This window comes from Lonsdalea britannica (assembly GCF_002111595.1).
Lineage (GTDB): Bacteria > Pseudomonadota > Gammaproteobacteria > Enterobacterales > Enterobacteriaceae > Lonsdalea > Lonsdalea britannica.
This window is the reverse complement of the sequence record NZ_LUTN01000001.1, coordinates 115,344-173,014: the sequence shown is the minus strand read 5'-3', so window position 1 is coordinate 173,014 and position 57,671 is coordinate 115,344. Positions and strand designations below refer to the sequence as shown.

The window sequence follows — 57,671 nt, the reverse complement described above, 5'->3', positions numbered from 1 at the left end:
CGTTGATCCGGTCGCCGTTCGCGAACGCTATGTACCGCGTCTGGTCGAACTGCGTAAAAACAAAGGCATGACCGAAGTCGTCGCCCGCGAACAGCTGGAAGACAACGTCGTACTGGGTACGCTGATGCTGGAGCAGAACGAAGTTGACGGTCTGGTTTCCGGTGCGGTTCACACCACAGCCAACACCATCCGTCCGCCGCTGCAGCTGATCAAAACGGCGCCGGGCAGCTCTCTGGTGTCTTCCGTGTTCTTCATGCTGCTGCCGGAACAGGTTCTGGTTTATGGCGACTGCGCCATCAACCCGGATCCGACCGCTGAACAGCTGGCAGAAATCGCCATCCAGTCCGCCGATTCCGCCGCTGCGTTTGGCGTCGATCCGCGTGTTGCGATGATCTCCTACTCCACCGGTAATTCCGGCGCAGGCAGCGACGTTGAAAAAGTCCGTGACGCGACCCGTATCGCTCAGGAAAAACGTCCTGATCTGATCATCGACGGCCCGTTGCAGTATGACGCCGCCATCATGGCTGACGTTGCGAAGTCCAAAGCGCCGAACTCACCGGTTGCCGGTCAGGCTACCGTGTTCATCTTCCCGGATCTGAACACCGGTAACACCACTTACAAAGCCGTACAGCGCTCCGCTGACCTGATTTCCATTGGGCCGATGCTGCAGGGTATGCGTAAGCCGGTGAACGACCTGTCTCGCGGCGCACTGGTTGACGATATCGTCTACACCGTCGCGCTGACCGCCATTCAGGCAACGCAGATCGCACAGTAAGCTAACGCGTTAACCACGCACAAAAACGCCAGTTCATTCCTGAACTGGCGTTTTTTTATTGCCCCGATCCTGATGTTGGCGCTCCGGCCTGCGAAGGTGTTTCAGTCGTGGCAATATGAAAGGGGCGAACTGCCCCCGTCATTCTTCCTGGAAGAAATATCCGCTGAGCGTGCTTATGCCTCGTCGGTCACTTCCGGCGCACCGTCGTCCGCCTTCGGCGTTTTATCGATCTGCGGTTTCGCCACGCGTGGTGCAGATGCCATACGTTCACCGGCCGTATTACGGCTGAGCCACAGCGACAGCGCCTTCAGCGAATCCGGCGTGAACTCGTCGCAACGCGCCGTAATCTCTTCCGGCGTCAACCAGCTGACTTCCGCCACTTCTTCTTCCTGAAGTGCAAACGGACCGTGGCTCACGCAGCTAAACAACGCGCCCCACACGCGGCAGTCGTCGCTTTCGTAGTAAAACAGACCATGCTCAGCCAGCGGGACGCCAGCAATGCCCAGTTCTTCTTCGGCTTCACGACGGGCAGACTCCAGCATATTTTCGCCGCTCTGCACCACGCCGCCAGCCGTGGCATCCAGCCACCCCGGATAAAAATCCTTGGTGTCCGTACGACGCTGAGCCAGCACTTGCCCCATCCCGTTATGAACCACGATGTAGGTCGCGCGATGGCGCAAACGTTGAGCGCGCATCTGCTGACGGCTAGCCTGCCCGATGACTTCGTTATCTTCGCTAACGATATCCACCCACTCTGTACCCGTGGTCTGAATTTGTTCCGCCATCCTCTGAAACCCTTGCCTTGACGCGATTTCACGCGCACTTGTTAATAAATAATCGGACCCGGCTGCGTTTCACGCGATCTAGTGATACGCGCATTATTTTTCTTACCGCCAGGCATGAAACCACGGTCTGGTCTCTACAGCACGCGAGCATAAGGTACTGACGACACCGCGACCTTCAAGAAGCGTAAAGCTAAATTAGTGTGTAATCGCCACCTGCGCAATAGGGGCACCCCCATCCAATGGCACAACCCGCAACAATCCCTCATCCAACAGACCGTAGCTGGCCGGGTAGCCGCCTTTGGGCAGGCTGACGGAACCGGGGTTGAAGCAGTAAATCTCGTCGCGTCGCTCCGCCACAGGAATATGCGTATGACCGTAAGCCAGCACATCGCCGGGATTTAACGGCGGTCGCTGGTCTGGATGATACAGATGACCGTGAGTCAGAAAGAGTCGATGTGTCGGCAACAGAACGTGTTGCCAGGGCGCAGTGATCGGGAAATTCAGCAGCATCTGGTCGACTTCGCTGTCGCAGTTGCCCCGTACGGCGATGATGCGGGACGCATACTCGTTAAGCCGTGCGGCCACCTGCGCCGGTTGATAGTTTTCCGGTAGCGGATTCCGCGGGCCGTGATTCAGAAAATCGCCCAGCAGAATCAACCAATGAGCATCAGATTGTTCGAAGGTGTCCAGCACTTTTTCCGTGGCGGCCAGCGAACCATGCAGGTCGGAGGCGAACATCAGTTTCATAGCGTACTCCCAAAGGATCGTAATCTGTCCTACGGTTGAGTTTACCAAAAACCCCCGCGATGCTGAGCGGCTAATAACGGCAAAGTTTGTCGGTTTACTCACTATTCAAGCGAAGAGGATTAAAAGCGTGCGATAAGCCTCGCTAAATCGCTGACAACGGCAGCAAAAAGAGCATGCTCCCTTATACTTACTCTCAGATTCTCTTTTGTAGGTTACGGCGATGACCTCATTTCGACAGACAGCGAGGCTTCAGAATGCGACTTTTAATCACCGGTGGAACCGGGCTCATTGGCCGGTACCTGATTCAGCGGCTACTCACGCTCTCACATACGATTACGGTGCTGACTCGCAGCCCGGAAAAAGCGCGCCGCGCGTTAGGCGATCAGGTGAATTACTGGCCTAGTCTGGAAGGGAAAACGTCCTTGGATGAATTCGATGCCGTCATCAATCTGGCCGGTGCGCCGATTGCCGACAAGCGTTGGACGTCCGAACAGAAAGAGCTGCTCTGCCAAAGCCGCTGGAAGCTGACCGAACAGTTGGCGACGCTGATCAAGAACAGTTCGACACCGCCTTCAGTGCTGATTTCCGGTTCAGCCGTCGGGTATTACGGCAATCAGGGACAGGCGCTGGTGACCGAAGATGAAACGCCACACGATGAATTTACCCACCGCCTGTGCGCCCGCTGGGAAGCATTGGCTCAGGCAGCGGAAAGCGACAAAACGCGCGTTTGTCTGGTCCGTACGGGTATCGTGCTGTCCACCGAGGGCGGCGCGCTGGCAAAAATGCTGCCGATTTTTCGATTGGGATTGGGCGGACCAATGGGGTCAGGCAAGCAGTACATGGCCTGGATTCATATTGACGATATGGTGAACGGGATTCTTTACTTGCTGGACTCGCCCGGACTACGCGGTCCCTTCAACTTCTGTTCGCCCTACCCGGCACGCAACGAGAAGTTCAGCGCGATATTGGCCAACGTGCTGCATCGGCCCGGCATCCTGCGCGCCCCCGCCTTCGCGTTGAAGCTGATGATGGGAGAAGCGGCGACGCTGATCCTCGACGGACAACGCGCAGTTCCCCAACGGCTGGAAGACGCCGGCTTCGGTTTTCGCTTCTTCGAACTGGATGAGGCGCTCGATAATCTGATTAACCATACCGGCTGAAGCGGCGATCTCCGAACGCGGCTACTTCAACGCGCCTGACAGAAACTGCTTCAGGCGCGGACTCTGCGGGTTACCGAACAGCTGCTCCGGCGTCCCCTCTTCTTCCACCACGCCCTGATGCAGAAAAATGACGTGGTTTGAAACATGGCGAGCGAACTCCATTTCATGCGTCACCACCACCATCGTTTTTCCTTCTTCCGCCAGCTGCTGCATGATGCGCAGCACCTCGCCCACCAGTTCCGGGTCCAGCGCCGAGGTGGGTTCATCAAACAGCAGCACGTCCGGCTCCATCGCCAACGCACGGGCAATCGACACGCGCTGTTGCTGTCCGCCGGAGAGGTCAGCGGGATAGCGATCCTGCGACGCGCCGGTGATCCCGACTTTATTCAGGTAAAACTCGGCCCGTTGTCGCGCCTCGGTCTTGCTCAACCCCAACACCTGTACCGGCGCTTCCATGACATTTTCCCGCGCAGTCATGAAGCTCCACAGGTTGAAATGCTGGAACACCATGGTTAAGCGCGTCCGCAACAGCTGGAGCTGTTTCTTATCAAATATTTTTAGCTGCCCGTCTTTATCGCGCACCATCCGGATTTCCTGTCCATTGACATGAATGGCCCCCTCATAGGGTCGCTCCAGAAAATTGATGCAACGTAATAACGTACTTTTACCCGACCCTGATGAACCAATAATTGAAATAACGTCACCCGCCCTGGCCTGTAATGAGACTCCCTTCAGTACTTCGTGCTCTCCATAACGCTTATGGAGCTCTGTCACCACCAGCTTGGTGTCCTGCATGTTCTTTTCCTGCATTTTAGTGTGTAGCACGGGTATTAAGATGACGTAACCAACGACGCTCGGCTTTACGGAACAGGCCGATGAGCACGAACGAAATCGCGAGATACATCACGGCCGCGATGCCAAAGGCATAAAACGGCTGATAGGTGGCGGCGTTGATGTCGCGAGCGATTTTCAAAATATCCGGCACCGTCACAGTGAACGCCAGCGCCGTCGAGTGCAGCATCAAAATCACTTCGTTGCTGTACGCCGGCAGCGCGATACGCAGCGCGCCGGGCAAAATGATGCAGCGATACTGCTTGAAACGGGAAAAGCCGTAGGCCCGCGCCGCTTCGAGTTCCCCGCTGGGGATCGCGCGGATGGCACCGGCAAAAATCTCAGTGGTATAGGCGCAGGTATTTAGCGCCAGCGCCAGCACGGCGCAGTTCATTCCACTGCGGAAAAAAGCGTTCAACATGTCCGTGCCGCGAACGATTTCCAGACTGTAAACCCCGGTGTAGAACACCAGCAGCTGCACATACAGCGGCGTACCGCGAAAAAGGTAGGTAAACGTCCAGACCGGCAGACGAAAACGCCGCCGAGGCGAGACGCGCGCCACCGCCAGCGGAATGGCCAGGACGCCGCCGATCACGACCGAGATAATCAGTAGCCACAGCGTCATCGCCAGCCCGGTCATACGATAGCCGTCGCTCCACAGCAGGGACTGCCAATATTGTTGCAGGATCTCACTCATAGCTGACTTTTTTCACTCCCTGCGAATAGCGTCGCTCTAACCACCACAACACGCCATTGGAGACAGTGGTAAAAATCAGGTACATCGCTCCGGCGACCATCGCGAAATAGAACGGCTCATGCGTGCCCTTCCCCGCCAGTTGCGTCGCTTTGATGACATCGTTCAGTCCCAACAGGGAAACGAGCGCCGTCGCTTTCAAAATCACCTGCCAGTTGTTGCCAATTCCCGGTAGCGCAAAACGCATCATCGAGGGGAACATAATGCGTCGGAAGACCTGTAGCGGCGTGAAGCCGAAAGCGATGGCCGCCTCAATCTGCCCGCGTGAAACGGCGAGATAAGCGCCGCGAAACGTCTCGGTAAAATATGCGCCATAGATAAAGCCCAGCGTAATGATGCCCGCCGCCATCGGATCGATATCGATTTGCGACATGCCCAATATTTCCGTCACATCGTTCAGCACAATCTGTAAGCCATAGAAAATCAGCAGCATCAGCACTAAATCGGGGATGCCGCGAATCAAGGTGGTATAGCCGGTGAAAACGCCGGACAGCAACCGGCTGGAAGACAGTTTGGCGCTGGCGCCGATCAGACCGATCGCCAGTGACAATAGCAACGAGCAGACGGCCAGTTGCAGCGTCAGGCGTGAACCCTCAATAATGAGTTCAGAGTAGCCATGCAGCATCAGTGATATCCGTTCTAGAGAGAGCAGAACGACTGCCCGCATCGCGGGCAGTCGCCATATCCATAGCGATTAGTCGCCGTAGACATTGAAATCGAAATATTTTTTCGCCAGTTTGTCGTAGGTACCGTCTTTGCGCATGGAATCGAAAGCCTTGTCCAACGCGGCTTTCAGCTCAGTTTCATCTTTACGCAACCCCATGCCGGTGCCCACGCCGAACAACGCATTATCTTTCACTGCCGGTCCGGCAAACGCGTAGTCTTTGCCCGCGTCCTGTTTCAGGAAACCTTCGCTCGCCGCGACTTCATCCTGGAAAGCGGCATCGATACGCCCCGCCACCAGATCGGCATAGATCAGATCCTGGTTTTGATAGGCGACGATATCCACGCCCTTCGGCTGCCAATGGATGTTGGCGTAAGACTCCTGGGTGGACGCTTGCAAAACGCCGACGCGTTTACCGCGCAGAGCATCCAGCGTAGGCTGAATTGCAGACCCTTTAGGCGCGATCAGACGCGCATTGGCGGCATACAGTTTTTGGGTGAATGCGATTTCCTGCAGACGTTTTTGCGTGATAGAGAGTGAAGAGATGATGGCGTCAATTTTCTTCGCCTTCAGCGAAGGGATCAGCGAATCGAAGTCGCTCTCAACGAACGTACACTGGGTTTCCATACGCTTACACATCTCTTTAGCCAGATCGATGTCGAAACCAATCAGTTCGCCGCTGGCGTTTTTGGATTCAAACGGCGCGTAGGTCGGGTCCGTACCAATTTTGATCTCTTTCGGGACGGCCGCGAAGGCGGTGCCTGCCGCTAAAATTAACGCCAAAGGTAGAAATTTCAATCCGCTTTTCATCGAGTTACCCTTATCACGAGTGATGGAACAGCGACACGAGCGATTAGATTTAAATGCTTTTTTAATCGCTAACGCTATCGTGCCTGTCATGTGTGTAGTTACGGACTTTACCGCTGCAGTTTTCATGCCACTTTATTGAGAAGGGTCAAGCGCAAGTAACAGAGCAACACACGCGGTTTTCTACCCATAGAATCAATTGATTACCACGGGCATATCGGCAGAGCGAACAGAGAAAAGGTAGGGAGGGTAATAATTCGCACCATGACAAAGCAGATGACCGCACCGAAAAAGAGCAATGCCACATAATAAGGCACGAATACAATGAAGGTCTGTTCGAGAAAAACCCGCGCCTTGTGTTTTTTATAGTTTAAAATCAATCTATTGTGTACTACCCCAGCGGGTAAACAGATCTTCGGGCAGAGAGATATCGAATTGGTCGAGCACGCGATTGACGGTCTGATCGATGATTTCTTGCACAGTTTGCGGGCGGTGATAAAACGCAGGCACCGGCGGCATCATAATCGCGCCCATTTCGGCTGCCGTCGTCATCAAGCGCAGGTGGCCCACATGCATCGGCGTTTCCCGTACGCACAGCACCAAAGGACGCCGCTCTTTCAACATGACGTCTGCCGCGCGGGTCAGCAGGCTGTCGGTATAGCTGTGCGCAATGCCGGACAGCGTTTTAATCGAGCATGGCAAAATCACCATACCGGTGGTTTTAAAAGAACCGGAGGAGATACTGGCGGCGATGTCACGGCAATCATGCACGACATCCGCCAGAGATTGAACGTCGCGCACGCTGAGATCGGTTTCCAGGGCCAGCGTCTGTCGCGCGGCCGGGCTCATCACCAAATGGGTTTCAATCTCGGGTAACGGCTGCAGCACCTGTAACAGGCGTACGCCGTAAACCACCCCGCTGGCGCCGGAAATACCAATAATCAGTCGCTTCATACCTTTCCTCAGACAGGACAACCCTGCAAAAACATCGTCAGCGCAGACTGTGCCGTATCCATCCATGATTGGCAAGATGCAAAAATAAAGGGAGCACCGATAGGCACTCCCTTACTGGAGAACACGTAGACCCTTCCATCAGCCTTCGTTGTGCATCTCCAGATCTTCGACTTCACTCTTGCTGCGCAGCACCTGAGCGTCGTCATTGCGCAGACCTTCAAGATAGTCCAGATAGCCCTGATCCACATCATGCGTGACATAAATGCCGTTGAAAACAGAGCATTCGAACTGGGTAATATCCGGATTGTCGTCCCGCACGGCCTCGACCAGATCGGACAGATCCTGGAAAATCAGAGCGTCCGCACCGATAAGCTGGCAAATTTCATCCACTTCGCGACCGTGGGCAATCAGTTCGTTCACGCTCGGCATATCGATACCATAGACGTTCGGGAAGCGAATTTCCGGGGCGGCGGAGGCGAGGTATACGCGCTTCGCGCCAGCATCCCTTGCCATCTCGACAATCTGTTGAGACGTGGTTCCGCGTACGATGGAATCATCCACCAACAGCACATTTTTATCACGGAATTCCGCGCGGTTGGCGTTCAGCTTACGGCGCACAGATTTAATCCGCGTCTGCTGACCCGGCATGATGAAGGTCCGGCCAACGTAGCGGTTTTTCACAAACCCCTGACGGTAAGGCTTATCGATAATGCGGGCAATTTCCAGCGCGATATCGCAGGAAGTTTCCGGGATAGGAATCACCACGTCGATATCTAAATCTTCCCAGCACCGTGCAATTTTCTCGCCCAGTTTCTGCCCCATCCGCACACGAGCGCTGTAGACCGAAATTTTGTCGATGAACGAGTCGGGGCGCGCGAAATAGACGTACTCGAACAGGCACGGATGATGCTTGGGATTTTCCGCGCACTGACGAGTGAACAGCTGGCCTTTGTCCGTGATGTAAATCGCCTCGCCCGGCGCGACATCTCGCAGGAACTCAAAGCCTAGCGTGTCCAGCGCCACGCTTTCGGACGCCACCATATATTCGTTGCGTCCGTCTTCCAGCGTGCGCTTGCCGATGACCAGCGGACGAATACCGTTAGGATCGCGGAAGGCCACCAATCCGTGCCCGATAATCATGCTGACGCAGGCATAGGCGCCGCGGATTTGCTGATGCATCGCGGCAACGGCGGCGAAAATGTTGTCAGGCTCCAGCGGATAGTGCTGAAAGCGGTCCAGTTCTTTAGCGAAAATATTGAGCAGAATTTCTGAATCAGACGTCGTGTTGACGTGCCGACGGCCTGTTCGAACAGCTTCTGACGCAGCTCGTGCGCGTTGGTCAGGTTGCCGTTATGGGCCAGGGTAATTCCGAAAGGAGAGTTGACGTAAAAAGGCTGCGCTTCAGACGCGCTGGAACTGCCCGCCGTGGGATAACGCACATGGCCAAGCCCCATATTCCCCTGCAGGCGTTGCATGTGCCGTGCTTCAAAAACGTCTTTGACCAGACCGTTCGCCTTACGCAGGCGGAAACAGTGATGAGCATCTATCGTAACGATGCCTGCGGCATCCTGCCCACGGTGTTGTAACACCGTTAACGCGTCATAAATCGACTGGTTGACCGGCGTGAAGCCGGCGATACCGACAATACCGCACATGTTGTCTTTTCCTCATCAGCGCTACCGCGACTAGAGGTGCCGCGGCAAGAAACTCGACGTGCTTTGCAGGTAGTCAAAGAACCACCTGATGATATAGCTGAACTGCGGGATCAACTGGGATTGCTTCCAGTCGGCGCTCTGGGAAAACCCGGTGAAGGTGTCCAGAAAGAACAAGATCGCAGAGACAATCAAAACCCCGCGCAAGGCGCCAAAGCAAACGCCCAACACACGATCGGTGCCCGACAGCCCGGTTCGCTCAACCAGAGAGCCCATCGCATAATTGACGATGGCTCCCACAATCAACGTCGCAATAAACAGAATGGCGATAGCGATGCCGTTGCGAACCAGTTCATCTTCAAAGCGGGTGAAGTATCCCGCCAGATAGCCATAGTAGTGACTGGCAATGAAAAACGCACATCCCCAGGTAACCAGCGACAGCGCTTCACGGACAAATCCTCGAATCAAACTGACCAGAGCCGAGAACCCGATAATGCCGATAATGACGTAATCCACCCAAACCATGAACTATCCTACTCAATGAACAATAACCATCGACATGCGCGGCTCATCCTGTTCGCGGCGCATTCTAACAGAAAAAGAAAACGTTTGCGTACCGGAATTCCGCCCTATCTTCGCCAATCAATCAGCCAACGAAAAAACCACTGACGGGCCATGAAGATACCGCAGCAGGCAAGGCGACGGCGACCGGTTTTATCCGCAACGCTGTCTGCCAGCCCGGCATCCTCATGACGTCGTCCCGCGCTAATGCGCCGCTTTGACCTGCCCGCTCAGCCCGCTGATCTGCTGCAGTTCGCCAAGCGAAGACTGTAGCTTCTGCTTCGAGGCGTCCGGTCCTACATAAATCCTCGTGATCTGCCCGGACACGGGTGAAGACGGCACCGTGTAAGCCCGGAATCCGGAGAGTCTCAGCTTGGCGACGATTTCATTGACCTTGTCCGCATTTTTCAATGCGCCTAACTGCACGACGAAAGCCTGTCCCGCCGGAGCCTGCGGCGCGGCAGCCGGTTTATTCTCTACCGGTTTCGGCACAGGTTTAACCTCGGGCTTCGGCTTGGCTTCTGGTTTCACTTCCGGCTTGGGTTTCGGCTCGGATTTTACCGGAGGCGGAATGACCGGTGTGGCAGAGGGCGCGGAAGGCCGCGTCGCGGCAGGCGGAGCCGCGTTTTGAGGCGCTACGGTATCAGGCGCGCTATTCGCCGCACGATCGGCGCTCTCCATCTCCTCGCCGCTATCATCCGCATCAGGCATCGTCGTGCTGTCCGGCGACTGGGCCGTCAGGGACTGCGTGATAGGCGGTAGCGACTCCGCTTCCAGCGTATCTTCCGGCTTCGGCACCAGAGGAATAGCGGCAAACTCGTCCTGATAATGTTTTTTCTTACCGTCCAGCAGGCCCGGCAGCACGATCACGCCCAGCGCGACCAAAATGACGGTGCCGACCAGACGATTTTGAAATTTACTCGCCATCCGCCGCTCCTTCTTCAAGCGCGGACATCACATGCGCTACGGTGTGAAAGGAGCCGCAAACCACGACCACGTCGTGCTCATCGGCGTCCTGCATCGCCTCTCGCCAGGCGGAGACGACATCAGGATACGAACGGCTGCCCTCAAGATGCTGAGCGAGCAGATCCACGCTAGCGCCGCGCGGGCCTTCCAGCGGCGCGCAATACCACACATCCACCAGCGGTTTAAGCTGCTCCAGCGTGCTGGCGATATCTTTGTCGGACAGCATTCCGACCACGGCTCTTACGGCACCGTGCGGAGGCAACGCCGCCAAACGTTCGGACAAATAGGCCGCCGCATGAGGGTTGTGCGCCACATCCAAAATCAGCAACGGCTTATCGCCGGCAATCTGGAAGCGCCCCGGTAAGGTGGCGTCTCGCAGGCCGGTACGCAGTGCGTTCTCATCAACATTTAACGGCGATGCGTTCAATGCGGCAAGCGCCGTCGCGGCGTTTGGCTGCGGTACATTCGGTAAAGGCAGGCGGCTCAGACGTCCCTGCGCGTTTTCCCAGAACCAACCGCCTTCTTCCATCCCGTACCGCCAGTCGACATCGCGACGCAGCAGCTGCGCGCCTTTCTCATTCGCGACGTTCGCAATCGAGACGGGCATGTCCGGTTCGCCGACGACGGCTGGTTTGCCGTGACGAAAGATCCCGGCTTTTTCACGGCCGATGCTTTCGCGATCATGGCCGAGCCAGTCAGTATGATCGATAGCGATGCTGGTCACGACAGCGACGTCCGAGTCCACAATATTGGTCGCATCCAGACGACCGCCTAAGCCGACCTCCAGGATCACGACATCCAGCTGCGCCTGCTTGAAAAGCTGCAACGCCGCCAGCGTGCCGTACTCGAAATAGGTCAAAGAGACGTTATCGCGCCCAGCTTCAACGACGGCAAACGCCTCGCTGTGCATGGCTTCCGGCAATTCTTCGCCCTGAATGCGAACGCGCTCGGTGTAGCGCAGTAGATGAGGCGAGCTGTAGACGCCCACCCGCAGCCCAGCGGCTAACAGAATGGACTCCAGCGTACGGCAAGTTGTGCCTTTGCCGTTAGTGCCTGCGACGGTGAAGACAGTATTGGCGGGCTGGCGAAGTTGAAGAGAGTCGGCCACCTGTTTGATGCGGTCCAGGCCAAGGTCGATGGCCTGCGCGTGCAGGTGTTCCAGATAATAAAGCCACGTGGCCAAAGGCGACGTGGCTTTAGGTGTTTGAAGATTATCCATGAGACCCGCTCGCTTACTTACGGTTCATTGATACAGGGAGCGACGGAGCACGTCGCAACCGTGCTCCCCGTACATCATCGGTTAGGCTTCATCCTGTGATTCAGACGAAGCGGTCGGCCGCGGCTCTTCCACTTCAGGCTGCGGTTCCGGGTGGTTCGTCAGCTTGGCGAGGATCGTCGCCAGCTTGTAACGCATATCAGGGCGACGAATAATCATATCGATCGCGCCTTTTTCCACCAGAAACTCGCTGCGCTGGAAGCCTGGCGGCAGTTTCTCACGCACCGTCTGTTCGATAACACGCGGACCAGCGAAGCCGATCAGCGCTTTAGGCTCGGCGATATTCAGATCGCCCAGCATCGCCAGACTGGCGGAGACGCCCCCCATGGTCGGGTCCGTCATCACGGAGATGTAAGGCAGGCCGCGCTCGCGCATTTTGGCCAGTGCCGCACTGGTTTTCGCCATCTGCATCAGCGACATCAGCGCTTCCTGCATACGGGCGCCGCCGCTGGCGGAGAAGCAGACCAGCGGGCAGTTGTCTTCCAGCGCTTGCTCTACCGCACGCACAAAGCGCGCGCCGACCACAGACGCCATCGAGCCTCCCATAAAGGAGAATTCGAAAGCCGCGCCCACGACAGGCATGCCGTGGAGCGTGCCTTTCATGACGACCATGGCATCTTTCTCGCCGGACTGCTTCTGTGCCGCAGCCAAACGATCTTTATACTTTTTGGAGTCCCGGAACTTCAGGACGTCCTTGGGTTCCAGTTCACTACCGAGTTCAACCGTATTTTCTGTATCCAGAAAAGCGTGAAGACGCGCACGCGCGGATAGACGCATATGATGGTCGCACTTCGGACAGACTTCCAGATTACGTTCCAACTCGGCGCGGTAAAGTACCTGACCGCAACTATCACATTTAGTCCAGACGCCTTCAGGAATGTTGGCCCGACGGGTCGGTGTGATATGACTTTTATTTAGAATTCGTTCAATCCAGCTCATTGATAACCTTTCTGCTTGAACCTGGCCACAGGCCAGTACGCTGCTCAGCGTTTATTATGTTCTGCTGACGCAGCCGACAAAGCGATGCCTTATCCGCCAAGGGCGGGATACGACATGGGCATTTATAGCGGTTCACGTGAACATAGCCGTAAGTGCCGCCCATTAAACCATAATGACCCGATACTGTGGATAAAAAACTGGTCACACCGAATGTTAAAATAATTTTTACTTATTTCACATTCTGACGCGAAGCCGACCGTTTGTGACGCCAAAACTCAATCACGCCCGGCAGGATGGAAATAAAGATAATACCCACAATCAGGAGTTTAAGATTGTCCTGCACAATCGGCAAATCCCCAAACAGGTAGCCGGCGTAGGTGAACAGCAGCACCCACAGCAGTGCGCCTGCGACGTTGAAGAGGGCAAAATGTCGATAGCTCATGTGCCCCATCCCCGCCACAAACGGCGCGAATGTTCTCACAATCGGCACGAACCGCGCCAGAATAATTGTTTTCCCGCCGTGACGGCCGTAAAACTCGTGGGTCTTGTCCAAATAGCTGCGACGGAAGATCCGAGAGTGGGGATTACGGAACAATCGTTCACCGAACAGCCGTCCGATGGTGTAATTGACTGCATCGCCCAGAATGGCCGCGATAACCATCAGCACCACCATCAGATGCACATCCAGCACGCTGCCCGGCAACGCTGCCAGCGCCCCCGCGACGAACAGCAGCGAGTCGCCGGGAAGAAACGGTGTCACCACCAGACCCGTTTCACAGAACAAAATCAAAAACAGGATCGCATAAATCCAAACGCCGTATTGCGCGACCAGCTCGGCCAGGTGCACATCGATATGCAGAATAAAATCAATAATAAAGTGTATAAATTCCATTATGTTACCCATCATCAGACCGTGCAGTTCGGCGAACGGCAGCGAATCAATCATCAAGTAAAAACAGCGGTCCCATCGGGACGGACGGCAGCCCGAACGACTCGGGATAATCCACGTCCACCAGATACAATCCCTCAGCCTTAGCCGTCGCAGCGGCCAGCTTACGATCTTTGGCCGCCAGCAGCTCCGCCATCCAGCTTTCAGGCCGATTTCCACACCCGATTTCCATCAGGCTGCCCACAATATTGCGCACCATATGGTGCACGAAGGCATTGGCCTTGATATCTACCACAATGTAAGCGCCGTGCCGCACAACCTTTAAATGTTTTACATTTCGCCACGGCGTACGCGACTGGCACTGCACCGCCCGGAAAGAGGTAAAGTCATTCTCCCCCAGCAAACACTGCCCCGCTCGCTCCATGCGCTCAGCGTCGAGCGGATGATAAAAGTGCGTCATACCGTGCGACAAAATGGCCGGGCGATAGCGGTGATTGTAAATCAGATAGCGATAGCGTCGGGCGGTGGCGCTGAAACGGGCATGGAATTCCTCATCCACCGTCTTCACCCAACGCACCGCGATATCCGGCGGCAGATGGGTATTGACGCCCATGGTCCAGGCCGCGTCTTTCCGTACGGCGTGCGTGGTGAAATGCACCACCTGACCGGTGGCATGCACCCCGGCATCGGTCCGTCCCGCGCAGAACACGGTGATCGGCTCATCAGCGACCTGAGACAGCGCGGCTTCCAGACATTGCTGGACGCTGTCGACCTCTGCCTGACGCTGGTAGCCGTAATAACGGCTGCCGTCATATTCAATTCCGAGGGCAATTTTCAGCGGCGCCACGTCTTCCGCAACCTGCAACACTGTCATGATTACCCCAGATGCTCCTGAATCAGGAGTTCGGCGGTTTCAACGGCCATCAACGCGCCGCCAAAGCGCACGTTATCCGCCACTGACCAGAACTGCAGCAGCTCCGGCATGCCATAATCGTTGCGCAGGCAGCCCACGCTGAGCTGTACGTTGCCGGAAGCGTCATCGACCTGCGTCGGGTAGTCTTCGTCATCGCTGATTGAAACATCTTCCGACTGTTGCAGCTCCTCGCGGGCTTCTTCCGCGGAGAGCGGACGCATGCCTTCCATATGCACCACCTGCGCATGACCGTAGAAGACCGGCGACTGGACACAGTTGACCGCAATCGGCAGCCCGTCGTCCTGCAGGACTTTACGCACCTGATCGACCAGACGACGCTCTTGCATCACACTGCCTTCGCTATCCGGCAGCAGCGGCAACAGGTTGAACGCCAGCTGTTTCGGGAACATCCCGGCTTCCGGCGGCATGCCGTTTAGCAGACGGGCGCTCTGTCCGGCCAGATCGTCGACCGCCGCTTTACCGCGCGCGGAAACCGACAGCAGGTTGGTGACGTGCAGACGAGAAAGTCCGGCCTGTTCCGTCAATGGCTTTACCGCTCTCAGCAGTTGGCTGGTCAGACTATCGGCCACGGCCACGAGGTTGCGATTGCGATAATCCGCCAACACGTGGGAGTTCACACCCGGAACAACCAGAGGGACATCCGGTTCTTGCGCGAACAAGCCGCTGCTGTCGATCACCAGACAGCCAGAGTTACCCGCTTCGTCCGCATAGCGGGCGCTCGCCTCGGTGCCTGCGACGAAAAACGCCAGCTGCGCCTGCGACCAGTCGAATTCCTCCGCGTTCGTCACCAGACAAGAGCGGCCGTTGAAACGAAGGGTTTCCCCCGCGCTATGCTCACTCGCCAGCGGATAGATTTCTCCCACTGGAAATTCACGTTCCTGCAATAGCTCCAGCAACGCGGTGCCGACGGCGCCAGTTGCGCCTAGCAGCGCTATATTCCAGCCATTGGTCATTTGGTTCTTCTCCCCAAATTTTTCATAACACAGGCCAGGCGACAGCAACATCGCCCGGACAAAAAGGTTTATTCACGAATAGAGCGATCAGTTATCGCCCTGAAAAACGGCGCTGAAGCCCAGTTGGTTGAGCAGCTCGACGCTGTCGCGATCGGCGCAGATCACCTGAAGCGACGACCATTCGCGGCGCTCCTGATAGGTTTTACGCAGACGATCGAACCCGCCGCTGATGTGGGCGACGCCGCGCAGCATCGCATCATCGCGACGCACGTCGTAAACCAGATGAACCAGACGTTTGAGCAGCGATTGATCCAGCGGTTGAGTCAGCGTAACGGAAGTCACTTCGGGCGTGGGCAGCAGCGAAGACAGCGCCACCTGCTGCGGCTGGCCGATAAAGCGGCTCCAGGCTTCAAAAACCTGCGTCGTGCCGCGCGCTTTGCCTTCCAGCGTGTACCCGGCAATATGTGACGTGCCGATGTCCACCCGGTCCAGCAGCGCTGTCGATAGCTCGGGTTCCGGCTCCCAGACATCCAGGACCACGCTGAGCGATTTTCCACGCGCCAACGCCTCAAGCAGTGCCGCATTGTCGACGACCGGTCCACGACAGGCGTTGATCAGAATGGTGCCTTCCGCCAGCGTATCCAGCAGATCCGCATCCACGCTGTGATAGGTTTGGTAAGGACCGTCTTTATACAGCGGCGTGTGAAACGTCAGCACGTCGGCCTGAGCCGCGACCTCTTCGAGTGAGAGGAAGTTCTCCTGATCACCACGATCGGCGCGCGGCGGATCGCACAGCAACGTACGGACGCCCCATGCTTTAAGGCGCGCGTTGAGACGTGCCCCCACATTGCCCACGCCGATAATGCCGACGGTGCGGTCGCGTAACGAGAAACCATCCCGCTCAGCCAGTCCCAGCAGAGCGGAAAAGACATACTCGACGACGGCAATCGCGTTGCAACCCGGCGCGGCGGAGAACGCAATGCCCGCCTGCTGTAAGAAAGTTTCGTCGACATGGTCGGTGCCCGCCGTCGCCGAACCGACGAACTTCACCGATTTTCCCGTCAGTAAGTCGGCATTGACCTTGGTGACCGAACGCACCATCAGCGCATCGGCATCATCCAATGCGGCGAGCGGCAGAGGTCGTCCCGGCACGGCAGTGACGTCGCCCAAGCGGCTGAATAGCTCGCGGGCATAGGGCATATTTTCATCAACAAGGATTTTCACGTTACGTTTCCTGAAAGGCGTGTGGCGTCGGACGCACAGCGGCGGCGAAAACAGGGGCGTTATTCTGCCACAAACCGACGAGGGGGAACACCGGCGAATCGCCCGGCTTGTTGCGCCGCGTTACAGAAATTTTACGTCAAACGCCCTGCCCGACTACCCGTTACGGATCGGGGTTGTTATCATAACGTTCAACTATTCTTTCTGTTATCCCACTTCGAACAGAAACCGCACGGTAAGGATCGTGTTATGCAGCCCGTGAACAGCCCCGGCACGTCTTTGCCAGGCGACCGCAACATTGATACCACGCCGCTGAAAACCGGCGGTACGGCGCGCGAAGACGCACCGTTGACGCCTGCGCAGCGCACATCGCTGGAGCGGCTTATCACGAAGATCATGTCGTTAAGTTCGCTGAAATCGGCCGAAATCTGGGCCGGTATGCGTCACGACATCGGTCTGAAAAGCGGTGCCGAGATTCTGTCCGGTCATTTTCCCACAGCTGAGCAGGCGCTGCAAAGCCGGCTAACCTCTGTGCAGAATACGTTAGGCACGCGCCAACTGTTGCAGCAACTCACCGAATTGCTGCCGCAGGGCAACAACCGTCAGGCGGTGAGCGACTTTATCCGCCAGCAGTTCGGCCACACCGTGCTGAGTTCACTGAGCGGCAGTCAGCTACAGCAGGTTGTCACGCTGTTGCAGAACGGTCAGTTGCCGCAGCCGAGCGCCTCGTTGCCGCCCGGCACATTTCCCCCGTCGGCCCAGCCTTCTCCCACCGAGCCGCAACCCGGCGCGCTGCCGCAAACCAGCGCGCCGCTGGATCGTCGCCTGCTGCCCGCCGAGCAAAACAGCCTGAATCAGCTGATTACCCGACTGACGACGCTGACCGGCGAATCCCCCGCGAAGGTGTTGCTGGCGCTGATGGATGTCCAGGGGCTGAAGCCTAATGACGCGATCCCCGCTAAAAACTTCCCGTTGCTGAGCCAACTGCTGCAAACGCAGGTCGCCATGATGCAGAACCACACGTCGCCGACGCTGGCGGCGCTGCAACCGGCGCTCAAACAGCCGATGGATGCACAGGAACAGCAGATGGTGCAGGATTATGCGCAGTCTCGTTTCAATGCCGGGATGCAGACGCCGTTGACGCCGATGCAGATTGCCGATGTCGTCACGTTTCTCTACAGCAAACGGCTTCAGCAGCTACAGGAAAAAGAGACGGCGACGGCTGGTTCCGCGTCAGCGCCGATGCTATCTACGGCCCCTTTATCTCAGCCCTGCCCCCCGAACTGCGGCCACTCTTCAGCCGTCCGCGCGGCGTACTGATTCTGTGCGCAGTGTGTGTGATCGTTTTGCTGTGGATACTGATGTAGGCCCGCGGTTAGCGGTTAGCGGTTAGCGGTTAGCGGTTAGCGGTTAGCGGTTAGCGGTTAGCGGTAGAAAAGCGGATGGCCGTGCGTCAATCAATCAGGCGAGATAAAAATAACCGGGGCTGGGAGCCCCGGTTTGCGTAGTGCGCTTACTGCTTGAGTTTGCTCATGACCAGAACGGCGTTGGTGCCGCCGAAACCGAAACCGTTGGACATCACGGTGTTCAGCTCACGTTCGGTCGGTTCAGTGATGATGTTCATCCCTTCACCCTGCTCGTCCAGCGTTTCGATGTTGATGCTCGGCGCGATGAAGTTATGCTCCAGCATCAGCAGCGTATAGATAGCTTCCTGTACGCCCGCAGCCCCCAAAGAGTGACCCGTCATCGCTTTGGTTGCGGAGATAGCCGGCGTGTCGTTGCCGAACACTTCGCGGATCGCGCCCAGTTCCTTCACATCGCCGACCGGCGTTGAAGTTCCGTGGGTGTTGATGTAATCGATCGGCCCTTCGATATCCTGCATAGCGATTTTCATGCAGCGTACTGCGCCTTCGCCAGACGGAGCAACCATGTCGGCGCCATCGGACGTTGCACCGTAGCCCACGACTTCAGCATAGATGTGAGCGCCACGCGCCAGCGCGTGTTCCAGCTCTTCCACAACAACCATACCGCCGCCGCCAGCAATGACGAAACCATCACGGTTCGCATCATAGGTACGAGAGGCTTTTTCCGGCGTGTCGTTGTATTTGGTGGACAGTGCGCCCATCGCATCAAACTCGCAGGACAGCTCCCAGCTCAGCTCTTCGCCGCCACCGGCAAACACGATGTCCTGTTTACCCATCTGAATCTGCTCAACGGCATTACCGATACAGTGTGCGGAAGTCGCACACGCTGAGCTAATGGAGTAGTTGATACCGTGGATCTTGAACGGTGTGGCCAGACAGGCGGAAACGCCAGAGCCCATCGCTTTGGTGACCACGTACGGACCCACAGCTTTCACGCCGCGCGGGCTACGCATTGCATCGGCACCCAGTACCTGATAGTGCGGGGAACCACCGCCGGAACCGGCGATCAGACCCACACGCGGGTTGTTCTGATAAACTTCTTCGGACAAACCCGCATCCTTCACCGCCTGCTCCATGGAGAGGTAGGCATAAATGGCAGCATCATTCATGAAACGCACGATCTTACGGTCGATCAGGCCAGTCGTGTCCAGTTTAACGTTGCCCCAGACGTGACTACGCATGCCGGCATCTTTCATCTCTTGAGAAAAAGTGATTCCTGAACGGCCCTCACGCAGAGATGCAAGAACTTCCTCTTGGTTATTACCTATGCTAGATACGATCCCAAGACCTGTAATCACTGCACGTTTCATTCAATACCTCATTCGTTTGTATAAGCATTTAGGATACTGCGAAGCACTTTAGCTTACACTTGTAAGCTGAACAAGTCCGATCTGCCTAACTTTGCACAAATTTGCACACTGAGGGGCTGACCGTTAAACTTCCGCCACCACCTGAATTATGAGTGAGTTGCTGTGATTACGCCCGCCATCCGAACCGCTTCGCTAAGCTGGAACTCTCAGGGTACACCTGTTTCGCTACAGTTTGACGACGTCTATTTTTCCAACCAGGATGGGCTCGCGGAAACCCGCTATGTCTTTCTACAGGGCAATCACTTACCCGCACGTTTTGCACAAACTTCACGCGCGACTTTCACCGTAGCGGAAAGCGGATTCGGTACCGGACTGAATTTCTTGACCTTATGGCAAGCGTTCGCCGATTTCCGCCGTGAGCAGCCCGACGCCACCTTGCAACGTCTGCACTACATCAGTTTTGAAAAGTACCCCCTGCAGGTAGGCGATCTGGCGGCCGCGCATGCCCAGTGGCCCGAACTGGCCGCGTTCGCCGACGAACTGCGACAACACTGGCCGACGATGTCCCCCGGCTGCCATCGGCTGATACTGGCTGACGGTCACATCACGCTCGATCTGTGGTTCGGCGATATCAATGACCTGTTGCCCCAGCTCGATGAGAGCATCAATCATCAGGTCGACGCCTGGTTTCTGGACGGTTTCGCCCCCTCGAAAAACCCGGACATGTGGACCGCCAACCTGTTCAACGCGATGGCGCGGTTGTCCCGTCCCGGCGGCACCTTCGCCACCTTCACCGCAGCGGGCTTTGTCCGTCGAGGATTGCAGGAAGCTGGGTTCAATGTCTGTAAAGTCAAAGGATTCGGCCACAAGCGCGAAATGCTGAGCGGAGATCTACCAGAAGCCATCCCCGTTACCGAATCCGCGCCCTGGTATCATCGTCCTGCCGCCACACAGCCACAGGAAGTCGCCATCATCGGCGGCGGTATCGCCAGCCTGTTGACGGCGTTGGCGCTGCAACGGCGTGGCTCCAAAGTCACCTTGTATTGCGCCGATGAACAGGTGGGACAAGGCGCTTCCGGCAACCGACAAGGCGCGCTCTATCCGCTGCTCAATGATAAGCACGATGCGCTGTCGCGTTTTTTCGCCAGCGCGTTCGGCTATGCCCGACGCACCTACGATGCACTGGCGGCTCAGGGCGTAGACTTCGAACACCAGTGGTGCGGCGTCAGCCAGTTAGCGTTTGACGATAAAAGCGCGCGCAAAATCGACCGAATTCTCGCCGGGCAATGGCCTGATGAACTGGTGCATACAGCCAGCGCGCAGACGCTGACTCAGCCTGCGGCGTCCCGCTTGTTCATCGCGGCATTACGTATCCGTCAGGGGGATGGTTGTGCCCGGCCGAGCTGACCGCCGCCGCGTTGGTGCTGGCGATCCGCCAGGGTATGCAGGTCCGTTTAAACACGACCGTCACCGAGCTCACGTCGTCCCCTGACGGCTGGCGTTTGACGCTGGATAGCGGAGACAACGCCCAGCATGCCACGGTCATTCTGGCGAACGGACATCAGCTCAGCGACTGGTCACAGACGCGTCACCTCCCCACCTACGCCGTGCGGGGACAGGTGAGTCACGTGCCCGGCAACGCCCAACTGCGTCCTCTTAAACAGGTGCTATGCTACGATGGCTATCTGACGCCGATCAGCCCGCGACACCAGCAGCACTGCATCGGCGCCAGCTATCACCGAGGAGACTCCGGGACCGAGTATCGCGATGCGGATCAGCAGCAGAACCGCCAGCGGTTAATCGACTGTCTGCCGTCGCTGTCATGGCCGACGTCGATAGATGTCTCCGACGGCAACGCGCGATGCGGCGTACGCAGCGCGTTGCGCGATCACCTGCCGCTGGTCGGCGCCGTCCCTGACTATGAGCAGACGCTGGCCCAGTATCAGACGCTCCCTCAGCAGCTGGCGGCGGCGCACGTTCCGGCGCAGGCCCCGGTTCACCCTAACCTGTTTATTCTCGGCGGTCTTGGGTCCCGCGGTCTCTGTTCCGCCCCGTTGGCGGCGGAGGTGCTGGCTGCCCAAATGTACGGAGAACCGTTGCCGCTGGACAGCGCTACGCTGGCCGCCCTGAACCCAAACCGATTCTGGGTCAGAAAGCTGTTGAAGCGTCGCCCGGTGTGATCAGCGGATAACCAGTCCCTATTAAGGCGGGCATAACAGCAATTTCGTTCTACTTTTTACCGTATTGGGAGCGCAGAGATGGGACAGCAGGCACCGCAGGAACACACTAACTTTAGCCATCACCCCACCTTGGGCGGGCTGGACATGCTGCAAGCTCGCTATCACCACCAGCGTTTTTCCCGCCATTCGCACGAGAATTTCTGCATCGGCGTAATTGAGGAAGGCGCGCAGCGTTTCTACCGCACCGGTGGTGAACACGTCGCGCCCAAGGGCGATATCATTCTGGTCAACGCGGATGAAATCCATACGGGCTGCGCAGGCACCGCCGATGGCTGGTCCTATCGCGCCATCTACCCGTCGGTGGATATGCTGCGCGGCCTGTCGAGCACTATGCACGACCATCAAGGCGGCGCGCCCTGGTTTCCCCACGCGGTCGCCCACGATCCGGGCCTGTCTGAACAGCTGCGCATGGTCTTCTCGCTCCTGGCCGTCGAAGGCAATACCCTGTTAAAGGAAACCCTGCTCTGCTCGTCGCTGGTCTGGTTGATGATGCGTCATGGAAAAACGCAAACGGAAGTCCGTCCACTGACGAAAGCCGACCACGCCATCCGCGAAGTCAAAATGCTGCTGGATGACTGTCCGGAAGAAAACCTGTCGTTACTGGAGCTGGCGAACCGGGCCGGGCTTAGCCCGTGGCACTTCCTGCGACAGTTCAAAAACCTGGTCGGAATGCCGCCTCATGCCTATCTCGTGCAGTCCCGGCTGCGTAAGGCGACCACGCTGCTGCGTCAGGGAGCGACGCTCTCCGATGTTTCCGTCCGCTGCGGCTTTTCGGACCAAAGTCACTTTAATCGCCACTTTAAAAAAGCGCTGGGCGTAACGCCGGGGCAATTTGTACGCGCGATAACACGCTGAAAATAGCGTGACGATCCGCGGTCATTGAGATCCCTTCCCTCCCGCGAAAGATGACCCGTTCGGGGCATCGCATGCCGCTCGCCTGAACCGTTTTACGAGCGCAATTTTCTTCAATATTTGTTCGGGTGCCTGGGTTACCTTTTGGCGACCTATTACACCCACAAGGACATTTTGTATGAACGTGTCGGAAACCCTCCGCTCTCCCTGGCAGGGCACCGTTACGGGCTGCGTGGCCGTCTTACCGCTGTGTCTTGCGGTGGTCCCCTGGGGCATCCTCGCGGGGTCGATGGCGGTTCAGGCTGGGCTCACCTTCTGGCAAAGCGTCGGCATGTCGGCGGTAATCTTCGCCGGCGCGGCGCAATTGGTCACGCTGGGGCTACTGATGTCTGGGGCCAACGTGCTGACCATCGTCATGACCGTGTTTGTGATTACTCTGCAACACCTGATCTACGGGTTGACCCTCAGAGACGCCGTTTCTCGCCTCAGCAGCCGTTTCCGCATTCCCATTGGTTTTTTGCTGACGGATGAACTGTTTGCGCTTGCTGCCGGGAAAGATAATCGCAGCCGACTGTCGCCGGGGTATCTCATTGGCGCGGGGCTGACCTTTTATCTGTGCTGGGTGATGTGCAGTCTGTCTGGCATTTTACTGGCTTCCTCGATCCCCGATCTGGAGCGCTACCATCTCGATTTCTCGATTGTAGCGACCTTTATCACGATCATTGTTCCCATGGTAAAAAATATCGGAACGCTGTGCGGCGTCGCGTTTTCCCTGATCGCCGCGATGCTGTTGTCTTATTGGCAGGTTGAAGGCGCCGTCATTATCGGGGGTCTCGGCGGCATGCTGTGTTCTGTGGTGATCGAACGTCTGGGAGGCGCATCGTCATGAGTTGGTTCTTATTGTTTGTGCTGGCGGGCGTGGTGTTTTTCAATCGCTATCTGTTTCTCGACCCGCGCGTGCCGGTGAGGCTACCGCTGTGGATCCGCCAGGCGCTGCACTATTCCGCACCCTGTATGTTGACCGCGATATGCGGACCGGTACTCCTCATGCATCACGACGCGCTGCGACCGTTCCCGGATAATCCCTATCTGTGGGGCGCGCTGGGCTGCGTGATGATCGCGCTGTTGATTCGCAATGTGCTTTTGGCGGTTGCCTGCGGACTGACGTGGTTCTATGCGCTGTGTTTCTGGCTGGGCGTTTGAAGGTGCCGGTGCCGGAGCGATCCGGCACCGGTTAAAGGAAGGATCATTGCGTTACTGTTGGGAGGACGCCTGCTGGTAGAGACGATCCCACATCTGATTGACCAGAACCTGATCCGGCGGAGACAGTTCGCCGTTTTTGATGGCCTTGCGTACGCTGTCCTCAACACGGCTGCACAAGGCTTCTGCCGTATGCTCGCCGTTTTCCTCAGCTTCCGCGACCGCCAAGGTCAAATGACCGCGCAGATATCCCCCGGCAAAAAGCTCATCGTCGCTGGCGTGCTCCACCATGTCATCAATCAGCGCCAGGATGCGCGATTCAAATTCTGCGATCATTCATTGTCCTCGGTTGTTCAGTGTTGCCCATCGTCCGCTCAGCAGAGATCGGCGGGATACGGGAAATCCGCCGGGGTCAGCGGCGCCGTATGATAAAACGCGTGCAGCGCCTGAATTAAGCGGCCCGGACGTTCGGGAACGCCCTCCTCCAGATAGCGCATCACCTGCGCGTGCACACGGCGTTGAAAGGCAATGCGATCGGGCGTCACATCGCCGTTCAGGTTATCGCAGCTCACGTTAAAGGGAAACGCCGCCGCGACGCAAAACATCCACTCCAGCGCCTGCGGTTTAATCTCCACCGACTCGAACTGTTGCTGCGTGGCCGCGTCGCGTCCGTCGGGACAGTACCAGTACCCGAAATCCACGAGTTTGCGCCGTTCCGCGCCTGCAATGCACCAATGGGAAATCTCGTGCATCGCACTGGCGTAAAAACCGTGGGCGAACAGAATACGGTGGTAATCCGTTTGCTCATCGGCCGGGAGGTAAATCGGTTCGTCTTCGCCTTTGACCAGGCGCGTATTAAAATCTTCGCTAAAACAGTCGTTAAACACCTGAATCAGGTGCTCGTAATCGTGTGTCATGATGTTGTTAACCGGTTCGGTCATGAGAATAGCTGCCCCACCCAATGCGCGATGTCCTGCCCATGGCTGTCATAAATCAGTTTGATGCTCATCAGCGCGGACACCATCACCAGCATAGGGCGAATCAACTTCTGCCCTTTGGTGAGCACCATTTTCGCCCCCAACCGCGCGCCGATGATTTGCCCCAAGAGCATCACGCCGCCGATGATCCACATGACTTTGCCGCTCAGTATGAAGAACAGCAGACCGCCGAAATTGGAGGTGAAGTTGAGCACCTTGGCGTGTGCGGTGGACTTCGCCAGATTGAAGCCGCGTAGCGTCAGGTAGGACAGCGCGTAAAACGATCCTGCGCCCGGTCCGAAAAAGCCGTCGTAGAATCCCACGCAGGCGCCGCCGACCAGAGCGAACGGAACGGGAGAGAGCCGACGCTGTCGATCTTCGTCGCTGATTTTAGGCATCAACAGAAAATACAGGCCGATGCCGATCACCAGCACCGGCAGCAACTGGCGCAGGAAATCCGCGTGAATCTGCTGAATCAGCCAGGCGCCGCTGATCGCGCCAAGAAAGGTACAGACCACCGCCAGTTTCTGCTCACGCAGATCGACCGCCCCACGGCGGATAAAGTACAGGCTGGCGGAAAACGATCCGCCGACGCCCTGCAGTTTATTCGTCGCCAGCGCCTGCGCGGGCGATAGCCCTGCCGCCAACAGCGCGGGGACCGTCAATAAACCGCCGCCCCCGGCAATGGAATCGATAAATCCCGCTGCGACGGCAATAGCAAACAGCAGGCCGAGCAGTTCCGGCCCTAAGATCAAACCATCCATGATGTTTTATTCCGCGGCAAAGTGTCGGTTCAGCAACGCCTGACAGGAAGCGGGCAGCGGCGGAGGCGTAGTTTTCTGCGGCGCGACGGCGCCCGGTTTACGCGGCTGGAACCAGCTTTGCAACTCAGCGCCACAGCCATCGCCCGCCGGCGGCGGATCCTGATCCTGACACTCAAGACTGTTCGCCGGGCAACGCAGACGAACGTGCATATGAGCACGGTGTGCGAACCACGGACGAACCTTGTGCAACCAGCTGCGATCGCTCCCGGCTTCCTGGCATAGACGCTGCTTGATCGCCGGGTTGACGAAGATGCGCGTCACCGCGCTGTCCTGCGCCGCCGTCTTGATCAGCGTCAGGGCATCATGGTTCCACAGGCGTGGATTCACCGCTTTGTCCCCCGGTAAAACCAGATCGATAGGTTGTGGATTCAAGAGATCCTGCGAGCTCCAGCGCTGACGAGGCACCTGTAGCCAGACGTCCACGTCCAGACCGGACTGATGGCTGGCGTGTCCGCTGCTGAAACGGCCGCCCGCCGGCATCCCCATGTCTCCGACCAGCACGATACCGCCGTTCTGGCGATGTACGCTGGCGCTGAGGCGATGAATAAACGCCAGCAGATCCGGATGGCCGAAGTAGCGACGCTGATCGACCCGCATCACCTGATAGTCAGTCGCCTGCAACGGCAGTGATTGCGCGCCGATGATGCAGCCGTTAGCGAATGAGCCTATCGCCTGCGGGCGTCCGGGCACCGGATGGGTGATCTCCTGCCAGGGCGTCGCTGCCCCAGCCGCGGCGCAGCAGAGCAGCGCCATCAAACCTATCAAAGCTGTTTTCATATACGGGTTACCAACGGGGAACTGAAGTGTTCACGTCCGCGCACTGCGCGCGCTGGCGTAATAAATGGTCCATCAACACGATAGCCATCATCGCCTCGGCGATGGGCACGGCGCGAATACCCACGCAGGGATCGTGACGCCCACGGGTGACCATTTCCGTCGCTTCGCCCGTGCGGGTGATCGTGCGTCCCGGCACCATGATGCTGGACGTCGGCTTGAGCGCCAGATGCGCCACGACCGCCTGACCGCTGCTGATACCGCCCAGAATGCCGCCCGCATGATTACTCTGGAAACCGTCCGGCGTAATCTCGTCGCGGTTTTCGCTGCCGCGTTTCCCCACGACCGCAAAACCGTCGCCGATTTCGACGCCCTTCACGGCGTTGATGCTCATCAGCGCATGCGCCAAATCCGCATCCAGCCGGTCGAATACCGGCTCGCCCAGCCCCGCGGGCACGGACTCGGCCACCACCGTCACGCGTGCGCCGATAGAGTCGCCCTCTTTCTTCAACGCGCGCATCAGTTCATCCAGCGCTTCCAGCTTGGACGGATCGGGGCAGAAGAACGGGTTCTGTTCAACCTGATCCCACGCTTTCAGTTCACAGTGGATATCGCCCATCTGCGTCAAACAGCCGCGGATATTCACGCCGTGCTGGAGTTGCAGGTATTTCTTGGCGATCGCGCCCGCCGCGACGCGCATTGCCGTTTCACGCGCGGAAGAACGACCGCCGCCGCGATAGTCGCGCTGACCGTATTTCTGCTCGTAGGTGTAGTCGGCATGTCCGGGACGGAACAGATCTTTAATCGCGCTGTAGTCCTGCGAGCGCTGATCGGTATTTTCGATCAGTAGGCCAATGCTGGTCCCGGTCGTTACGCCGTCGAACACCCCAGACAAAATGCGCACCTGATCTGGCTCACGGCGCTGGGTGGTATAGCGAGAGGTGCCCGGACGACGACGGTCCAGATCGTGCTGCAAATCAGCTTCAGTTAATGGAATGCCCGGCGGAACGCCGTCCACCACACAACCCAAGGCAATACCGTGGGACTCACCAAAGGTGGTGACGCGGAAAAATTGCCCAATACTGTTTCCTGCCATCACGGCTCCTTTACTTCATTAAATAAGAGATCGTCAGGCGGGCTATCCGCGCCCGCATCCTGTCAATATGTTAGTCGCGATACAGGCTGAAGTGCGACTGGCATTCCAGCAGTTGTGCGCGAGTCAACATGAATACGCCATCGCCGCCGTGTTCGAATTCCAGCCAGGTAAACGGAATATCGGGATATTGGTCGATCAGATGCACCATGCTGTTGCCCACTTCGCAGATCAGCACGCCCTCTTCGCTGAGGTATTCGGTGGCGCGGGCCAGAATGCGACGTACCAGCTTCAGGCCATCGCTCCCGGCGGCCAGTCCCAGCTCAGGTTCATGGCGGAACTCGTCCGGCAGGTCCGCCATGTCTTCTTCATCGACATAAGGCGGATTGGTGACGATCAGATCGTAAGGCGTGGTCGGCAGGTCGCGGAACAGATCAGAACGGATCGGCGTGACGTGATGCTCCATGCCATGCTGTTCAATATTCTGCTCGGTTACCGACAGTACATCGCTGGAGATATCGACCGCGTCGACTTCCGCTTCCGGGAAAGCCTGCGCGCAGGCGATGGCGATGCAGCCGCTGCCGGTGCAGAGATCCAGAATATGATGCGGTTCGTGGTTCAACAGCGGTTCAAAGCCGTTATTAATCAGCTCACCAATCGGCGAGCGCGGCACCAACACGCGCTCATCGACGTAAAATTCCAGTCCGCAGAACCAGGCTTTGTTGGTGAGATAAGCGACGGGGATACGTTCGTTGATACGGCGGATCACGCGTTCCACAATGCGATGACGCTCGCCGGACGTCAGGCGGGCGCGGTACATGTCTTCGGGGATATCGAGGGGAAGATACAGACTCGGCAGCACCAGCTGCAGCGCCTCATCCCAAGAATTGTCGGTGCCATGACCGTAATAGACCTGTGCGGCGTTAAACCGGCTGACCGTCCAACGCAACATATCCTGAAGGGTATGCAGATCGTTGACCGCTTCATCGACGAAAATTTTGTCCAAGGTTGTCCTCCGCAGACATCTCTGAAAATCAAATTGCCGCCTAGTTTGCCATGAAGCCTGCGACAAATCAGCAGATATCACCGTCCTGCGGCCCCTCAAGCCTTAGCGGAGCGCGCAAGAAAAGGTACACTTAGGAAAAACTAAGGCAGAGTACAGCGCTGATGAAAAACAAATACAGGCTGGATGAGGAGGAGCAGGCGCTTTTTCGCGCTTCGGTCGCAGGCGCCAGACGTCTGACTCAGGACACCTATCGCTATCAACCGCCGCGCCGCAAACTCTCAGAAGTGCCGCCGCGTAAAGCCATGCAGGAGCAGCGCGACGCCTGCTTTTATTTTTCGGATGAGTTTCAACCGCTATTGGAAAATGACGGCCCGGTTCGCTACATTCGCTCCGGCGCCAGCCACTATGAATTGAAAAAGCTGCGCCGAGGGGATTATCCGCCGGAGCTGTTTTTGGATCTGCATGGCCTGACTCAACAGGAAGCCAAGCAGGAGCTGGGCGCGCTGCTGGCCGCCTGCCGCCGGGAGCATGTCTACTGCGCCTGCGTCATGCACGGCCATGGCAAACATATACTTAAACAGCAAACGCCGCTGTGGCTGGCTCAGCACCCCGACGTTGTGGCTTTCCATCAGGCCCCGCGCGAATTCGGCGGCGACGCTGCATTACTCGTACTGGTGACGCTCGATAGCAACGCCAGATAACGCTCCCAACATGTCGGCGGCAAATTGCCGCCCACCTGTTCTTCCATTTTCCCGTGGCGCATCTCGCCGCCCCTCAATGAATCTGACTCATGCGGCCTTTAGATCGCGGCAAAACCTTGTATGGCCAACATATGGCGTACGGGGGAAAACTCATCAGGGTGAATATGGGAGAGACGTCGTGCGGTGCCGGTATGCCCTGCTACAGGCATACCGACCGATGAGGCTTGAGCGGGCTTATTTATTTGGCTTTGGCGGCGTTAGCGACCAGCTGGGCCGGGCTGACCTGCCACTGGCATACACCTGCGCCGGAGGCGTCGAACTGAACGTCGGCCACGGCCGAGGTGGCGAACATCGGGGCCGTTTCTTGCGGACACAGTGCCGCGACCAGATAACCGACCAGCGGCAGATGCGAGATCACCAGCACTGCCCCCACACCCTGAGCCGCCAACACTTCCAGATAGTCACGTACCTGTTCAGCGCTGCCGCCCGGCGTCAGCTCCGGCAGGCACTCGTCCTTGACCGGCAGTTGCCATGCTTCCCTGACGGCCTGCAGCGTTTGCTGCGCGCGCAGGAATGGGCTGACCAGAACGCGGTCGACGTCGATACCCTGGCTAGACAACCAGGCGGCCATCTGACGAGATTCATCACATCCACGAGCACTGAGAGGACGAAGCGCATCACTGGCTGCGTCAGGTACGGCATCGCCGTGACGCATGATCAAAACTTGCATATTACACCGCTATATTAATGAAGAAGCTGTGCGCGTAACGAGGTAACAGGCGCAGCCGACGCTCGTGCATTCGGCTGTGCCTGACCGACGGAAACACACGGTTCAGGAGCTCATTGCTGGCGTTTTAACCAGACGGAAGCGCATTTTTTTACTCCAATTGGCTGCCGATAGCAACCGAACGCCCTTCTCCGGCGAACGATGAACACATGGCCGCGCAAAGAAGATTCTTTAAATTCATTACTTTTCAGCGAATTACAAAGATACGGTCCCATCGTCCACACAGAAAACAAAACATGGTGTTGTTTTTTGTGCCGATGAATATTCGCACTCTCACCACACGATCAGACATTGGCCTGCCTATTCAGACCGATATCTTCCAGCATAGTTCGGCGCGCGCTTCGCTGAGGATATTCTCACTGGAGAATCTCCTTCGGAAATCAGCACCATTTGACGTAAGGAGCGACGCCGGGAAGTCCGGCTGTCGCTATTCGGCGGGAAGCCCCTCCGAGACGAAAAGCTTAGCGCAGGCCCAGCTGGAAAATCAGGGTTTCCGCCTGGCAGGCGAAAGTGAAGTCGATATCCATCTTCACGCCGCCCTCTACGTCGGCGAACGTGCTGTCGATAACGCAGGGCTCGGATTCCACGGAACGAGCTTTGTCGGTCAGTACCTTTTGCATGGCTTCCGCTTCTGCGCGGTCAGCAAACACACGGCTGTACGAAGCGGTGCAGTCGGTATTGTCCATGATGGTACCGACATCGACACAGCAACAGGCGGCCGTTTCTTCAGCGCTGCATTTGTTTATTGGATTAGTCATTACAAGGCTCCTCTGCGGTCATACCTGAAGGGCAGGCATGTTCCGGATCGTAAAAGGTCATTTCGACATTATTTTACCCGTCGCATCGCCGGAGCACTAGGACTTACTGATACTAAGGACATTAGCGGCTCCTCCCTTTCACCTTTGTTTTCCCGCTACACCGTTGTCATCCCCCCTCGCCTGCGGAAATCCCTTAAATATCACTCCATTTATTTAACAAAATAAAAACAACTACAGATCGAAATATTGATAATCGAATCTTTTTGTAACTGGTCTGATTTGTCACAAAGAGTAGCCAACCTACAATGCGCGTCCTTTTGTTACAGTTTCACGAAGTAACAGCGCTCAATAACAAAATACAATGAGGTTTTGGTCATGCACCAGAAAGGCCTGCTGAAAAAAACATCGCTTGCTGTGGCTCTAGCGCTGTTATCCAGCCAAGCATCCGCCGCAGGTTTCCAGCTTAATGAATACTCCTCGTCCGGACTGGGACGCGCATTCTCAGGCGAAGGCGCCGTCGCTGATAACGCGACGTCCGGCAGCCGCAACCCGGCCACGATGGCCTTGTTTGACCGCCCCGCGTTCTCTATCGGTGCCATTTATATCGATCCGGACGTTAATCTGCAGGGTCAAAACTCTCTGACGGGCCGCGGGGATACCAGCGCTCACAACATCGCGCCAGCGCAATGGGTGCCTAACCTGCACTACATCATGCCGCTGAACGATCGCTGGTCCGTCGGCGCCTCCGCTGTCACTAACTATGGACTGTCGACGGAGTTTCCCTCCGACTACGCCGCGGGCTCTATCGGCGGCACGACCAAACTGCTGACTTCCAACCTTAATCTTAGCGCCGCTTATCGTCTGAACCCGCACTTCAGCCTTGGATTGGGCGTTGACGCGGTTTATGCGAAAGCAAAAATTGTGCGTACCGCAGGCGAGCTGGCGTATATCCCTGTCTCACGAGGCGGTCTGGCGGGCGTGGTTAACGGCCCTTCTTCCGAGATAGCGCATCTGGAAGGTGAAGAGTGGGGTTATGGCTGGAACGCCGGTCTTCTGTATGAAGTCGACAATAATAACCGCATGGGTCTGACCTATCGTTCCAAAGTCGATATCGACTTCAAGGGCGATTATAAAAACGATCTGCCTCGCATTATCGCCACCAACACCACAACGGGCACCGGCGGCGAATACATTCCTGGCGCGCTGACGCTGTCGCTGCCGGAAATGTGGGAGTTCTCCACCTACCACCGTGTCGCGCCGAAATGGGCAGTTCACTACAGCTTTACCTACACCCGTTGGAGTCAGTTCGAAGAACTGAGAGCCACCGGCAGCAATAATCAGCAGTTGTTCGAGAAGCAGGAACATTTCCGCGACGCGTATCGCATGGCGCTCGGCACGACTTACTATTACGATGACACCTGGACTTTCCGTACCGGCATCGCATTTGACGATAGCCCGGTACCGGCGGAGAACCGTTCTGTCTCGATCCCAGACCAGGACCGCTTCTGGATTAGCGCCGGAACCACCTATGCGTTTAACAAGGACGCCTCCGTCGATCTGGGCATCTCTTACATGCACGGGAAAACCGTGACCATTAACGAAAAAGTGGCTGACAACTCGCCGGCGACCTACAGCTTTACCTCGAAAGGCACCGCCTGGCTGTACGGCATCAACCTGAACTATCGCTTCTGATCGGTTCATCCCGCGCCAGCAGTTTTTCAGCGCGCGGTAACACTTCATGTATTCACGTCTTTGAGACGATCAAAAAAGGCCGCTTACGCGGCCTTTTTGACGAACAATTGAAGCAGAATCGGAATTACTCCGGTTTCACTTCCATGTAGTTCAGTTTCAGTGTGCTGCTGGTGTAGCTACGGATCTTGTTGGTCAGCTCAATATCGCCATCCAATTTTTCACCGTAAGAAGGAATGATTTCCTTCAGCTTAGCCTGCCATTCCGGCGTTGCGATTTGGGTCTTGAAGACCTTCTTCAGCACGTCCAGCATGATCGGCGCAGCGGTAGAAGCACCCGGAGAGGCGCCCAACAGCGCAGCGATAGTGCCATCCTGAGAGCTGACGATTTCAGTACCCAGTTTCAGCACGCCGCCTTTATCTGCGTCTTTCTTGATGACCTGTACACGCTGACCGGCAACGCTCAGCTTCCAGTCTTCTTTCTTCGCGTTCGGGAAGTATTCCTGCAACGCGGCGAAACGATCGTCGTCGTTCATCATCACCTGGCTGATCAGGTATTTCACCAGATCGAAGTTATCCAGACCAACATGCACCATCGGCATCAGGTTGGAGGTGCTGACTGATGCGAACAGATCCCACAGCGAACCATTTTTCAGGAATTTGCTGGAGAAGGTCGCGAACGGCCCAAACAGGACGACTTGTTTGCCGTTGAAGATACGGGTATCCAGATGCGGAACGGACATCGGCGGAGCCCCTACGGACGCTTTACCGTAGACTTTCGCCATGTGACGTTTCACAACTTCAGGATTATCCGTCACCAAGAACTCGCCGCCGACCGGGAAGCCGCCGTAGTTGTCTGCTTCAGGAATGCCGGATTTCTGCAGTAACTGCAGCGCCGCGCCGCCTGCGCCGATGAAGACAAATTTCGCTTTAATCACGCTTTCTTTGCCATCATTTTTCAGGTCGGCAACCACGACGTTCCAGGTGTTATCACTGTTACGTTTCAGGTCACGGACTTCATGATTCAGCTGCAAAGAGAAGTTCGGATTCTGCTTCATGGAGTCAACCAGCTGGCGTGTCACTTCGCCATAGTTAACGTCAGTACCAATCGGCATACGGGTAGCGGCGACTTTCTGATTCGGATCGCGGCCTTCCATTACCAGCGGAGCCCACTCTTTAATAGTGTTGGCGTCGTTGGTGAATTCCATACCGCGGAAAAGCGTGCTGTGCTGCAGTGCATTGTAGCGTTTGTGCAGGAAGTCGACGTTGTCGTCGCCCCAGACAAAGCTAATATGGGGAACGCTGTTGATAAAGGAGGTGGGATCCTTCATCACGTTATTTTTAACCTGATAGGACCAGAACTCGCGGGAGATTTCAAATGCTTCGCTGATTTCAACGGCTTTGACGATTTCGACCGAGCCATCGGGTTTTTCCGGGGTATAGTTCAACTCCATAAAAGCAGAGTGTCCGGTACCCGCATTATTCCAGCCGTTTGAACTTTCCTGGGCAACGTTATCCATACGCTCGACCATATTAATGGTCCAGTTGGGCTCCAACTCTTGCAGGTAGGTGCCCAATGTTGCACTCATAACGCCGCCGCCGATCAGTACTACATCCACGGTTTTATCCTCTTCTGCCACGGCAGATTGCGTTACTCCCATGATCCCTAAACAGAGGACCGAAATGAGTAGTTTTTTCATGCTTTACATCTCTTAATGTGAATTGTTATCCCTGCAGGTGAAACAAAGTCATCCCATCCCGACGAGCAAGATAACGGTACAGAAGTGGTGAAAGAGCAGTAAGACTGCTTTTGGTCAATTTTATGCTAGATCAAAACGAGTCTGGCTGCCCGTTCAGAGCTGCTGAAACGTCACTCTCACAAACAGGGTAGCATTATTGTTACATGGCTGATGAAAATAAATTTATGTAATTAAATAAACATTCAACAGACCGGTAACTTCTCACAAACAATCTCTTATGTGAAGATCTAAAAGACGAGTCTTGTAAAAACCACGAATTAGGGCGCCCGAAGGCGCCGCTAAACGGAAGGGCGAGGTGAGTATTTATTGCGCGTCGATTTCCTGAAGGCTGCCTTCAATTTCTTTGGCATTCGGGTTCACCGGCGGCGGCGCGGCTCCCCCACTCGCCAGGAAATCGTGGCGCTGGAAGTAGGCTTCACGCATCATCAGATAAGGGTCAGATGAGTTCTTCAGCAAACCATCGGAGTCCAGCAGTTGAGCGCGCGTCTCTAATCCTTCAATCATCCATTTACCCGCAGACATCCAAAATGTGAGGTAGCTTAACGGCGGGTAAAGCGTATCGACGAAATTCCCGCCGTCTTCACGCAGCGTTGCGCTGCCATATCCCGGCAACACTACGTAGGGGCCGTAGCCCACATCGTAATGCCCCAATGTGCTTCCGAAGCGACGAGGCTCTTCTTTTTTCGCCAGCTTAGGATTAGCCATCGTGGCGACATCAATCAGACCGCCCATCCCGACGATAGTATTAAGGAAGAAACGGTTGAAATGGATCATCGCTTCGTACGGTTTGCCTTCGGCGAAATAGTTCACCATCGCGGCCGGCTCCGACAGGTTATCGAAGAAGTTCGTCAAACCGTTACGGGCGGGATGCGGGACGTAATCACGCCAGACCACGGCAGCGGGTCGCACCAGATAAGGATCCAACAGATAGTAGTTAAAACTGAACATGCTTCGGTTGAAGCCTTCCAGAGGATCTGAACGCCCCTGCTGCGTGGTATCTCTGGAACTGGCGCACGCAACGAGCAACAGACTTGCTAAAACCACTCCCCCGAGGCGGAAATTCATAACCTTTCTCCCTGCTTAATTTTTGTATGCCCTTGTAAAAAGGCACCGTTTACCGACGAAGGCGGAAACGTCATGCCGCATTTAGTGTATCACCATACGGTAAATTCACGTCCGCTACGTTAACCGGCGACGCGATGCGACGTACGTCTTAACACCTCAGTAAGGCGGCTGACTCCGCCGGTTACAGCACGGATAAACAGGCCTGATGCGGATCTTCATGCTGAGCGGCATCAGCAAAGCCGTCAGGTGATCGCAGGCAGACCGCCATCCCCCAAACATCATTGAAGGACGTAAAAGCTAATACCACATTCTGTCCTCATGGATCATTAACACGAACTGCTGCCAGCGCTCTTTTTTACCCGGATGCGGCCTAAGGGATGGGTACGGCGTCATACCGAGAGTCCGACCGCGTTTGTGCTCCCCTTTCCCTCTCTCTGAAAAAACGGCGCGGCAATGAAGACTGACTATGCTTATAAGTCAGTTTCCGCCAACACGATGCTAACGGAAAAATTAGTTATGAATGATCCTCGTTCAAAGAACCATCGCAGCGTAGAGAGTCACGAAAGCCGTCAGGGACAAGACATCGTCGTGGATGAACATTCCCTGCCCTCCCCGGCCGCCGCTATCCATGAGCGTATCCGGCAGGAGGGTCAAAAAGAGCTGGTGCGAGATGGCCGAGCGCTTTTGTGGTCCGCCATCGCCGCCGGACTGTCGATGGGGACATCGCTTATCGCCATGGGCCTGCTTCACGCCGAGCTAAAGGGCGTGACGGGAGCGCACCTGCTGGAGAGTTTCGGTTACACCCTCGGCTTCATCATCGTCATCATGGCGCGTCAGCAGCTGTTTACGGAAAACACCGTCACGGCCGTACTGCCGATTATGCATCAACCCAGCATGCATAACTTTCGCCTGTTATTGCGTCTGTGGGGGATCGTGCTGTTCGGCAATCTTATCGGCACCGCACTGGCGGCGTTGGGGTACACTGCACTGCCCGTCTTTAGCGCGGAGGTGCGCCATGCATTCTCCGACATCGCCCTCCACGTGATGGAGAATCCCCCGGAGGAGATGTTCGCCAACGCCATGGTCTCCGGCTGGATCATCGCCACGATGGTGTGGATGCTGCCGAACGCCGGTAACGCGAAAATTCTGGTGATTATCATCATGACCTGGCTTATCTCCGCCAGCAGCCTGACGCATATTGTCGCAGGAGCCACTGAGATTTTTTATTTGGTCTTCAATCAGCAGCTGTCGTGGCAGGCATTTATCTGGCCCTTCGCGCTGCCGACGCTGGCAGGCAACATCATCGGCGGCACCTTTGTTTTCGCGCTGATCAGCCACGCTCAAATTCGTAGCGACCTGCCGGGCAAAGACAAAAAAGCCGTCAAACTTAACGATGAAAAGGATGAACTATCACGCTGAAGTGGTGGAGGATTGAGCAAACGCACTGCTAAGTGCTTATGGACGCGGCTAAATCGAGTATAATGCCCGCCAGCCGCGTCCCCATAGTTAAATGGATATAACGAGCCCCTCCTAAGGGCTAGTTGTAGGTTCGATTCCTGCTGGGGACGCCATCACAACGCGAATAGACGCGAACTCAAAAGAACCAATCCGCAATAAAACCCATTCAAACAAGCATCCATAGCGAACCGAAGAGAACTAAAGCGAATCGACTGTAACGCTATTTTGCGGGCATTTTTCAGGCATAGATAAATTCACATGGACAATATGCCCACATAAACAGATAGAGGCTGCAAAGCCGAAATCTATCGGGTATCGCCTTTCTGATTCTGGCCGCTTTTTTATTCATTACTCCTGCCAGTAAGAAAGTGTGGCGCCTGCGTTACCGTTTTGAAGGCAGAGAGAAGACGCTAGTCATAGGCAAATACCCATCAATATCGCTTGCTGAGGCTAGGGCTAAAGCATCCAAAGCAAAATTGATGATCAAGGCTGGAGGTTGACCTTGGCCCCAAATCAATGCAGTCATAAACTAGAGATCTTTGTCTTTTTGAAGACTTCGAATGAATTCAGCCTGAGTCATGTCATTTAAGGATGAATGCGTTCTCTCATGGATCGATCTGCGTCAAGGCTGGACGCTGCTGGCGACATGCTGCACTGACATGCCTGCGAGGGCGTTTTCTGCGCAAATTGAGGCCTTTCAAGGCAATAAATACGTTTTTTTCTTATGGTTAACCCGCCAGTCCTCGCGCCGCAACTGGATATGAATACGCGGACATCCATACCGTATCCGGGTTCCGCTATCACTCGGATGCGTTGGGTGATTGCCCGATCATCACGCCAACTCTGCCAGTGGTAGACAGTTCTGCTCTGCATCATCAGGCCGCATCCCCGGCGGACACTGATACGATAAGCTTCCAGCAGGAAATGCACCGCTTGACGCTTCTGAGCCGGCCTCAGAACTTTCGCTTCAATATCTCCTGAAGCATCTCCTTGCCCAGTCTCAGGTCTACCACCAGCTTCTTCAGGCGCTGATTTTAATCCTCCAACTGCCGCAGACGTCGCAGTTCGTCACGCCCAGCCCGGCGAATTTCTTCTTCCAATTGTGAAAAGTGGCCTCAGAGATCCCCATCTTTCTGCAGACTTCCCCGACGCGGGTACCAGTTTCGGCCTGCTTTAGCGCAAACGCAATTTGTTCTTTTGTATTACGGGTCTTTTTCATGGCAATGAGCCTCTCTGGGGGATAGAAGAAAGACCGAATAATACTTCAGTCTAGACTGGCACTGTTTTTAAGGAAAGAGCACGGGCAGACGTGGCGGGGATATGGGCGCGCGCGAATACATAGTGTAGCGAATTGAGCTGTTCATTTTGTTAGGAGATCATCTAGGCATATAACTAGCAATACAGATTGAACATCACAAAACATTAGCCATATGAATGTTTAATCAATTAATATATTTTATTAGTATATGTCAATCGTCCTTTTCTGTTTTTAACATCAATTTAATGATTTGTTATAACATAGATGGAGCTAACGACCGTGGCTACAGTTGAACTACATTACGATGGGAAAATCGCTGAAGACCATCAGATATCATTAAGAACTTTATCTAAAAGCTTAGGGCATTTACAAAGTTCTTTAGATAGGGCTTATCTCGATATTAAACATGGTAATCTTTGGAAGTATGCCAAAATGCGCCATGAATATTATGAAGATGTCGAACTTCTCGTACAGCAGCCACGTGAAGGTGGCTATATTATTGATTTCATCTCGAGCAAAGAGATAACGAAAAAAGTTGTTAAAAGAGTTTCATCTGCAATACATAACGCTCTTGAGGAGGCCGAAAACGGTGGTTTAGATAATGCTGGAACAATCAGTAGAGATCTGGAAACCAAAAGAGCACAAATTGCTGGAAATCAGCTTGAACCAAAAGATTACCAACAATTATTAGAGAGGCCAGACCAAGCTGTAACTAGAAGATATGGCGATAGAGCTATTGTAAGAGAGATTGACCAAATGCTTGCAATCGTCCGTTCTCGCCATTCTGGTGATAGTACACTGGAAATTTCGCTGACATCAGACTCGACTCAGACATACGAGTTTAATCGAAAAAAAGCCAATGATTTTCATCGTGTAGTAACGCAAAAAAAACTTGGCGACCCGGTGATTTATCAAGCTAGGATTTCGGAGATGGATATGCACCATCTTTCTGCTAAAATGATGAATAAGTTCAATGGTTCAATAAGTACATTAAGGTTTGCAAGTAAAGAAGATTTTCAGGAAGTCATTCTTTATTTTCAACGTGAAGAAGATATTTATTTCCTAGGGGCACCATATATTGAATATGGCGCATTTGATCCTTCTTCAGGAGACGTGTATTTTATACAGGTGCGTTAATGGATGAATTAGCAAAATCGATTCAAGAGAAATATATTGATGATTTAACATCAAGATATCCACTGCATAGGTTCTTTATGCTTTTTATAGTGGCGTTTTTTATGTCAAACTATAATATTGGAAATACAAATATTTATGAAATCATGTCAAAAACTTCCGTTAAGGAATTTTTTGATTTCAAAGATGGTTTTTTATCGAAGGTGACAATTATACAATTCTTAATGGCGCTGGTAATAGTATGTTTTTTAAGTGTGGCATATAGAAAAATAAACGCTTTTTTTTTACTACACTAACAAACTTTCACAATTTTGAAAACTACACCTCGAAAGTAACAAAAAAGTATGAGGCAGCAAAGAGAAATGATGCTTATGATTTTTTTGTTGTCAAAGAAATTGACAGAAAAATAGAGGTGAAAAAAATTGAATTAAGAACTAAATCCATAACTTCTGAGCTTTGTATAACCCTGCTGATTTGTATAATTTGGGCTGGTCTATTATCACCCATAAACTTATTAGTGTTTTTTTTATTGTTCTTTTCATTCATTACATTACAGTGGAGAATGTATAAATTTTACATTATTCAGTTTTTTCCATTATACGTAGCAAAAAAATATTTACTTAACGAGGATATTTCATTTGAAACAGGCTATAAGGACTAGTGAGGATAGCTGTATAGTACCGTCTGAAAACATTCACGGTAGAAATTTTTTTGTATTTTGAGCGATGATAATGATTATGGGGTCACTATAGCCTCATCGCACTGAAAAGAGACCGTTTGGCACATTGCTGGTGCCCTCCCAAAAAAATAATAAAAGTCAAATTTATATGTAAATTTTAGATTCCTGTTGGGACGCCAGTCGTTCATTGATCTACCGACCTACTTGCCCGTAAATCCCTTCAGTACAAAACTCGCCGTAAAACATGCGTTCGGTTTTGGCCTCTATGTCTGTTAGCTACGCGGTTTCAAGCATGGGGTAAGAGAATGGAACGAACTCGATCGAAAGATGATGGATGTTCAAGATTAAGCGCCGCCCGTTTTTCACCAGTCATAAGGAAAAGATCATCGCAGTGTGATGTGAACTATTCCTCACTTAACGTCACCAATATGCTGATGTTATCTTTCGGAATATTAATGAAGTGAAGTGCCCACTTTATAGCCTTGCTACATCCCCGATGGACGTTTCTCAGTATCAACCACAATGACATACCGTTAGCAAATATTGATATAAAAGCAGCCAACCCATTGTTCTCAAAATGAGTCTTTTTTTTGATATAAGACGATGCGACCACCATTGGACGAAAATAAAATTTCACATAGCCGAATTTTTATTTGGATATTGTCATTGTTATCTATTTCTTATTGACTAGTTATATAAATAGCGTAGATATTAATTTGCCAAAGGGATAAAACAATTTCTTTTGTTCGACTATACCACCCAGGATAGTTCAAGGAGTAACTATGTCTAACATGATATATTTAAAGTTAACGGGTAAAAAGCAAGGCTTGATATCTGAAGGTTGCTCAAGCATACACTCCGCTGGGAACCGATTTCACCTATCCCATGACAATGAAATATCTATCTGCAAACTGATAAATACATTATCGCTGGAGAGCCATGATACCTTCCGTCATCTAGACATAATAAAACCCATTGACAAATCGACGCCGCTTTTAGCCAATGCATTGAATAAAAAAGAGCGTCTACTCTGCGAGTTTTTATTTTACCGAACGGCTGAATACGGTAGAAGTGAGCTGTATTTCAAATTAATTTTACAGAACGCCATCGTAACGGACATTCGCTTTGTTTATCCTAACTCAATGTTAAATATGGATTGCAATCCACAAGAGAGCGTCTCCTTCGCCTACACTTCGGCCATCTTCGAGCATGAAAAGGGGCAAACCCGCTCCCTGCCACTAGGAAATAAACTCATACAACAAAGTGATTATATTTAGAAAAAGGATAGCTAAACAGACGCAAAAATGGGCAGCGCTATTATCAGTCATTTTTATTCTGGGTGAGAATTCCGCAATATAAAAACACGATGAGAGAATCATATAATTCACAGCGTGATTGATTAATTTTATTGATTAATTAAGTTTTCAATTAAATCCATCATGTGAAAATAACATAATTCATCTATCGGAAAAGCCTAACGTTGCACAGCCTATTCTTTAAGATAAAACTGACGTTTGTCTTAATAAAATAGGACAGCGATTTATATATCGTCGATTCATCGTGCTGAACGCATCACCTAATAAATGTTAGCCAATGAATCTATTAAAAATTGTGAAATAACTGAGACTACACGCATCAATATCACAAACGAACGAGTGGATTCCGTGCCAACGGTATCCACTCTTCATCTCAGGCTCGCCCCATCTCCCCCTTTACGGTTGGCAATCGACTACATTATCTTAGCCATCGAATTATACGGCGGCGCGAGGGTCGAAGAGACCTGTAGCAGAACCGTTCCTCTCATCAGCAAGGTGCTAACCATGAAACTTTTCATCTATGAACACTGCCCGTTTTGCGTTAAAGCCAGAATGATTTTCGGTCTGAAGGCGATCCCTCATGAGCTGTCCGTCATTATGGAAGGCGATGCCGATACGCCGACCCGCATGGTCGGGCGCAAGGTCGTGCCGATACTGCAAAAAGAGGATGGCAGCTACATGCCGGAAAGCATGGATATCGTGCATTACGTCGATGCGATCCAAGCGCCGCTGATTGTCGACAAGCCGGTAAACCCCGCCCTCGAAGCCTGGAGCAAAGCGGCCTCGGGTCCGCTATTCAAACTGGCGGTGCCTCGTTTTACCCAGGCAGACTTTAAAGAGCTGGCGACGCCCGAAGCGCGTGAAGCCTATCGTCTCCGAGAAGAAAAAGCCTTTGGCGATCTGGACGCGCTGATGGCGCAGACGCCTGAGCTGGTCGCCAACGTCGAACAACAGCTCGCTGAGCTGGAGCCCTTGCTGGCAGAGGCAACGGCCATCTCCACCAGCGACTTCGTTCTGTTCCCGGTGCTGCGCTCCCTGAGCATCGTCAAGGGTATTCAGTTTGGCCCGAACGTGGCCGCCTACCTCAAGCGCGTCTCTGACGCCACGCAGGTCGACCTGCTGACCGCGAAAGCGCTGTAAGCGCCGGGGCCTCACCATCGGGTGGGGTCTCCCGATATCAATCCCTCGGGCGGCGTCGGCCCAAACCAGACGCCGCCGTCGTTGTGCTACAGTAAGCGCCACGGCCGGACACAGAGCGAAGATTCAAGATGGAACGTTTGGACTGCGATCGCATGTTTGTGGCGATTTACGAGCTGGGGAGCTTTTCCCGGGCCGCGGAGCGACTGGAAACCAGCGCCGCTCAGGCGTCGAGGCTGATGACCCGGCTGGAATCCTATCTCGGAGTGCAGCTGTTCAAGCGCACCACGCGCGCGCTATCTCCCACCGATGTCGGCAAGGTGTATTACGAACGTATCCGCCATCTGCTGGAAGAGCTGGATATGCTGGACGTGTCCATCCGCAACGAGGCCGCCGCACCGTCTGGCCGCCTGCGGCTTTCCGCTCCCATCACCTTTGGCACCGCCCAGCTCTCGCGGGTGCTGACCGACTTCGCTTGTCGTTACCCCGAAATTCAACTGGACGTCAACTTCGCCGATCGGTTGGTGCATCTGGTGGACGAAGGCTACGATCTGGCTGTCCGTATCGGAAAACTCTCCGACAGCAGCATGATGGCGCGCAAGCTCTGCGACGCCCGCATTATCTGCGTCGCGTCCCCGGAATATCTGGCGCGACAGGGTACGCCGGACTCCCCGGAAGCCTGTTAAATCACCGCTGCATCGTGGATACCAATTTTCAGGACCCGTACAGTTGGACCTTCCGCGTCGCGGGAGGAACCCAGAGCATCGCCATCCCCGGTCGGCTCTATTTCTCCAATGCGGAAGCCTGCCTGACGGCCGCTAAGCAAGGGCTGGGCATCACTCGCGTCCCCAGCTTTGTCGCGGGAAACAGCCTGCGAAACGGAGAGGTCGTGCCGCTGCTGCAAGCGTTGGAAATGCCCCCGATGGGGATCTACGTGGTCTATCCCGCCGCGCGGGCGCTGCCCGCCAAAGTCCGCGCTCTGATTAATTTCCTGGTCGAACGTTATGACGGTGCGCCGCCGTGGGATCAAGGGGGGTCGGCATTATTGCCTAAAACGTAATAATTAATCGCAGTTTGCCCACTTAATGCGCAGAACGGAAATAGTATAGTGATTCCACACAACGCTTAATCGAAGGGTATTCATCATGATTGATAATAAAACGGCCCCCTATGCCGCACTGCTGCTGCGCGTCGTACTCAGCATCCTGTTCTTCGCTCACGTCGGCCTGAAAATTTTCGTTTTCACGCCGGCGGGAACAGCCCAGTTCTTTGCCTCTTTAGGGCTGCCCGGCTGGCTCGCCTATGTCACCATCGCGTGGGAGCTATTCACGGCCGTCACCCTGCTGCTAGGGATCCGGTGCCGGGCCACCGCACTGGTGTCTATCCCGATTTTACTCGGCGCGATATTCACCGTGCATGGTCCAGCGGGCTTCTTCTTCAATAACCCAAACGGCGGCTGGGAATTCCCTGCGCTCTGGATCGTCGGCCTGATCGCGCTGGCGCTGATCGGCGACGGCCCTTACGCGCTGAAACCAACGAGCTCGCGTAAAGCCTAATCCCCCTTTATCCGGGGCCTGTGCCTCACGCCAGCCCCGGTGCTATGCTGTCTCTTGCCACTGCTGCGCTCTGCCGCAGCGGATTTATCTACAGCGAGGGACCGTATGGATAATGCACTGATCATTTTTTTGCACGGCATTGGCGGTTACGGCCGCTATTTCGCCTCCGTGGCCACGCGTTGGCAACAGCAATGGCCAACCGCGCACTTCGCCCTTCCCGATGGCCCTTTTCCCTTCACGCAAGGCGACGGGTTTCAATGGTTTGATATCGATGACGACACGCCCGACCGCCGCTGCGCCCGCATCGCCGCCGCTCGAGCCTCTTTTGATGCCATCATTCAGAAAGCGATAGACCAATATCAGATGACTGACCGCCCGGAACGGGTCGCGCTGGTCGGGTTTTCTCAGGGCGCAATCATGGCGCTGGATACGTTGGCCTCGGACCGCTGCCCCTATGGCGCGATTGTCGCGTTCTCCGGCTATCTGCCTGCCTGTCCTGACGCCCGTTTGACGCGCCGCACACCGGTCTCACTGATACATGGCATGGCGGACGGAAAACTGCCCTGGCAGCATAGCCAGCAAACGGAACGTGCATTGACGCAGGCCGGGGTTGACTGCGAACTACACCTGCTGCCGAACGTCGATCACCGTGTCTCCGTCGCGGGCGCCAACCTTGCCAGCGACTTCCTCGCCCGCGTCATGCGTTAATCACTCTCCGGCGAGGCGTCGCCGGGGATTTCAAGTTGTACGTCACCGTGGTTATCGTTTACTCTCCCTCCCGAATCCGAGCACTACCTTGTCCGTATCAGGAGGAGTCTGACGGCTATGCAAGGCTACGCCTATTCCCAATTTCCCCGGCTGTGCGCGCTAATGTTCAGCGCCCTGCTCACACTCATTAGCGGCTGCGATAATCAGAATAGCGCCAGCCCCAATACAACCTCTTCCACGGCCGCTCACGACGGCTGGCCGCGAACGGTCCAAACGCTAAAAGGCCCGCTGACGCTGCAACATCCGCCGCAGCGCATCGTGTCCACCAGCGTGACCATTACTGGTACGCTGCTGGCGATTGATGCGCCGGTGATCGGTTCCGGCGCCACCAGTCGCAACTCGACGGTGTCCGACGATCAGGGCTTTTTTATCCAGTGGGGACAAGAAGCCCGAGCGCGTAACGTCCAGCCGCTGTACATCACCGAACCTAACGCGGAAGCCATCGCCGCCGCGTCGCCGGATATGATCATCATCGCCGCCACTGGCGGCGACTCCGCGCTGAAACTCTACGACCAGCTCTCCGCCATCGCCCCTACGCTGGTGATCGATTACGGCGATAAGAGCTGGCAGCAGTTGGCCGAACAGCTGGGCGTGGCGACGGGCCGCGAAAAAGAGGCTCATGACGTCGTCGACCGCTTCGAACAGCGCGTTCAAGCGATTAAACAGGCGATTACGTTGCCGCCGCAGCCGGTGTCCGCGTTGGTGTATTACGAGGATGGACGGGGGGTCAATATCTGGACCCGCGCTTCCGCGCAAGGTCAACTCCTGTCGGAGTTAGGCTTTCAGCTGGCCGATCTGCCGCCCAACCTGCCGACTGAAACCAGTCAGGGAAAACGCCGCGACATCGTGCAGATTTCGGGAGAGAACATGGCCGACAGTCTGAATGGGAAATCTTTGCTGCTGTTCTCAGCGGATGAAAAGACGGTAGGCAATCTGATGAATAACCCGTTCCTGCGCCATATCGAGCCCGTTGTGCAACAGCATGTGTGGGCGATGGGGCCGGATACGTTCCGGCTCGATTATTACAGCGCCAATAATATGCTGAACAATATCGAGCATTTTTTCCGTCAGCCGTAATGCTGAGTGAGCCCAATTCGGCCGCGTCCTTGCGGCCAGTCACTACATTGCTCGCTGGCGTTTAAGCATGGCGCGAGGGGGAAGGCTCCGCCTCGTTCGCTTCATCGTCAGCCGGTTCTCCCTCTTCAACCTGCCCGAACGTGCAACGGCGCAAAGGCCGAACCAGCAACATCAGCGCCAGACCCAATATCGCCGCCGCGCCGCCGAAAGACAAAATACTCAGCGCGGGCGTCATGAGCCGGGTCATTGCCCCCAAACCCAGCGCGCCGAGCGAATCGCCGGTGACGTCCTGCGCTGACCCCAGACTATTCACGCGCCCCAGTAGCCTGTCCGGCGTATGCGTCTGGATCAACGTAAATTGCAGCAGAGACGCGATCGCGTTGAGATAGCCGTAACAGACCAACGCCGCCAGCGCCACGGCGAAATAGCCCGCCACGCCCAGTAGCGCCACCGACAGAAATGCTCCGGTCGTACAGACCAGCAGCACCATCCCCGGCCGACGTACGCCGGAAACCCAACCGCTGGTAAATGCGCCCAACATCGCCCCCAGCGGCACCGCGGAGTACATCAGGCCGATGGCGGAGGGACCGGCGTGATAGACATCATTCGCCAACGCGGGAAACAGCACCCGCATCGCGCCGATCATGCTGACCAGCAGACCGAGCACCACGACCCAGCCGACGACCGGATGCGAACAAACGAATTTCACGCCGCCCGCCAGCGAACGCAGCGGATGCTCAGGCTCGCTGGCCTCCGGCTGAAGAGACGGCAGCCGCATCAGCGGGATCAACGTGCCCAACGTACCGATTGCCGCCACAGCGAAGCTCCAGCCGACGCCGCCCGCCACGATAATGACCCCGCCCAACGCGGGCGACAGGATCGCGCCCAGTCGCACCGTCAACATACTCAGCGCCCCGGCTGCGGGGAGATTCTCACGCCCCACCAGCAGCGGGATTACCGCCATCAGCGCCGTCATGCCTAAGGCGCCGAAGAATCCGTCCCAAGCAGCCAGCACATACAACGCCGCCAGCGACGGTGAACTGGAAAAGGCATTAAGGCTGAGCGCGACAAAACCCAGCCCGCAGGTACCGCGTGCGAACAAAATGAGTTTGCGCCGGTCGAAACGGTCCGCCAGCACGCCGCCGCACATCAGGCCGATGAACATCCCCACGCCGTCGAGCGCCACCGCCACCCCGACTTGCAGGGTGGAGCCGGTCATCGACTGGATTTGAATCGGCACGCCCACCGCCAGCATGCCCAGCGAGAAGACGGACAGCATTCTGGCGACGAAAATCGCGCGAAAATGAGCGTTATTTTTCAGCAAACTGAAGTCAAGCAAGATGGAGGTTTTAGCCATAATATTCCGTCAAAATAAAGGTGATACCGCCCGTTCAGCAGGGGGCTGAATGGCGTCAACACGCGGTCTACGTCAATGTATTTACTCAGTAAGGCATGCTAACATAGCCGCGCGATAACATTAATGATAATCATACTCATCTTCACATATTAAGGAGCTGTTCGTTGGCGATGTCACTTCCTTCGCATCAGGCGCTTGTCGCCGCCAATCAGCCGCCCACCCGCTATTCTCAGCCCTTTCGGCGTCGCGCCGGTCTGCTTTTCTTCCTGCTGCTGCTGGCGCTGGTTGTCGTCGCCAGCCTGACTATCGGGGCCAAATCGATTTCTCCGGTCGTGGTCTGGCATAGTTTGACCGGCCAGCTTGATACGGCCGACAGCACGATCATTCTTAATGCGCGCCTGCCGCGCACGCTGGCGGGCCTCATTGTCGGTCTCGCGCTGGGCGGCGCGGGCGCCGTGATTCAGGCGCTGACGCGCAATCCCTTAGCCGATCCCGGCATCCTCGGCGTCAACGCGGGCGCCAGCTTCGCCATCGTCATCGGCATCACCTGCTTTGGCATTAACAGCATGACGGCCTGGCTGGGATTCGCCTGGATCGGCGTACTCATCACCAGCCTGGCGGTCTGGCTGATCGGTACGCTGAGCGGCGGCCGCATCAACCCGATTCGGCTAACGCTGGCGGGCGTGGCGCTCAGCGCGGTCCTGATGGGCCTGTCCTCGTCTATTTCGCTGCTCGATCCGCAGGCCTTCGATCAGATGCGTATCTGGGAAGCCGGAACATTGGATATCCGTTCGCTGCGTAACGTCGGCATCGTCGCGCCGACCATCCTGTTGGGGGCCGTGCTGGCGCTGTTCGCCGCCCGTTCGCTGAACGCGCTGAGCATGGGCGAGGACATCGCGATGGCGCTAGGCACCCGCGTCATGCTGATTCGCGTCATCGCCGTGCTGGCGATCATGCTGCTGTGCGGTTCGGCCACCGCGCTAGCGGGTCCGATTGGCTTTGTCGGCCTGATGATCCCGCATGTCGCCCGCTGGTGGGCGGGACCGGACCAGCGCTGGATCATGGTGTACTCGTTTCTGTTCGCCCCTATCCTGCTGCTCTGCGCCGATATCGCGGGCCGTCTGCTGGCGGCAGGCGAACTGCGCGTCTCCATTGTGACGGCCTTTGTCGGCGCGCCGGTTCTGATCTGGCTGGTTCGCCAGCGTAAAGCCTGAGGAAACAGAGATGGCAAGTAAAACACTCTCGCTTCGCGCGCCTGGCGGCATCGTCAGCGGGCGATTCGCCGGACGAACGCTGCTCGTCAACGGGCTGCTGCTGTTGCTGGGCCTGTTGCTGCTCACGGTGGCGATGGGACTGGGCACGCTGAAAATAGCGCCGCTCGACGTATGGCGGGCGCTGGCCGGTCACGCAGACGGCGGAATTCAGACCGTCGTGACCCAATGGCGAGCGCCCCGGGCCGTGATGGCGCTGCTGCTCGGCGCCAGTCTCGGCCTCAGCGGCGCCATTTTTCAATCCATTATTCGCAACCCGCTCGGCAGTCCGGATATCGTCGGTTTCAATACCGGCGCGTTCACCGGCGTGTTGCTGGCGGTCATGCTGTGGGAAGGCGACTATTACCAGATCGTCAGCGGCGCGGTCATGGGCGGTATCGCCGCCGCCGCGCTGGTGTATCTGCTGGCCTGGCGCAAAGGGATTAACGGCTTCCGGCTGATCATCGTCGGCATCGCCGTCAGCGCCGTGCTGTATGCCTTCAATACCTGGCTGGTGATTACCGGCTCGTTGGAACATGCCATCACCGCCACACTATGGGGAACCGGCACGCTTAACGGCATGACCTGGACTAAAGCGCAGCCCGCGCTGTGGCTCACGCCGCTCGCAACGCTGGCCGTTTTGCTGCTAGGCAAACGCCTTCAACTGCTGGAAATGGGCGACGATAGCGCCCGCGCCCTCGGCGTCAACGCGGAGGCCAGCCGCCTGTGGCTGATGCTGTTCGGCATCGTGCTGACCGCATTGGTTACCGCCACCGCAGGACCGATCTCGTTTATCGCCCTCGCCGCCCCGCAAATCGCCCGCCGAATGACCCGCGCCAGCGCTACGCCGCTAATCTCCGCCGCGTTGGTCGGCGCCACGCTATTACTGTCCGCGGATATGATCGCCCAGCATGCCTTCCGCCAGATTCAACTACCGGTCGGCGCGGTGACCGTCAGCATCGGCGGTATTTATTTGATCTGGTTGTTAATTCGCGAGTCGCGCCATTGACTGACGCCCGTCTCCGTATCTTCATCCGGAAAAAGACTCAACCTGTTGATGAGAGTGAGTGATTGATGACACCGTTTTTGCACGCTGCCCACCTGACGCTGGGATACGACCATAAAATTATTGCCGAAGATCTCAACGTGACGATCCCGGCACATCAGTTCAGCGTCATCGTCGGCCCCAACGCCTGCGGCAAATCGACCCTGCTGCGCGCCCTGTGCCGATTGCTGAAACCCCTCGCGGGCGAAGTCCTGCTGGAGGGAAAAAACATTCACGCCATCCCGACCAAAGCGCTCGCCCGCCAGATCGGACTCCTGCCCCAGCACGCTATCGTGCCGGACAACATCACCGTGGCCGATCTGGTCGCTCGCGGACGCTATCCGCATCAAAGCCTCCTGCGCCAGTGGAGCGAGGAGGATCAGGCGGCGGTCGAACAGGCAATGCAGGCCACCAACGTCAGCGAGCTGGCGGATCGCAGCGTGGACGAACTGTCCGGCGGTCAGCGACAGCGCGTCTGGATAGCGATGGTGCTGGCCCAGCAAACGCCGTTGCTGCTGCTGGATGAACCCACGACCTGGCTTGATATCGCGCATCAGATCGACCTGCTCGACCTGTTTCGCGAATTGAATCAGCAGCGCGGCCACACGTTGGTCGCCGTCCTGCACGACTTGAATCAGGCCTGCCGCTACGCAGACCATCTCATCGTGATGCAGTCGGGCCGCGTGATGGCGCAGGGCGCGCCCGCCGAGATCGTCACCGCCGATCTGGTGCGCGACGTCTTCGGCATGACCTGCGTGATTATCGATGACCCGGTGTCCCATACGCCGCTCATCGTGCCCTGCGGTCGCTATCACCCCGCGCCCGAAGGGCTTTGATCCGCTGACGTCTCGGGCGGCGCGGATCAACCGCCCCGCCCGACAGACTCACCGCGCTTTTAGCGCAGCCAGCGGCGTCAGCAGTCGATTCAGCTGCGGTCCGATCTGCTCCAGCGAGGCCGGCGACAGAATATCCGCATGCTCACAGGATTGGAGATAGGTCGTCAGACGACCGACATACGGCGCCCAGGTCGCCTGCACATCCATCTCCGGCGGCAGCGTGCCGGTCGCGACGAACAGCGTCGCCTCGCCATGATAACGCCGCGTCGACGCGGTGGATAATCGCTGCACCGCATCACGGTAGTTCGCCACGATATCGCGGAACATCGCGGCTTTTTCCGCACGCAGATGCGCGTCCGTTTCCTCTTCCGCCTCGGCCATAAACTCCGCCTGCTCTTGGGCGACCTCCTGCTGCGCCTGCTCCTCGCTCGGTCCGCGCCAATCCTGACCTTCGGGCGGATAGGTATCGAACAGGCCGAGGAACGCTACCGTCTCGCCCGCGGCTTCCAGACGCGCGGCGATGCCGTGCGCCAGCGTGCCGCCCAGCGAGTAACCCAACAGGTAATACGGCCCCTGCGGCTGCAGACGACGGATCGTCGCCAGGTGACGTTCGCACATCGCCTCGACCGAATCACAGGCGGCAATCACGCCGCCCGGTCGCGGCGACTGTAGTCCGACGATGGGGTAATCTCCCGCCAGATGCCGCAGCAGCCCGGCATACTGCCAGGCGTACCCGGACGCCGGGTGCAGGCAGAATAACGTCGGGCCATCGCCTGCGCGCAGCGGCAGCGTTTCATCCCCGCCGCTGTGACGCGATGCGGCACCCTCGTCCGCCAACAGCCGCGCAATCTGTTCCACGCTGCGCGCCGCCATGATCTGCCCGACCGTCAGCGAACGCGCCAGACGGCGGCGGATCTCGGCCGCCAGCCTCATCGCCAGCAGCGAGTGCCCCCCTAACGCGAAGAAGTCATCGTCCGCGTAGACCGTCGGCAGCGACAGCATCTCCGCGAACAACGCCGCCAGCAGGCGTTCGTACTCCGTCTCCGGCTCACGCCCCGCCTGCGCCTGTCCCGCCGGGGATGGCAGCGCCTTGCGGTCGAGTTTGCCGTTGGCGCTCAGCGGGAACTGCGACATCTCGACATAACTCACCGGCAGCATGTGGGCGGGCAGCCGCTCAGCCAACGCCTGATGCAGCGCCGTCGTGTCCAGCGCCGCGCCCTCCGGCGGGATCACCCAGGCCACCAACTGGCGGGCATCGGCCCCCGCCAGCGCGCCGTGGCGCTCGCCCAACTCGCGCGCGCAAACCACCGCCTGCGCCACGTCGGGCTGCGCCAACAGCGCCTGTTCGATCTCGCCCAGCTCGATACGTTGCCCGCGGATCTTCAACTGGTCGTCGCTGCGTCCCAGATAGTCCACCGCGCCGTCTTCGCGCCAGCGAGCGATATCGCCGGTGCGATACATGCGTTCGCCATCGGCGAACGGGTCAGCCACGAAGCGTCCGGCGGTCAGATCCGGTCGGCGTAAATAACCCTGTGCGAGCTGGATGCCGCACAGATACAGATCGCCCGCCACCCCCAACGGCACCGGTCGCAACGCGCTGTCCAAAATCCGCAGTTGAGTATTCCATACCGGCAGACCGATGGGCACGCCACCCGCCGTACATTCCGCTAACGCGTCGCCCGACGCGGGCTGGTAGGTCACATCCACCGCCGCTTCCGTCGGTCCATACAAGTTGTGGAGCGGTGCCGCTATTCGCGTCTGATAGCTTTCCGCCAGCTCCTGCGACAACGCTTCGCCGCTACAAAACACGCGTCGCAGGCTGGCGCATCCAACCACCGTCTGCGTTTCCAGCGCGCCGATCCAGGCCGCCAGCATCGACGGCACAAAGTGGAGCGTGGTCACGGCGTAATCGTTAATCAGCTGGGTCAGCGCGTCGGGGTCGCGATGCGCTTCCGGCGGCGCCATCACCAGCCGTGCGCCGACCATCAGCGGCCAGAAGAACTCCCACACCGACACGTCGAAACTACACGGCGTTTTCTGCAACACCACGTCGTCGTGAGTGAGTCGATAGGCGTCCTGCATCCACCACAGGCGGTTGACGATGGCCTGGTGGCTGACCACCACGCCTTTGGGTCGTCCGGTCGATCCAGAGGTATAGATCACATAGGCCGGGTGTTGCGGCGAGATCGCGACCGTTAAACCCCGAGGTTGGCGGCGCGCGTCTTCCAGCGCGTCGAACAGCAACGTATCGCCGAGTGGCGCGAAGCGTGATTTGAGCGCGGACTCCGTGATAACCAGCCGGGGCGCGGCATCGTCCACCATCAGCGCCAGCCGTTCGTCCGGATAGCCCGTATCCAGCGGCAGCCAGGCGGCGCCGACGGCGACGATAGCCTGCAGCGCCAACGACAGACGAACCGAACGCGGCAGCGCCACGGCGACGATATCGCCGGGGACGACACCCGAGTCAATCAGCCGTTCGGCCAACAGCGCGACCTGATGACGCATCTGTTGATAAGTCAACTGATGCTGAGCATCCGCTAACGCTGCGACGTGCGGCGTGCGCTCCGCCTGATGTTCCAACGCCTCGTGCAGCGTCATGGGCGGCACCGAGTGCGCCGTGTCATTCACCGTCGCCAGCAGCGCCCGCTCCTCCGGCAGCTGCAAGTTCCAGGCGCTCAGCGGCTGTTCCGGCTGATTGACCAGCTGCGTCAACAGCTGCATCAACCGTCGGCCCAAACGCTCCGGTTGCGGTACGCAGGGGCGGTACTCCATCAGCAGCCGCAGACGTTCACCCGGCAGCACCAGCAGCGTCAACGGATAGTGCGTGTAGCCGCGGTTGTTCAGGGCATCACAGCGAATGCCCGCCGAACCGCTGCCCAACGCGCCGCTGTCGGGGTAGTTTTCCACCACCAGCAGCGTATCGAATAACGTCCCGCGGCCCGCCAGCTGTTGAATGTCGCCCAGCCCCAGATCGTCATGTTCAATCAGCTGGATCTGCTGCGCTTGCAACGCGCCCAGCTGGCTCAGCAGCGAGCGCGACGGGTCGAATGTGACCCGGACCGGCAGCGTGTTGCTAAACAGTCCGACATGCTCGTCAATCCCGTCGATATGCCCGAAGCGGCCGGACACCGGCGCGCCGAAAATGACGTCGTTCGCGCAGCTATAGGCGCTAAGCAGCAGGCCCCACACGCCCTGCATCAGCGTATTGAGCGTCAGCCCGTGCTGGCGGCACAGCGTCAGCAGCCCGCGTTCCAGCTCAGGCTCCGGCAGCAGCGCCAGCTCACGCACCTCATCGTCATGCGGTCCGTCGCCAAACAGCAGCGTCGGTCGCGCATCGGTCAGCACGTCGCGCCACAGCGCGCGCGAGCGGTCGGCATCCCGCGCCGTCAATTGGCGCACGACCTCGCCATAACTGATGCGAGGTGGCGTCAACGCTGTATGTTCCAATACGTTGAAAAGATCGCGCAGCAGCACCGGCGTCGACCAGCCGTCGACAATCAGATGATGCGCGTTGAGAAACAGCGTGTGACGGCCGCCGTCGGCATGGCTGACCAGCAGCGCATGCAGTAGGGCTTGGGGCTGATGGAACAGATCCCGCGCCAGCGCCTCTTTTTCCAACGCCCGCAGCGCGGCAGTTTCCTGCTGCGGCGTCATCGGCGGCAGCGAGTGTAGGTCAAGCGGCCAATAGTTGACGTCGTTCTGCAACAGCGGGATCAGCTGGAGCGGTTGCTCAGCCTGTTCACTGTCGAACCGCGCAGCCAGCTGCGGATGGTGACGGACGACCGCCTCCAGCGCCTGACTGAGGCGGTCGGCGGTTAATGGCCCACGCAGCGATAGCCGGGTGAGGGAGTTATAACTGCCGGCGTCCGCCGCCGTCTGCGCGTGGAACAGCAGCCCTTTCTGCAACGGCAGCAGCGGTAAAACGGTCGCCAGCGGGCCATGCCGTTGACTGAGCTGCGCCAGCGTGTCATCCGTCACGCCCGCCAGACCGACGTCGGCGGCAACTAACGTATCTGCCGCTCGCTGCGGTTGTCTGAGTGCCGCCGTCAGCAAATCGTCCGCCGCCTGCGCCAGCGCCTGATGCAGCGCATCGATATCGTCGCGGTTAAACACGCCTTCAGCCCAACCCCAGTGGATCGCCAGCCTCGGCGCTCCCTGTCGCTCGTCAACGAAGAGGTTGATTTCCAGACCGTGACTCTGCGCCATCTGTCCTTCCTGCGCGACGGCAAAAGCATCGCGGAAACGGTGGTCGTTGCGCTGCGGCGCCCACTCACCCTCACCCGTCTCAAACCGGCCCAGATAGTTAAACAGAATGTCGGGGGCGCTCTGCGCTTCCCGCTCGGCGAGCGGATCTGCATTTATTTCGTCCAGATAGCGCAGTACGCCGTAGCCAATACCGCGATCCGGCACGGCCCGCAGCACGCGTTTCACGGCGCGCATCACCTGCCACGGCTGAGTCGCCTCGGCATCAGACCAGTCGATAAACAGGGGATATTCCGCCGTCAGCCAACCCACGGTGCGCGTCAGATCCACCCGGTCGTCGCGATCGCTGCGACCGTGCGACTCCAACGTCAAGCGCAAGCGGGAAACCGTAAACCGTCGGGCGCAGGCCAACGCCAGCGCGCACAGCAGCGTCTCTTCCACCGCGGCGTGGTAACAGCGCGGCAGCGTGGTCAGCAGCGCGTCGGTCTGCCCCGCGCTCAGCAGCAAACGCTGCTCTCCCTGACGACATTGGCGGTCCTGTTCCGCATCCAGCGGACGCCGTCCCAGACGGGGAACCTCCGGCGGCAGCATGGCGCGCCAGAACGGCAGTTCGTCGCGCCGCGCGGGAATATCCTCCCGCAGTCGTGCCGACCAGTCATGCAGCGAACACGCTTCCTCGGGCAACGCCGGAACCTCTCCCGCCAGCAAGGCGCTGGCGACCTGCCGCAGCTCAGGCAGCAGCACGCGCCAGGAAACGCCGTCGACCGCCAGATGATGGATGACCAGCACCAGTCCGCACGACTGCGCGTCTCCGCGCAGCAGCACGGCCTGCAGCATGATGCCTGCCGCCGGGTCAAGGCGGCCGACCGCCGCATCAAACGCCTGCTCGGCGGCCGCAGCGGCGTCGCCTTCCACGTCAAGCGTGTAACAAAGCGCCGATGCCGGTTGCCGCGGCGCTTCACCCACCACCAAGCGATCGTCGCGTGTCACCGCAGACAGCGCGGGATGGCAGGCGATCAGCGTCTCCAGCGCCCGCGCCGTCAGCGCGGCATCCAGCCCTTGCGGTACGCGGAGCCAGACGCCGTGCGCGAAGCAGCGGTTGATGCCGTGATGGCGCGCAAACCAGTGCAGGATCGGCAACCCGGTCACCGGCCCCCGTTGCGCGACACGCGGCAATGTCGACTGCGGCGTTAAGGGACTCATCGCTCGCGCCATCCCGGCGGGCGTGCGTTCCGAGAAAATGTCACGCGGGCGCAGTAGCCAACCCTGACGGCGCAACGCTGTCGCCAACCCCATTGCTGAGATGCTGTCGCCCCCGAGCGCAAAGAAGTCGTCGTCCGCGTTGACCGCATCCATGCGTAACAGCGTCGCGATGGCTTCGCAGATCAGCACTTCCTGTTCACCCTGCGCAGCGCGGCCCTGCCTAACGGCCGCCGCCTGCGGTGTCGGCAACGCCTGACGGTCGATCTTTCCGTTCACCGTGAGCGGCAGCTCGGCCATGACCATCAGCAGCGCGGGCACCATATAGTCCGGCAGCGTGACGCCTAACTGCGCCAACAAACGGGCGGAGAGATCCGGCTGCGCGCGCAGCGCCTCATCCGGCACCGAACAGTAGCCAATCAGCCGATGCGTCGCGCCCATGGGCTCGGCGATCACGACAGCAGTGCTCACTTCCGGCAATCCCGCCAGCGCGCTTTCGATTTCGCCCAGCTCCACGCGAAAACCGCGCACTTTAATCTGATGATCGACACGTCCGATAAACGCCAGCTGGCCGTCGGGACGCCAGCGCAGCACGTCTCCGGTACGGTACATCACCTCGCCTGCCGCAAAGGGGTTGGCGACAAAGCGAGCCGCCGTCAGATCCGGGCGGCGCAGGTAGCCGCGCGCGATGCCCGGCCCTGAAATATACAGCTCGCCGGGAACGCCGACCGGCACCGGCTGCAAACGGGCATCCAGCAGCCAGACGCGCGTATTGGCGACCGGCTGGCCGATGACAGGCTGGTCCGCCGCCTGCACGCTGGCCCCCAGCGTATCGATGGTGTACTCCGACGGGCCGTAATAGTTATGGATTTCGATGGCGTTTTGGCGTTGCATCAGCTGCCACAGGCGCGGCGTGGCCGCCTCGCCGCCGATCATGATGAAGGCGGGCTGATGCTGTTCCGCCTCCAGCAGACCGGCGTCGATCAGTTGAGAAAAGAACGACGGCGTGATGTCCAGCAAATCCACCGGCACCTGATTCATCTGCTGCACCAGCCCCCACGCGTCTCGACGTAAGTCTTCATCGAAAATATAGAGCTCGCTGCCCATCAACATGCAAAACAGCGGCTCCCAGGAGGAGTCGAACGAGAAAGAAGCGGTATGACCGGCGCGCAGCCGTCTGCCGTGACGCGCCTGAAAACGCGTCATTGCCGGACCAAACAGGAAATGCTGGTGGGACAGTAACAGGTTCAGCAGACCGCGATGCGTGCTCATGACGCCTTTCGGACGCCCGGTCGACCCCGAGGTATAAATGATGTAAGCCAGATGATCGCCGCTCAGCGGCTGTGGACGATCGCGCTCGCCGATAGGTGCCGATGAGGCCCTCTGGCATTCCGCCCGCAGCGCGTCATCGTCCAGACACAGGGTGTCCGGCAAATTCGGCATCTGCTCAAGCCGGTCACGCCAGGTCAGCAGCAACACTGGCCGGGCATCGTCGCACATCAGCGTCAGTCGCTCGCGCGGGTAGTCCAGATCCAACGGCAGATACGCCGCGCCGCTGGCCAACACCGCCAGAATCGCCACCACGCTGTCCGCCGAGCGAGGCACGGCAATGGCGACGACGTCATCCGCCCCCACCCCGCGCGCTATCAGAACGCGCGCCAGCTGCATGACCCGCGCGGACAGCGTCGCGTAATCAACCTGTTCGCGCTCGCTGGCGACCGCGACCGCATCCGGCTGCCGAATCGCCTGACGCACCAGCAGGTCGATGACCGAGGTAACGTCATCCGGCATCGCGAGCTGCGGCCCCCGGCTCCAGCCGTCAATGAGCTGCTGCTCTTCGAGGCTCAGCAACGACAGATCGCCGATCCGCCGAGCGGGCTGTTCCGCCAGCTGCGTCAACAGGTGTTGTAGCCGGTCGCCGTGCGCGGTCAGCGTCTGGCGGTCGTAACGGGCGGGATTCGCCAACAATCCCAGCTGTAGGCGCTCGCCGTCCATACCGATTTCGAACTCAAGATCGTCCACCGGCCCCATCGCCAGCACGTGGGTGATGGCGGGCGTGCCGTCCAGCAG

At 57.0% G+C, this 57,671-nt stretch carries 49 protein-coding genes, 1 tRNA gene and 4 pseudogenes (2 of these 54 cut by a window edge); 23 read left to right on the top strand and 31 right to left on the bottom strand.

Features of this window, described 5'->3' with window-relative positions:
- Positions 1-775, top strand: partial view of a phosphate acetyltransferase gene (pta, locus tag AU509_RS00775; protein WP_094117408.1) — the final stretch only. The gene continues 1,370 nt to the left of window position 1, outside the view; 775 of the gene's 2,145 nt are visible here — the last part of the coding sequence; its start codon lies off the left edge, out of view; it ends in the stop codon at positions 773-775.
- Positions 776-948: 173 nt separating this feature from the next.
- Here pta and yfcD read toward each other — a convergent pair whose 3' ends face one another.
- Positions 949-1,560, bottom strand: coding sequence for an NUDIX hydrolase YfcD (gene yfcD, locus AU509_RS00770; protein WP_094117407.1), 612 nt, complete (start codon positions 1,558-1,560; stop codon positions 949-951).
- 195 nt (positions 1,561-1,755) lie between these two features.
- A complete protein-coding gene (gene yfcE / locus AU509_RS00765) occupies positions 1,756-2,307 on the bottom strand; it encodes a phosphodiesterase (protein WP_094117406.1) in 552 nt (183 codons plus the stop codon).
- Between the two features lie 254 nt (positions 2,308-2,561).
- Here yfcE and AU509_RS00760 point away from each other — a divergent pair, with 254 nt between their 5' ends.
- The gene (locus tag AU509_RS00760; RefSeq protein ID WP_094117405.1) at positions 2,562-3,467 is read left to right on the top strand and encodes a TIGR01777 family oxidoreductase; all 906 of its coding nucleotides are present in this window, start codon (positions 2,562-2,564) and stop codon (positions 3,465-3,467) included.
- Positions 3,468-3,488: 21 nt separating this feature from the next.
- On the opposite strand, the gene hisP is transcribed toward AU509_RS00760, so the two are convergent.
- The 14 genes and pseudogenes from hisP to pdxB all read right to left on the bottom strand — a co-directional run bounded on the left by hisP (position 3,489) and on the right by pdxB (position 16,871).
- A complete protein-coding gene (gene hisP / locus AU509_RS00755; RefSeq protein ID WP_094117404.1) occupies positions 3,489-4,262 on the bottom strand; it encodes a histidine ABC transporter ATP-binding protein HisP in 774 nt (257 codons plus the stop codon).
- Between the two features lie 16 nt (positions 4,263-4,278).
- Positions 4,279-4,995, bottom strand: a complete 717-nt coding sequence (locus tag AU509_RS00750; protein WP_085652065.1) for an ABC transporter permease — start codon at positions 4,993-4,995, stop codon at positions 4,279-4,281.
- On the bottom strand, positions 4,988-5,677 hold the full coding sequence (locus AU509_RS00745; protein WP_085652066.1) for a histidine ABC transporter permease HisQ: 690 nt from the start codon (positions 5,675-5,677) through the stop codon (positions 4,988-4,990). The genes AU509_RS00750 and AU509_RS00745 overlap by 8 nt, the downstream gene beginning before the upstream one ends.
- Before the next feature lie 69 nt (positions 5,678-5,746).
- Positions 5,747-6,526: a lysine/arginine/ornithine ABC transporter substrate-binding protein gene (locus AU509_RS00740; protein WP_085652067.1), complete on the bottom strand. Its 780-nt coding sequence runs from the start codon at positions 6,524-6,526 to the stop codon at positions 5,747-5,749.
- Between the two features lie 378 nt (positions 6,527-6,904).
- The gene (locus tag AU509_RS00735) at positions 6,905-7,477 is read right to left on the bottom strand and encodes a UbiX family flavin prenyltransferase (protein ID WP_085652068.1); all 573 of its coding nucleotides are present in this window, start codon (positions 7,475-7,477) and stop codon (positions 6,905-6,907) included.
- Positions 7,478-7,615: 138 nt separating this feature from the next.
- Positions 7,616-9,132: pseudogene (gene purF / locus AU509_RS00730) on the bottom strand (amidophosphoribosyltransferase).
- Between the two features lie 30 nt (positions 9,133-9,162).
- Positions 9,163-9,654, bottom strand: a complete 492-nt coding sequence (gene cvpA, locus AU509_RS00725; RefSeq protein ID WP_094117403.1) for a colicin V production protein — start codon at positions 9,652-9,654, stop codon at positions 9,163-9,165.
- Between the two features lie 240 nt (positions 9,655-9,894).
- On the bottom strand, positions 9,895-10,617 hold the full coding sequence (gene dedD, locus AU509_RS00720; protein WP_094117402.1) for a cell division protein DedD: 723 nt from the start codon (positions 10,615-10,617) through the stop codon (positions 9,895-9,897).
- Positions 10,607-11,875 carry a bifunctional tetrahydrofolate synthase/dihydrofolate synthase gene (folC, locus tag AU509_RS00715; RefSeq protein WP_094117401.1) on the bottom strand — a complete coding sequence of 423 codons (1,269 nt, stop codon included), beginning with the start codon at positions 11,873-11,875 and terminating at the stop codon, positions 10,607-10,609. Before folC ends, dedD begins: the two co-directional genes overlap by 11 nt.
- 81 nt (positions 11,876-11,956) lie before the next feature.
- The gene (gene accD / locus AU509_RS00710) at positions 11,957-12,871 is read right to left on the bottom strand and encodes an acetyl-CoA carboxylase, carboxyltransferase subunit beta (protein WP_085652073.1); all 915 of its coding nucleotides are present in this window, start codon (positions 12,869-12,871) and stop codon (positions 11,957-11,959) included.
- A 229-nt stretch (positions 12,872-13,100) separates the two neighbouring features.
- Positions 13,101-13,763, bottom strand: coding sequence for a DedA family protein (locus AU509_RS00705; RefSeq protein ID WP_085652096.1), 663 nt, complete (start codon positions 13,761-13,763; stop codon positions 13,101-13,103).
- 46 nt (positions 13,764-13,809) lie between these two features.
- A complete protein-coding gene (truA, locus tag AU509_RS00700) occupies positions 13,810-14,634 on the bottom strand; it encodes a tRNA pseudouridine(38-40) synthase TruA (RefSeq protein ID WP_094117400.1) in 825 nt (274 codons plus the stop codon).
- A 2-nt stretch (positions 14,635-14,636) separates the two neighbouring features.
- Positions 14,637-15,647: an aspartate-semialdehyde dehydrogenase gene (locus AU509_RS00695; RefSeq protein ID WP_085652075.1), complete on the bottom strand. Its 1,011-nt coding sequence runs from the start codon at positions 15,645-15,647 to the stop codon at positions 14,637-14,639.
- 87 nt (positions 15,648-15,734) lie between these two features.
- Positions 15,735-16,871 (bottom strand): 4-phosphoerythronate dehydrogenase PdxB, encoded by a 1,137-nt coding sequence (gene pdxB, locus AU509_RS00690; RefSeq protein ID WP_094117399.1) that lies wholly within the window; start codon positions 16,869-16,871, stop codon positions 15,735-15,737.
- 246 nt (positions 16,872-17,117) lie between these two features.
- Between pdxB and flk the strand changes: the two genes are divergently transcribed.
- Positions 17,118-18,188, top strand: coding sequence for a flagella biosynthesis regulator Flk (gene flk / locus AU509_RS00685; protein ID WP_254901488.1), 1,071 nt, complete (start codon positions 17,118-17,120; stop codon positions 18,186-18,188).
- Positions 18,189-18,381: 193 nt separating this feature from the next.
- Here flk and fabB read toward each other — a convergent pair whose 3' ends face one another.
- Positions 18,382-19,602, bottom strand: a complete 1,221-nt coding sequence (fabB, locus tag AU509_RS00680; RefSeq protein WP_085652078.1) for a beta-ketoacyl-ACP synthase I — start codon at positions 19,600-19,602, stop codon at positions 18,382-18,384.
- A 162-nt stretch (positions 19,603-19,764) separates the two neighbouring features.
- On the opposite strand from fabB, the pseudogene mnmC reads away from it, so the two are divergent.
- The 4 genes and pseudogenes from mnmC to AU509_RS00660 all read left to right on the top strand — a co-directional run bounded on the left by mnmC (position 19,765) and on the right by AU509_RS00660 (position 23,897).
- Positions 19,765-21,782 (top strand): annotated as a pseudogene (gene mnmC / locus AU509_RS00675) (bifunctional tRNA (5-methylaminomethyl-2-thiouridine)(34)-methyltransferase MnmD/FAD-dependent 5-carboxymethylaminomethyl-2-thiouridine(34) oxidoreductase MnmC).
- Positions 21,783-21,860: 78 nt separating this feature from the next.
- Positions 21,861-22,697 (top strand): helix-turn-helix transcriptional regulator, encoded by an 837-nt coding sequence (locus AU509_RS00670; RefSeq protein ID WP_094117398.1) that lies wholly within the window; start codon positions 21,861-21,863, stop codon positions 22,695-22,697.
- Positions 22,698-22,872: 175 nt separating this feature from the next.
- A complete protein-coding gene (locus AU509_RS00665) occupies positions 22,873-23,583 on the top strand; it encodes an AzlC family ABC transporter permease (RefSeq protein ID WP_094117397.1) in 711 nt (236 codons plus the stop codon).
- Entirely contained in the window at positions 23,580-23,897 is a 318-nt protein-coding gene (locus AU509_RS00660) for an AzlD domain-containing protein (RefSeq protein ID WP_085652082.1), read from the top strand. Before AU509_RS00665 ends, AU509_RS00660 begins: the two co-directional genes overlap by 4 nt.
- Before the next feature lie 51 nt (positions 23,898-23,948).
- On the opposite strand, the gene AU509_RS00655 is transcribed toward AU509_RS00660, so the two are convergent.
- From AU509_RS00655 to prmB, 6 genes are all read right to left on the bottom strand, one after another.
- Positions 23,949-24,230, bottom strand: coding sequence for a YfcL family protein (locus AU509_RS00655; RefSeq protein WP_026739958.1), 282 nt, complete (start codon positions 24,228-24,230; stop codon positions 23,949-23,951).
- A 38-nt stretch (positions 24,231-24,268) separates the two neighbouring features.
- Positions 24,269-24,835, bottom strand: a complete 567-nt coding sequence (locus AU509_RS00650; protein ID WP_094117396.1) for an elongation factor P hydroxylase — start codon at positions 24,833-24,835, stop codon at positions 24,269-24,271.
- On the bottom strand, positions 24,832-25,635 hold the full coding sequence (locus tag AU509_RS00645) for a sulfite exporter TauE/SafE family protein (RefSeq protein ID WP_085652084.1): 804 nt from the start codon (positions 25,633-25,635) through the stop codon (positions 24,832-24,834). The genes AU509_RS00650 and AU509_RS00645 overlap by 4 nt, the downstream gene beginning before the upstream one ends.
- Before the next feature lie 6 nt (positions 25,636-25,641).
- Positions 25,642-26,472 (bottom strand): penicillin-insensitive murein endopeptidase, encoded by an 831-nt coding sequence (gene mepA / locus AU509_RS00640; protein WP_085652085.1) that lies wholly within the window; start codon positions 26,470-26,472, stop codon positions 25,642-25,644.
- A gap of 7 nt (positions 26,473-26,479) precedes the next feature.
- On the bottom strand, positions 26,480-27,565 hold the full coding sequence (gene aroC / locus AU509_RS00635; RefSeq protein ID WP_085652086.1) for a chorismate synthase: 1,086 nt from the start codon (positions 27,563-27,565) through the stop codon (positions 26,480-26,482).
- Positions 27,566-27,635: 70 nt separating this feature from the next.
- Positions 27,636-28,568 (bottom strand): 50S ribosomal protein L3 N(5)-glutamine methyltransferase, encoded by a 933-nt coding sequence (gene prmB, locus AU509_RS00630; protein ID WP_094117395.1) that lies wholly within the window; start codon positions 28,566-28,568, stop codon positions 27,636-27,638.
- 161 nt (positions 28,569-28,729) lie between these two features.
- Between prmB and smrB the strand changes: the two genes are divergently transcribed.
- Positions 28,730-29,269, top strand: a complete 540-nt coding sequence (gene smrB, locus AU509_RS00625; RefSeq protein ID WP_094117394.1) for an endonuclease SmrB — start codon at positions 28,730-28,732, stop codon at positions 29,267-29,269.
- Positions 29,270-29,507: 238 nt separating this feature from the next.
- Here smrB and sixA read toward each other — a convergent pair whose 3' ends face one another.
- Both sixA and AU509_RS00615 read right to left on the bottom strand, forming a co-directional pair.
- Positions 29,508-29,999 carry a phosphohistidine phosphatase SixA gene (gene sixA, locus AU509_RS00620; RefSeq protein WP_085652089.1) on the bottom strand — a complete coding sequence of 164 codons (492 nt, stop codon included), beginning with the start codon at positions 29,997-29,999 and terminating at the stop codon, positions 29,508-29,510.
- Between the two features lie 518 nt (positions 30,000-30,517).
- Complete coding sequence (locus tag AU509_RS00615) at positions 30,518-30,814, bottom strand: YfcZ/YiiS family protein (RefSeq protein WP_085652090.1); 297 nt, start codon at positions 30,812-30,814, stop codon at positions 30,518-30,520.
- A gap of 375 nt (positions 30,815-31,189) precedes the next feature.
- Between AU509_RS00615 and fadL the strand changes: the two genes are divergently transcribed.
- Positions 31,190-32,506 carry a long-chain fatty acid transporter FadL gene (gene fadL / locus AU509_RS00610; RefSeq protein WP_094117393.1) on the top strand — a complete coding sequence of 439 codons (1,317 nt, stop codon included), beginning with the start codon at positions 31,190-31,192 and terminating at the stop codon, positions 32,504-32,506.
- A 124-nt stretch (positions 32,507-32,630) separates the two neighbouring features.
- Here fadL and mqo read toward each other — a convergent pair whose 3' ends face one another.
- The 3 genes from mqo to AU509_RS18365 form a co-directional block, all read right to left on the bottom strand.
- Entirely contained in the window at positions 32,631-34,202 is a 1,572-nt protein-coding gene (gene mqo, locus AU509_RS00605) for a malate dehydrogenase (quinone) (protein ID WP_085652092.1), read from the bottom strand.
- 363 nt (positions 34,203-34,565) lie between these two features.
- Positions 34,566-35,327 (bottom strand): phospholipid-binding lipoprotein MlaA, encoded by a 762-nt coding sequence (gene mlaA / locus AU509_RS00600; protein ID WP_085652093.1) that lies wholly within the window; start codon positions 35,325-35,327, stop codon positions 34,566-34,568.
- Between the two features lie 181 nt (positions 35,328-35,508).
- Positions 35,509-35,634, bottom strand: a complete 126-nt coding sequence (locus AU509_RS18365) for a hypothetical protein (protein ID WP_254901487.1) — start codon at positions 35,632-35,634, stop codon at positions 35,509-35,511.
- Between the two features lie 209 nt (positions 35,635-35,843).
- On the opposite strand from AU509_RS18365, the gene AU509_RS00595 reads away from it, so the two are divergent.
- The 3 genes from AU509_RS00595 to AU509_RS18360 all read left to right on the top strand — a co-directional run bounded on the left by AU509_RS00595 (position 35,844) and on the right by AU509_RS18360 (position 37,285).
- Positions 35,844-36,746 (top strand): formate/nitrite transporter family protein, encoded by a 903-nt coding sequence (locus tag AU509_RS00595; protein ID WP_094117392.1) that lies wholly within the window; start codon positions 35,844-35,846, stop codon positions 36,744-36,746.
- 77 nt (positions 36,747-36,823) lie between these two features.
- Positions 36,824-36,898 (top strand) — tRNA-Arg (locus AU509_RS00590).
- Positions 36,899-37,153: 255 nt separating this feature from the next.
- Positions 37,154-37,285, top strand: coding sequence for an Arm DNA-binding domain-containing protein (locus AU509_RS18360; protein ID WP_244200974.1), 132 nt, complete (start codon positions 37,154-37,156; stop codon positions 37,283-37,285).
- A 111-nt stretch (positions 37,286-37,396) separates the two neighbouring features.
- Here the strand turns inward: AU509_RS18360 and AU509_RS00580 are convergent.
- A pseudogene (locus AU509_RS00580) lies at positions 37,397-38,004 on the bottom strand (transposase); the annotation flags it as partial.
- Positions 38,005-38,322: 318 nt separating this feature from the next.
- On the opposite strand from AU509_RS00580, the gene AU509_RS00575 reads away from it, so the two are divergent.
- The 8 genes and pseudogenes from AU509_RS00575 to fepB all read left to right on the top strand — a co-directional run bounded on the left by AU509_RS00575 (position 38,323) and on the right by fepB (position 45,710).
- Positions 38,323-39,180 (top strand): hypothetical protein, encoded by an 858-nt coding sequence (locus AU509_RS00575; protein WP_244200975.1) that lies wholly within the window; start codon positions 38,323-38,325, stop codon positions 39,178-39,180.
- Entirely contained in the window at positions 39,180-39,473 is a 294-nt protein-coding gene (locus tag AU509_RS00570; RefSeq protein ID WP_094117390.1) for a hypothetical protein, read from the top strand. The genes AU509_RS00575 and AU509_RS00570 overlap by 1 nt, the downstream gene beginning before the upstream one ends.
- A 1,165-nt stretch (positions 39,474-40,638) precedes the next feature.
- On the top strand, positions 40,639-41,133 hold the full coding sequence (tssD, locus tag AU509_RS00565; RefSeq protein ID WP_094117389.1) for a type VI secretion system tube protein TssD: 495 nt from the start codon (positions 40,639-40,641) through the stop codon (positions 41,131-41,133).
- Positions 41,134-41,676: 543 nt separating this feature from the next.
- Positions 41,677-42,312 (top strand): glutaredoxin 2, encoded by a 636-nt coding sequence (grxB, locus tag AU509_RS00560; protein WP_094117388.1) that lies wholly within the window; start codon positions 41,677-41,679, stop codon positions 42,310-42,312.
- Between the two features lie 128 nt (positions 42,313-42,440).
- A pseudogene (locus tag AU509_RS19000) lies at positions 42,441-43,369 on the top strand (LysR family transcriptional regulator).
- Between the two features lie 85 nt (positions 43,370-43,454).
- Complete coding sequence (locus AU509_RS00550) at positions 43,455-43,865, top strand: DoxX family protein (RefSeq protein ID WP_094117387.1); 411 nt, start codon at positions 43,455-43,457, stop codon at positions 43,863-43,865.
- A gap of 105 nt (positions 43,866-43,970) precedes the next feature.
- Positions 43,971-44,573, top strand: a complete 603-nt coding sequence (locus AU509_RS00545) for an alpha/beta hydrolase (protein ID WP_085652215.1) — start codon at positions 43,971-43,973, stop codon at positions 44,571-44,573.
- Positions 44,574-44,690: 117 nt separating this feature from the next.
- Positions 44,691-45,710 (top strand): Fe2+-enterobactin ABC transporter substrate-binding protein, encoded by a 1,020-nt coding sequence (gene fepB, locus AU509_RS00540; protein WP_085652214.1) that lies wholly within the window; start codon positions 44,691-44,693, stop codon positions 45,708-45,710.
- 61 nt (positions 45,711-45,771) lie between these two features.
- Here fepB and entS read toward each other — a convergent pair whose 3' ends face one another.
- Positions 45,772-47,067 carry an enterobactin transporter EntS gene (gene entS / locus AU509_RS00535; protein ID WP_085652213.1) on the bottom strand — a complete coding sequence of 432 codons (1,296 nt, stop codon included), beginning with the start codon at positions 47,065-47,067 and terminating at the stop codon, positions 45,772-45,774.
- A 170-nt stretch (positions 47,068-47,237) separates the two neighbouring features.
- Here entS and fepD point away from each other — a divergent pair, with 170 nt between their 5' ends.
- From fepD to AU509_RS00520, 3 genes are all read left to right on the top strand, one after another.
- Complete coding sequence (fepD, locus tag AU509_RS00530; RefSeq protein WP_094117386.1) at positions 47,238-48,281, top strand: Fe(3+)-siderophore ABC transporter permease; 1,044 nt, start codon at positions 47,238-47,240, stop codon at positions 48,279-48,281.
- Positions 48,282-48,291: 10 nt separating this feature from the next.
- Positions 48,292-49,326: an iron-enterobactin ABC transporter permease gene (fepG, locus tag AU509_RS00525; RefSeq protein ID WP_085652211.1), complete on the top strand. Its 1,035-nt coding sequence runs from the start codon at positions 48,292-48,294 to the stop codon at positions 49,324-49,326.
- Between the two features lie 65 nt (positions 49,327-49,391).
- Positions 49,392-50,198, top strand: a complete 807-nt coding sequence (locus AU509_RS00520; protein ID WP_094117385.1) for an ABC transporter ATP-binding protein — start codon at positions 49,392-49,394, stop codon at positions 50,196-50,198.
- A 48-nt stretch (positions 50,199-50,246) separates the two neighbouring features.
- Here AU509_RS00520 and AU509_RS00515 read toward each other — a convergent pair whose 3' ends face one another.
- Positions 50,247-57,671, bottom strand: partial view of an amino acid adenylation domain-containing protein gene (locus AU509_RS00515; protein ID WP_094117384.1) — the 3' portion only. The gene runs 1,134 nt beyond the window's last position; the window shows 7,425 of its 8,559 coding nt (coding positions 1,135-8,559); its start codon lies off the right edge, out of view; the stop codon is at positions 50,247-50,249.

Coding starts and splice junctions, on each gene's coding strand:
- AU509_RS00520 (WP_094117385.1), top strand. CDS start 49,392: ATGACACCGTTTTTGCACGCTGCCCACCTGACGCTGGGATACGACCAT.
- hisP (WP_094117404.1), bottom strand. CDS start 4,262: ATGCAGGACACCAAGCTGGTGGTGACAGAGCTCCATAAGCGTTATGGA.
- fadL (WP_094117393.1), top strand. CDS start 31,190: ATGCACCAGAAAGGCCTGCTGAAAAAAACATCGCTTGCTGTGGCTCTA.
- smrB (WP_094117394.1), top strand. CDS start 28,730: ATGAAAAACAAATACAGGCTGGATGAGGAGGAGCAGGCGCTTTTTCGC.
- aroC (WP_085652086.1), bottom strand. CDS start 27,565: ATGGCAGGAAACAGTATTGGGCAATTTTTCCGCGTCACCACCTTTGGT.
- mqo (WP_085652092.1), bottom strand. CDS start 34,202: ATGAAAAAACTACTCATTTCGGTCCTCTGTTTAGGGATCATGGGAGTA.
- AU509_RS00760 (WP_094117405.1), top strand. CDS start 2,562: ATGCGACTTTTAATCACCGGTGGAACCGGGCTCATTGGCCGGTACCTG.
- AU509_RS00660 (WP_085652082.1), top strand. CDS start 23,580: ATGAGTTGGTTCTTATTGTTTGTGCTGGCGGGCGTGGTGTTTTTCAAT.
- tssD (WP_094117389.1), top strand. CDS start 40,639: ATGTCTAACATGATATATTTAAAGTTAACGGGTAAAAAGCAAGGCTTG.
- entS (WP_085652213.1), bottom strand. CDS start 47,067: ATGGCTAAAACCTCCATCTTGCTTGACTTCAGTTTGCTGAAAAATAAC.
- AU509_RS00655 (WP_026739958.1), bottom strand. CDS start 24,230: ATGATCGCAGAATTTGAATCGCGCATCCTGGCGCTGATTGATGACATG.
- sixA (WP_085652089.1), bottom strand. CDS start 29,999: ATGCAAGTTTTGATCATGCGTCACGGCGATGCCGTACCTGACGCAGCC.
- yfcD (WP_094117407.1), bottom strand. CDS start 1,560: ATGGCGGAACAAATTCAGACCACGGGTACAGAGTGGGTGGATATCGTT.
- AU509_RS00740 (WP_085652067.1), bottom strand. CDS start 6,526: ATGAAAAGCGGATTGAAATTTCTACCTTTGGCGTTAATTTTAGCGGCA.
- grxB (WP_094117388.1), top strand. CDS start 41,677: ATGAAACTTTTCATCTATGAACACTGCCCGTTTTGCGTTAAAGCCAGA.
- flk (WP_254901488.1), top strand. CDS start 17,118: ATGCAGCCCGTGAACAGCCCCGGCACGTCTTTGCCAGGCGACCGCAAC.
- mepA (WP_085652085.1), bottom strand. CDS start 26,472: ATGAAAACAGCTTTGATAGGTTTGATGGCGCTGCTCTGCTGCGCCGCG.
- AU509_RS00705 (WP_085652096.1), bottom strand. CDS start 13,763: ATGGAATTTATACACTTTATTATTGATTTTATTCTGCATATCGATGTG.
- AU509_RS00650 (WP_094117396.1), bottom strand. CDS start 24,835: ATGACCGAACCGGTTAACAACATCATGACACACGATTACGAGCACCTG.
- AU509_RS00750 (WP_085652065.1), bottom strand. CDS start 4,995: ATGAGTGAGATCCTGCAACAATATTGGCAGTCCCTGCTGTGGAGCGAC.
- AU509_RS00645 (WP_085652084.1), bottom strand. CDS start 25,635: ATGGATGGTTTGATCTTAGGGCCGGAACTGCTCGGCCTGCTGTTTGCT.
- yfcE (WP_094117406.1), bottom strand. CDS start 2,307: ATGAAACTGATGTTCGCCTCCGACCTGCATGGTTCGCTGGCCGCCACG.
- fabB (WP_085652078.1), bottom strand. CDS start 19,602: ATGAAACGTGCAGTGATTACAGGTCTTGGGATCGTATCTAGCATAGGT.
- AU509_RS00735 (WP_085652068.1), bottom strand. CDS start 7,477: ATGAAGCGACTGATTATTGGTATTTCCGGCGCCAGCGGGGTGGTTTAC.
- truA (WP_094117400.1), bottom strand. CDS start 14,634: ATGACAGTGTTGCAGGTTGCGGAAGACGTGGCGCCGCTGAAAATTGCC.
- AU509_RS00595 (WP_094117392.1), top strand. CDS start 35,844: ATGAATGATCCTCGTTCAAAGAACCATCGCAGCGTAGAGAGTCACGAA.
- AU509_RS00745 (WP_085652066.1), bottom strand. CDS start 5,677: ATGCTGCATGGCTACTCTGAACTCATTATTGAGGGTTCACGCCTGACG.
- folC (WP_094117401.1), bottom strand. CDS start 11,875: ATGGATAATCTTCAAACACCTAAAGCCACGTCGCCTTTGGCCACGTGG.
- accD (WP_085652073.1), bottom strand. CDS start 12,871: ATGAGCTGGATTGAACGAATTCTAAATAAAAGTCATATCACACCGACC.
- AU509_RS00695 (WP_085652075.1), bottom strand. CDS start 15,647: ATGACCAATGGCTGGAATATAGCGCTGCTAGGCGCAACTGGCGCCGTC.
- cvpA (WP_094117403.1), bottom strand. CDS start 9,654: ATGGTTTGGGTGGATTACGTCATTATCGGCATTATCGGGTTCTCGGCT.
- AU509_RS00570 (WP_094117390.1), top strand. CDS start 39,180: ATGGATGAATTAGCAAAATCGATTCAAGAGAAATATATTGATGATTTA.
- AU509_RS00545 (WP_085652215.1), top strand. CDS start 43,971: ATGGATAATGCACTGATCATTTTTTTGCACGGCATTGGCGGTTACGGC.
- dedD (WP_094117402.1), bottom strand. CDS start 10,617: ATGGCGAGTAAATTTCAAAATCGTCTGGTCGGCACCGTCATTTTGGTC.
- fepG (WP_085652211.1), top strand. CDS start 48,292: ATGGCAAGTAAAACACTCTCGCTTCGCGCGCCTGGCGGCATCGTCAGC.
- fepD (WP_094117386.1), top strand. CDS start 47,238: ATGTCACTTCCTTCGCATCAGGCGCTTGTCGCCGCCAATCAGCCGCCC.
- AU509_RS00670 (WP_094117398.1), top strand. CDS start 21,861: ATGGGACAGCAGGCACCGCAGGAACACACTAACTTTAGCCATCACCCC.
- fepB (WP_085652214.1), top strand. CDS start 44,691: ATGCAAGGCTACGCCTATTCCCAATTTCCCCGGCTGTGCGCGCTAATG.
- AU509_RS00665 (WP_094117397.1), top strand. CDS start 22,873: ATGAACGTGTCGGAAACCCTCCGCTCTCCCTGGCAGGGCACCGTTACG.
- AU509_RS00615 (WP_085652090.1), bottom strand. CDS start 30,814: ATGACTAATCCAATAAACAAATGCAGCGCTGAAGAAACGGCCGCCTGT.
- mlaA (WP_085652093.1), bottom strand. CDS start 35,327: ATGAATTTCCGCCTCGGGGGAGTGGTTTTAGCAAGTCTGTTGCTCGTT.
- AU509_RS00550 (WP_094117387.1), top strand. CDS start 43,455: ATGATTGATAATAAAACGGCCCCCTATGCCGCACTGCTGCTGCGCGTC.